Source organism: Lysobacter tyrosinilyticus, from assembly GCF_054779815.1.
The window spans coordinates 519,045-576,715 of the sequence record NZ_BAAGXN010000003.1 but is presented as its reverse complement, the minus strand read 5'-3'; the positions used below and the strand labels follow the sequence as shown (position 1 = coordinate 576,715).

Here is a 57,671-nt window from a genome sequence, read left to right as displayed (position 1 = left end):
GACGCGCGGTGACTGGAATCGCGAGTTGCTGGAACGTTTCGGCATCGATCGGCGTTGGCTACCCGATATCGCGCGCAGCGATGCCGCGTTCGGAGATCTGGTCATCACGCTTGAGGGCATGCCTTCGTTGCGTTTGCCCATGCGCCTGCTCAGCGGCGATCAGTCGACGGCAGCGTTTGCCTACGGCGAACCGCGCGCTGAAGCGGCCTATCTCAATGTCGGCACCGGCGCCTTCGTCTATCGCCTGGCCTCGCAGGCATTACCACCAGCGAGACTGCTCCGCAGCGTGATCCATTGGAGCGAAGCACCGCAGTACGTGTTTGAAGGCACAGTCAACGGGGCCGGTTCCGCGCTCGCATGGTTTGCGCAGCGACACGGCATTGCCGATATCGCCGCGACACTCGAGGAACAGTGGGTGGACGGCGTTGTGGGCGAAACCCTGTTCTTGAACGGCATCGGCGGACTCGGCTCACCCGACTGGCGTCCGGGCTTCGAATCGCGCTTCATCGACGAGGCAACGACACAGCAGCAACTCATCGCGGTTGCCGAAAGCATCGTGTTCCTGATCCAGCGCAACCTCGGCTTGCTCCAGGACATCGGCGAGCCGTGCGCCTACGTGCTGATCAGCGGGGGGCTTTCGCATTCGGACCGGCTGTGCCAGTGCCTGAGCAACCTGAGCGGTCTGCCCGTGCGCCGGCCGGGGCAATGCGAAGCCTCGGCGCGCGGCAGCGCTTTTCTTCTCGCCGGGCGCCCGGCTAGTTGGGCGCAGTTGCCGGAACAGCGGTTCGAGCCGCGACATGATCCGGCGCTGCTGGTGCGTTATCGGCGTTGGAGCGAATGCATGGAAACGGCATTGCTCGCTCAATAGGGAACGTCGAACAACATCGTCATTCCGGCGAACGCCGGGATCCAGCCTTTGATACATGACGAAGAGCTGGATCCCGGCGTTCGCCGGGATGACGATGCTTATGTATCAGCGCTCCCTGGTTTGGCAGACAAACAGCAAAACGCCCGGCACCACATCGTGGATTCCGGGCGCTCGCTTTGATCGGGAAGCGAAGTGCGCGACTACCGCGTCGGCGCAACCACCGGCGCTGGCTTGGCCAACCCTTTCGCCAGCGCTTCGCTAACCAGCGCACTTAGTTCGCGTTCGGCCTGCTCCGTGACCTTTTCATGTTTCGCGCCCAGGGCTTCCATCTGCTTGCCCAGCGCTTCCAGCGGTTTGCTGGCGCTCTCCATTTCCTTGGATAGGGCTTCCATCGGCGCGGTGCTGGCTTCGAGACGCTTGGCTTCCGCTTCCAGAATCGCGGCATGGCGATCCTGCTGGCTTGCCAGCGCGTCCTGCTTCGCCGAGAGCGCGTCCTGTTCACGCGAGAGGCGTTGCTGCTGTTCGGTGTCGTTCTGCGCGTCGAGTTGCTGCCCCGCGAGATCCAGCTGCTGGCGCGCGAGGGCCGCTTGCTGGCGAGCCAGATCGACCGCTGCGCGCTGCGCTGCCTGACTTTCCGCAGACAACTCGTGTTCCGGCGACAATTCCTGCATGCGCGTGCCCAGTGCTTCCATCTTCTTGCTGTGCACCTGCATCTGGCCGCTGAGTGCTTCCATTTGCTGACCGATTGCTTCCGCCTCGCGCCACGACTCACGGGCGCGGGTGAGCATGGCCGGATCGGTCACCACGTAGTTCTTGCCGCCGCGGTTTGCCCAGAGATAGTCACCTGGTGCGTAGTGCTTCGCGGCCTTGATCGCCGGAAGATCGTCGGTCGAGCCCCACAGCATGATGCTGTCGCCATCGGTAGGCACATAGGCGAAAGACTCGTGCTGAGGCTTGCTCAGATGCACGTGCTGCTTCACGGCCTCCTTGACCACCGGTTGCTTGACGCTGGCGGCGGCAGCCACCGTCTGCTGCTGCGGACGCGTGGTTTGCGCATAGGTGAAGGTAGCGATGCACGCCGCGGCCAGGCCTAGCAGCGGGAACACGATGCGGGCGCTGGGGTGGGCGCGACGGGTAGGGCGAATCAGTTGTTCGATACGGGACATGAGTTGGCCTCCGCGCGCGGCTTGCGCAAGGTGCAGGGTGGGGTGGGTGCGGGGAATTTCGGAGAGTTCGTACAGCGCGACGGCAAGCCGGCGCGGTGCGCAGACGACTTCGGCGGCAAGCTGGTCGGCGATCTGTTCGCGTTCGGCGCGGATGCGGCGCGACAGCCACCACGTGACCGGGTGGTAGAAGAGCAGCGCTTCGACCGCGTTCTGCAGCAGGTTGACCAGATAGTCGTGGCGACGGATGTGGGCTAGCTCGTGAGCGAGCAGGGCTTCGATCAGGTCCGTCGGCATGCGGGTGAGCAGCCCCACCGGCAGCAGTACGACCGGGCGCCACCAGCCCGCCGAGACAGGTGTGTCGAGGTTGTCGACCAGGCGAAGTGCGACACCGCGGCTCAAGCCGAAGTGCACGGCTATCGCATCCAGGCGCGACTGCCACGTTGCCTGCAGTTCGCCTTGCGGTGTGTTGCGAAGGCGCTGGATCCACACCAAGCCCATCGCAATCCGCAGCGACATGACGCTTGCTCCGGCGGCCCAAAGCGCAACGATCCAGGGCAGGTAGGCGTTGTATTTCTCTGACGCTGGCACGAAGCCGAACAACGCGCCATGCGCCTGCGGTGCAGCGATTACCAACGGCGCGGCGTGCGCTGCACCGAAGAGCGGTTCGGGCGATGCCGCCGCGAGTTGCACGATGAAGGTCCCAAGCGGAGCGAGCACGCAGGCAAGCAGGGCGAAGCAGGCAGCCGCGTAGCGGACCTGCGGTCGAGCAGCACGCAACGCCTGCAGCGCCAGCGCGGCTAGCGAACCAATCAGCACGCCTTGCCACAGGAAATGCAAAAGCGCATGACCGAGCGCGGTCATGAGGGTCGCGGGGAACTCAGTCATCGTGGTCCTCCTTGAGGAAACGCTTGATCTCGTCGCGCTCTTTGTCGGTGACATGGCTGCTCAATGCAGCGAGCACCAGATCCTTGCCGGAGCCGGCGAAGGCCTTCTGGATCAGATCGCGGAGCAGGTTGGTCTGCAGCGCATCCTGGGCATGCGCAGCGGCGTATACATGCGAGCGCTGGCTCTCGTCGCGGCTCAGCAGTCCCTTGCCGTGCATCACCTGCATCAGGCGCAGCACGGTGGCGTAGGTGACGTCGGAACGTTCGCGCTGACGTTCGGCGTGGACGTCCTTTACGGTCGACGGCCCCAGGCGCCAGATGACGCGCAGCAGGTCGAGCTCGGCAGCGGTCGGCTTGGGGGGCTTGGCGGGTTTGATTGGCATCGGCAGTCGCGAATCGTGGCGATGGCCTACCGTAGGACATCTAGACTTTCTTGTCTAGACCATTTTGTCTATGACTGAAGTCATGGTCCCGAGGTGCTTTCCGAATACCAGGACTGGCCGGCTCGACGCGCATCCGCCGCCTGAGACGCAATTGTCTTGCGTTCGCCCAGCGCCACTCAAGAGTGATGCATTACCGGCGCGCGACTGCTCGATGCAGCAGCATGCCGCCGGCCATCGCGGGCACGAACCACAACGCCTCTACCGAGCCGACCCCGAGCCCGGCCAGCGCCGGACCCGGACAGTAGCCGGCGATGCCCCAGCCGATGCCGAACAGCGCCGCGCCGCCCAGCAGTTGCCGATCAATATGGCGCAGGCTGGAAACCTGGAACGTTTCCGCCAGCACCGGGCTTCCGCGACGCAGGACGATGCGGAACAGCAGCATGGTGGTAGCCACGGCGCCCGCAAGCACGAACAGCAGCGTCGGATCGAAGGCGCCGAACAAATCGAGGAAGCCCAGCACGCGGCGCGCGTCGGTCATGCCCGACATCGCGAGACCGAGTCCGAAGAGGGCGCCCGCAGCGAGCGCGGCAATCGCATAGCGCTTCATCTCAGCTCCAGACGTGGCGGATGAGGAAGGTGGTAACGATTGCAGTCGCCATGAACGTCACAACGGCAACGAGCGAGCGCAGCGACAACCGCCCGAGCCCGCACACGCCGTGGCCGCTGGTGCAGCCGCTGCCCATGCGCGTGCCGAAGCCGACGAGCAGGCCGGCGAGTACGAGTCCCGCGCGGGAGAAGTCGGTCCGGAGTTGAGGCGCGTCAGGCATGAAGGCGATGTAGAGCCCCGCAGCGATGATCAGCCCGATCAGGAATGCTGCGCGCCAGGCGGTGTCGTGTGGCTTTGGCAGCAACACACCGCCGAAGATTCCGCTGATTCCGGCAACCCGCCCGTTGAGCCAGAGCAGCAGGGTCGCTGCCAGACCGATCAGCACGCCGCCCATCAGGGCCGTGATCCACTGCGTCATCGCTTGCCTCCCGCGTTTGCCAGCTTCGCCAGGCCGGCTCGTCGTTGCGGTTGCGTCTTTCCACGCTCGCCGATCGCACCGTGGGCGGATGCTTTCAGGATGCGGCGGAAGGTAGGGCATTCCATATGGCTCGGTGCACGACATGCCGCGGCGTGGAGCAGGCCGTCGCGCATCGCGCCGAGTTTGCGGATCGTCTTGTCCAGTTCTTCCGCCTTGGCTACGAGCAGCTTCCGGTCGATGCGCGGCTGCCCGTCCGCGAACATGCGTGCGATCTCATCGAGCGAAAAGCCTGCGGAGCGTCCCAGCGCGATCATGGCGAGCCGTTCCAGCACTTCCGGATCGAAGACCCGGCGCAGGCCGCGCCTGCCGATGGAGCTGATCAGCCCTTTTTCCTCGTAGAACCGCAGCGTCGAGGCGGCGATGCCGGAGCGTTGCGCGACCTCGGCGATGTCCAGTTCCCTCATCCGCTTGACCTCAAGTCGACTTGAAGTTGCACAGTGCGCTTCCCGGATCTACAAGACAAGCGAAAGGGAGACACCTCATGGCCGCAAAACCGGCTTTTGATGAGCAGGGCAATCTGTGGAATGGCCCCGCTGGGCATGCCTGGGTCGATCGGCAGGAATTGCTCGACCTGCTGTTTACCCCGTTCGAGCAGCGATTGGTCGAAGCGGTATCTGCCGCATCCGCCAAGCGGGTGCTCGATGTAGGCTGCGGGACCGGAAGCACTACGCTCGCCATAGCGCGGAAGCTTGGCGCGAGGGGGCATTGCACCGGCGTCGATATTTCGGAGCCGATGATCGCGATGGCCCGGAACCGGGCCGAGCACGAAGGCTCAACGGCCACTTTCACCTGCGACGACGCGCAGACACACGCGTTTGCACCGGCGGCTTTCGACATGATCGTGTCGCGCTTCGGGGTCATGTTCTTCGACGATTCCGTGCGTGCCTTCGCCAATCTGCGGCAGGCCGCGAGCGAGGGGGCGGAGCTGCGCTGCATTGTCTGGCGCAGCGCAGCGGAAAACCCCTTCATGACGACCGCCGAGCGCGCCGCCGCGCCGCTGCTGCCTAACCTTCCCGCGCGTCAGCCAGGTGGGCCGGGGCAGTTCGCTTTCGCGGACCGCGATCGCGTGTGCGGTCTGTTGGATGAAGCTGGCTGGGCGCAGATCGACGTGCAGCCGATCGATGTGATCTGCTCGTTTCCCGAAAGCCAACTGGTGTCCTATGTGAGCCGGCTTGGCCCGGTGGGCCTGACGCTTCAGCAGACCGATGAACCATTGCGGACGCGGGTCATCGAGACGGTGCGGGCCGCTTTCGAGCCCTTCGTGATCGGAAGCGAAGTCCGGCTCACCGCGGCATGCTGGATGGTTGCCGCCCGGACGCCCGGGCGGGCCTCGCGGTAATTCGCCTCGTTCGGTGCCGGTTTCCCTTTGAACGACGAAAAATGGGCCAGTGGAGCCTCGGTCCGCTGCGCTGCAATGCGGATACCGTCATTCACGTTGGCACCAGTACTCGCATCAACCTGTGCCCTTTAGGTCCCTCCGGGACGGCGGTGCATGACAACGATGCCCCACCGGTACTGCATACGTGCGCGCGGCACCGATGCTCAACACGCCGGGGCGTCAACGACTGACCGATCGACTGCGGCGTTTTGCGTCCATTTGTTTGTGTCGGTGCAGTCCATCCACCGGACGCGACGAATTCACGCAGCAAAGCTGGCCGCGCGGTTCGGCGAGTGTCCCGCCACGACGGGCCGGCTCCCACGAAGGAGGATGTATGGACAAGAGAAAAGGATTTACGCGCAAGGACTTCCTGATCAAGGACCTGGCTGTGAGCATCGGCGGTGGAACCCGCGGTGGTACGTGGATGCCCGGCCCTGACGATGAAACACCTCCGTCGCCGATTTCTCCGATCGCCAGCGTGCTTGTTCACATTGGACTGATCGAAGCGGTGCGTGGTGCAACCATCGAAGCGGTGAAAACCAGGCAGTTCGACGAAGTGGCCCGCGCCTTCGTGGCTGGTGGTACCGAAGGCAATCCGATCATCCGCAATGCGATCCATGACATCGGCGCGGCGGTAGTGGCAAGCGCTGCCTATTCGGCGCTGGGCTCCTCGGTGGGCATGCCGGCGGACGGACCTGATTGCGGCACGTCGCTGGAGCATATTCCGCCGACGCTCACGCCGGTCGTGCACGAGGGCTACATCGTGCACCGTGTCACCGAGCTGCCACGGCTGAAGCAGCAGCTGGCACAGGCGGTGGCATACATCGATAGGGCCGCTGCCGCCCAGGCTCCGCGCAACGAAGAAGCGCCCGTGCTTCGCAAGCAGCTCCAAGGTGCATTAGAGAGCTTGCCCGGCTGATGGCCTCACGTTGTGTGACTGGGCGGATCGCCCGGCTGTCGCTGGCCGCCGTGCAGATGGCGGCCAGCGCCGGCCCGTCCGAACCGGCCGCGCTGGCGCGGTGGCTGTACCGCTTCGGCAGCCTGCCGCGTGCACCAGCGCATGAGCGTGACTTTGGCCCCGATGACGAACCCTTGGCGGTGCTCGGCCTGTCGCGCGGTGGCGCCACGCGCTTGCGCCTGGAAGCGGCCTACGAGGCGAGTTCGATAGCGGGCTGGTACTCCTTCGCGCGCGCTGGGCAGCCGGTGCAATGGGCTGCAGCCTGCAAGCTCTATGTCAGTCCGCGGCCCGCCGCACTGCCGGATGCCTTCGCGCACATCGTCGACGCGTTCATCAAGGCCGAGGTGCGTTCGTTCAAAGTCGGGCGCGGGATCGAAGGACTGCTGCGGCCGGACAAGCTCATTGCCTATTTCGATGAGCCGGACCAGATGTCCGAGGTCGCGCAGGTGCTGAAGCGACAATTGCGTGGTTGTCCGGTCCAGGGTGTGCCATTCACTTACGAACTTGGCGGTGACGGACTGCTGTCCAGTGGCGTCGATCCACCGCTGGGAAATGTGGCTTCCAGCTGGCGCTCGTGGGTTACGGCACGTCTCGCCAGCGCCTTGATTGCGAGGCGTCAGACTGCGCCGGCCAACATCGTGGCCGCGGTGCTCGATGACTTGTGTGCGGCCGGCATCGACACCACGCGCTGGCAGGCGGATCCCGTTGCGTTCGCCGAGCCGGTGCCTGCATGAGTGCGATCGCGCTTGACGTCGCAAATACGCGCTTCATCCTGCCGCCGGATGCCAAGGTGCTGCCGGTGTCCGAACTGTCGGCGCGCGCGCGCTCCCGCATCGGAGCACAAGCCGAAGGCCAGGCCGTCGTCACACGGCAGGGCTTTCGCGTTGCCACGCGACTGATCCCGCCGGCGCTGGCCGAACTGCTCGGCGAGTTCCGCGAACCCAGCCGGTTGACCGACGCGGTCCTGCGCTTTTCCCAGGCCCAGGGTGAAGACCCGCAGGCATTGCTCGACGTGGCATTCGATGCATTGGCCACGCTGGTCGAGGCTCGCTTCCTGGTGCCGGAAGACGCACCGGAAGCCGCCGTGCCCGAACCGAGCCTGGTGGCGGGACAAGAATTCGCGGGCTTCGAGATCGAGGCGTCCGTGCGTTCGCTGGACGATTCGGAAGTCTTCCGTGCGCGTGCTGCCGACGGGCAGACAGTGGCGCTGAAGATCGCCCGCGATGACCGGTTGGATATCCACGCGGTTCTGGTCCATGAGGCGCAGATGCTACGGCGGCTTGATGGTCGCGACAGCCCAGCATTGCACGCACACGGCGTCCATGCCGGTCGTGCCTTCCTGGCCATGGAGTGGTGCAGCGGTGTCTCGATCGGTGTTGCGGCGCAGACGCTTCGCGCCGCGCGCGACAGGCCACGCCTGCATGCGCTGGTGACCCACTTGCTGCAAGCCTATGGCCGACTGCACGGGTGCGGCGTGCTGCACGGCGACATCCATCCCGGCAACTGCCTGGTTCGCGACGACGGCCGTATCGTCATCCTCGATTTCGGGCATGCGCGTGCGATCGCCGACGTGTCCTCGGACACCGACATCACCCGCACCGGCATTCCGCAATTCCACGATCCCCAGATGGCCCGGGCATTGCTGGACGGCGCGCTCACGCCGGCGGCTACTCCGGCGTCGGAGCAGTTCGCGATTGCGACATTGGCCTACCTCCTTCTGACCGGACTGCATCCGATCGATTCCTCCGCCGTACGCGACGACCTGCTGGGCCGCATCGCCGAACGGCCACCGCTACCGTTCGCGGCGCGGGGAGTTCCCGCGTGGCCGGCGGTCGAACAGGTGCTGCGTCGCGCGTTGGCCAACGAGCCCGATCGGCGCTTCGCGGACGTCGGCGAGATGGCGCACGCATTCGCCAGGAGTGATGCCACCGATCAGCGCTGGCGTCCTTCTTCACCGCCACCTGGCGCGCCCGAACAGGCGTTCGCAGCGGCCGTCGAGAGCGTGCGCAGCCTGGAGCCGATCGAACGCTTCCGTCGCGACCAGGCCTGGTTTGCCCTGCGTGCCGCTCTGGCCATGGATGATGCGGAATTGCTCGCAGCGGCCGACTTGCTGGCCGCACGCGCGACTCGAGGCTGGGACACCTGCGTGGTGAGTGCCGCGCTGGCGCAGGCGCGCTCGGACGTTCGTGCCGAAGGCAGGGCGATAACCGCGTTCCTTGCAGGTGCCGATGACATTGGCGATGGATTGCAGCTGGCGTTGCTCGCGGCGTCGCGAATTCTCCAAGGAGCATCGGCGCACTGCACGGAAGTCGCAGGGCTGATCGCGTGGAGCACGGAAGCCGTCGAGCATCTGTTGCCTGCCGAGCCGCATTCGGCATCGGGACGATCCTTGGCCGATCCGTCGTATGTGCTGGCCACGCTTGCGTTGGCCAGGACCGATCGCGTGCCGATGCCGCCCGCGCTCGCGCCAAGCCTGGAAGCCTTGGCTCGTGACAGACGGGGCGGTGTACAGCTATGGGCGCTGGCGCACGATGTATTCGCCGATGAGCGCTACCGGGCGCTCGCCTTGTCGGCCAGGTTGCCCAAGTCGCCGTTGATGCGAGGTTTCGCGCTGCTGCGACGCTATCAGTTGACCGGCGAACGCCGGTTCCTCGTTCCGGCGCGACGCGCGGCGGACGCTTCTGCCGAGAACGGGTTGCCCGACGCGGCTACGGCACTGTTGGTGGCCGAACTGCATGCACCGGAGACGGCGGCGGCACCACCGTTCCAAGGCTTCTTCGGCGTTCCCTTGCGATGGGCGCCATCGCTGCGGCGCTAGCAACTGTCAGCCCCTTTTCGATCCCTGCACACAAGGAAAGGAAGTGCATGAAGCAAAAGCCCCGCCTGAAGCGGGGCTCTTGCTTGTTCGTCGCGCGCTGACTATTTGGCAGCGGCGACCTTCTTTAGCGGGTGCGCTTCGGTATTGAGCACCACGCTGTCGAGATCCAGCGCATCGCTGGGCGCGAACAGCAGCCAGTAGTACTTGAAGGTCTCCGCCATCACGAAGCTCTCCATGCTGTCTTCCTGCTGCTTGGTGATCACGCTCTTGAGCGCGGCGTAGCCGGCATCGGTACGACAGTGGCGCACGAAGTCGGCGAACATCTGCGCGCCCATCGCGCGCCAGCGCGGGTCGCCTTCGAGGCGGTGCAGGTACCAGGCGGATTCGACGATTTCCGGGCGCAGCGGGTAGCCGGCGCTGGCGACTTCCATCTTGCTGTAATCCAGTGCCTCGGGTTCGATGCCGTGCAGCTGCCACATGCGGAAGCCGGAATCCTGCAGGCGCGCGGCACGCTTGATGTCGCCCGAATAGGCGAGCAGGCCGGGCAGGAACGCGTCGAGCGCACCGTACTGCGTGCGCGTGCGCTTGCCGGTGTGCAGGTCGGCATGGCCGTACCACAGCCCGCCGTCGACTTCGTCGGCGAGGTACTTGTTCATCGGGCCGATGCTGGCATTCCACATGTCCAGGCAGTCGCGGTCATCGAACAGTTTCCAGCACTTCCACAGGTACTCGTAGTACGAATCGATGCCGCCGCCGACGTGCGCGGTAGTGCCGGTCCACTTGCCGGTGGTGACGTCGATGGCATCGCCGACCAGGCCGACTTCGGAGCTGCGCTTGTAGGTTTCCACCAGTGCGCGCTTGGCTTTGTCGTAGTAGATCTGCTTGCCGGTGAGGCGGGCGAGGGTGCCGTATTCGAGCAGCAGGGTGCCGGTCTCGGCCGGGTTGCTGATCTTGCCGCGGGTCTTGCCGGTGCGCAGGTTGATGTCGACCCACGGCAGCCCGGTCGGCGAATTGAATGCCGGCAGCATGCGCGTGCCCAGATCGTCGGCGAGCGCGAGCAGTCGCTTGTCGCCGGTGAGCTGATAGCCCGAGAGCAACCCGCCGAGCAGGCGGATGGTGATCTCGAAGTGCTTGACGTAGATGTCCTTGTCGAAGGACAGCTTGGTGGCGATCAGTTCGCGTGCTTCGTTCGCCTCCTTGTCGAGGCCAAGCATCGTCAGGGTGTCGAGTGCATCGACCGGTGTCATCAGCAGCGATTCGCTGTACCAGTCGTGGTAGCCCTTGCTCAGTGGTGCGAGGTCGTCATGGCCCCAGGCGTAGGTGCGATAGCCCTGCCAGGCATGCTGGGCTTCGGCGCGGACCTGCGCGGCGAGCTTGGCGCTGGCGGCTTCATCGACCGTGGCCGGCGCGGTCGAAGTGGCGGCGGGCGCCGGCTTGGCTTCGGTGGCGACCGGTGCCTTGCCGTTGTCGGCGCAGGCGCCAACCAGCAGTGTCAGGGAAAGCGAGAGGGCGAAGCTCGCGTTACGCAGCGACTTCATGCTGTCACCTCCTGCGCGCGCAGCACCCGCAGCACGTCATGGCACGCGCCCATGGTGTGATAGTCGACCTTCCCGGCCGGGCTCTTCTCGTCGCTGTACTTGTGGTTCTTGCGATCGAGGATGCGGAACCACGCGCCGTACTGGTGATCAATCATGTGCTGCCACGCGTAATTCCACAGGCGGTCGTACCAGCGCCAGTAATTCGCATCGTCGGTGGCGATGGCCAGGCGAGCGGCGGTGGCGAGCGATTCGGCCTGCACCCAGAAGTACTTGTCGTCATCGCAGACGAAGTTGATGCCGTCGGGTAGCGCCGGGCCGTCGATGTCCTTGCGCAGCTTCTCGGGCGCGAAGCCGTACACCAGGCCGCCAAACTCTTCGTCCCACGAAGCGACGACGGCGCGATCGAACAATTCCTTCGCACGCGGCACCAGCCAGTCTGCGGGCGTACCGGCCGCGCGAAGGTGGCCGTCGATGATCAGCAGCAGCTTCGACCACTCGGTCTGGTGACCGGGTTGGAAGCCCCACGGTCGGAACAGATGCTTGGGATCGTCGCGGTGGTAGTCGGTGTCGGCTTGCCAGTTGCGGTCGTAGTGTTCCCACACCAGTCCATCGCATTGCGCGGCCTGGCGACGGGTCATGTTGTCGGCCAGCTGCAGCGCACGTTGCAGGTAGCGCGTTTCACCGCTCGCTTCGTACGCGGCGAGCATGGCTTCGCACATGTGCATGTTGGCGTTCTGGCCGCGATAGCCGGAGAACTGCCAGTCGCGCGTGGCTTCATCTCGGTACAGGCCGAACTCCGGTTCCCAGTAGCGCTGCTCAAGCAGGTTCCAGGTTTCATCCATCCATGCGCGCGCTTCGTCGATGCCTGCGCTCACGGCGATGGAGTAGGCGAGCAGCACGAAGGCGGCGCCGTAGCAGTGCTGGGTGGTGTCTTCGGGCTCGCCGTCGCGCAGCGTCCAGAAGTAGCCGCCGGAGACCGGATCGCGGTGCTTGTCGCGCAGGTAGCGCAGGCCGTGGCGCGCGGCGTCGAGGTATTCGGCGCGCAGCCTCGCGTCGTCCTTGCCGAATTCGTTGGCCGCGGTGCTGTAGTTGAAGACGAAGCGCGTGCTGCTGACCAGATGGCGATGGCTGGCGTCGTAGACGCTGCCGTCGTCGCGGAAGTAGTGGAAGAAGCCGCCGGCCGCGTCGATGCAGCGCGGGTGATAGAAGGCCATCGTCCGGCGCACGTGGTCGCGCAGGAAGGCCGGACTGCGGAAGTCCGGGGCGGGCGGTGCGGTCGTCGTCATGGTCTGCCTTGGTCGGTCCGGGTCAGCGGTGCGGGAACGGCGACGGGCGCGAGGGCATCCTGCAGCGAGCGCACATGCAGCGCCTTCCGCAGGGCGTCCAGAGAGGTCTTCGACGTCACCCGCAGCGACCGGCGTTCGCCGGGGAGCAGGGTCAGGGCGTTGTCCTCGATCTGCGCTTCGACACCATTTAGATCGATCCAAATTTCGCACGCGAACCGGTCGGCGGCAAGCTCCAGGCGGAAATAGTCGCCCTCGGGGCGCAGGGTGGCCGTCAGCCCCGGGGCCGGCAGGTGCAGCGCGCCGGGTTGGGCGAAGTAGACGACGCCGCGCGAGCCGGGCTCGCCCGGGACGGCCAGGTCGTAGACCGCGATCGTTCGCGTGGGGTCGGCCGCTCCGAGCAGGCTGGCATCCGCCGATGCTTCGACTTGGGTCGCAGCCAGTGCTGCCAGCGCGAGCGGACGACGCTCGTCGCGCAGGACCGTGCCATCGACGATGTCGAGCACGCGCAGACGGAGTTCGCCTTGCAGCACGGTGGTGCGATCATTCAAGGCCGTTACGGTGGTGACCCCATCCTTGCGCAGCGCGGCGATCGCCACCGGCGCGAAGAATCGCTTCGCGTGGTACTGCAGCGCCTTCCAGCGTCCGAAGTAATCGACGCTCGACCAAGACGCGCCCGGCCACACATCGTTGAGCTGCCAGTACATCGTGCCCATCGTGTGCGGCCGGCTGGCGCGGTGGTGCAGGCCGGCGATTTCGATGCCCTGGGCCTGCATGACCTGGCTGAGGTAAACGAAATCGTCGAAATAGCGGCCGTCGAAGTTCGCACCACCGAAGCGCATGCGGATGTACTCGAGCACACGCTCGTTGCCCTTACCGGCGAGGAATTTCTGGTGCGCGACGATCAACGGATCGTCGATGGGGAGTACGCCATCACCGGCGAAGGCGCGCACGGTGTCCATGCCCGGCCACGCCTGCAGTCCGTATTCCGAAGCGAAGCGCGGCTGCACGTCCATGTAGGCCTCGACCGGTTTGCGCCCGACCCAGACGTCCCAGTAGTGCATGTCGCCGTTGTTGGGATCGTTGGCTTTCGCAGCCAGATCGTTGCTGGGCGAACTCGACCAGTACGGAACGCCACCGCCTTCCTTCGCCACGACCTCACGCAGATCGGTGCCGAACAACTGCACGTAGCCATTCCACACCTGCGCCGCGAAGGCGGGATCGGCTGCCGTCAGTTCCTTGCCTTGGCCCCAATCCTTCCACGCGGTCTCTTCCTCGTTGTTGCCATTCCAGATCACGAGGCTGGGGTGGTCGCGCAGGCGACGTACCTGGTCGTGGGCTTCGGCAATGACGTTGGCGCGGAAGTCGGCGTCGTAGGCGGGCTGCATGCCGCCGCCGAACATGAAGTCCTGCCATACCAGCAGGCCCAGTTCGTCGGCGATGTCGAAGTAGGCGTCGCTTTCGTAGTAACCGCCGCCCCAGTTGCGCACCATGTTCATGTTGGCGTCGCGTGCGGCGGTGAGGACCTGGCGGATGCGGGCAGTGTCCACGCGCGGCGCGAAGGCGTCGAACGGGATCACGTTGGCGCCCTTGGCGAAAACGGGAATGCCGTTGATGACGAAGGCCATGCCCTGGCCGCTCGCATCGCGATCGCGGCGCAGTTCGACGCTGCGCAGGCCGGTGCGCTTTTCCGCGGTGGCCAGAGTTTTGTGGTTCGCCTCGACCTTCACCGTGAAGCGATACAGCGCCTGTGGGCCGTAACCCACAGGGAACCAGCGCTGCGGCTTCGCGATATGCAGCGGGACGGTGATGTCGTTGGAGCCGGCGGTCAGTTCGACCGTTTCGCTCGCCGCATCGATGCGCTTTCCGGAAGGCGTGACGTAACCGATACGCACCATGGCCGTGCCACTACGCACCGCATCGACGCGAACCTCCGCCTGCAGCTCCGCCGCTTCGGCATCCACGTGCGTCTGCGCGACATGAAAATCGTCGATACGCGCGTCATCCCAGCTTTCCAGCCGCACCGGCTTCCACACGCCGGCCGTCACGTAACGCGGCCCCCAATCCCAACCGTAGTGATAACCGGGCTTGCGCGCGAAGTTGGCGGTGAGCACGTCCTTCGGCTCGTCGCCGTAGGGCGAGGGGTAATTGCCGGCGATGCGATGCGGCATCGCCTGCACCTTCGGCAGCAGCGTACTGATCGGCGAACGGAAGACCACCCGCAGCGTGTTGCCGTGCGCTCGCAACCTGCCCTGGACCGGCACCCGCCAGGTGCGGAACGCGTTATTGGCGGACAGTAGACGTTCGCCGTTGAGCCAGATCTCGGCGAAGGTATCGAGCCCGTCGAAGACGAGGTCGGTGCGCGGATTGCGCAGGGTCTGTTCGTCGGCGTCGAAGTGGCGCTGGTATTCCCAATCGCCCAGACCGATCCACTGCAGGCCGGATTCGGGCGCACCGACATAGGGATCGACGATCAGCTTGTTCGCGAGCAGATCGGTGTGGACCGTGCCCGGCACTGTCGCCGCCCGCCATTGCGTAGTCTCGGCGTGCGAAGCGGCTTCTGCGTTTCCGGGTGCGAGCCGGAACTGCCAGGCGCCGCCCAGATTGTGCGAAACCGGCGCCGCCTGGGCATTGCTGGCGAGGAGGCCGAAGCCGGTGAGTGCGAGGGCACGAAACCAGCGTTCGGCCGCACTCATGCGGAAACTCCGCCGATGATCACTCGCTTCAATGCCAGATCCGGATCGAGTACGACGAAATCGGCCCGCTGTCCCGCCGCAATCCGACCGCGATCGGGTAGGCCGAGGAACTGCGCGGGGTACGTCGCCGCCATGCGTGCGGCTTCGTCCAGCGGAAGGCCCAGCGACTGCACGGTGTTGCGCACCGCGCTGGTCATGTCGAGTGCCGAACCCGCGAGCGAGCCCGCGGCATTCACGCAGCGCCCGTTCTCCACCGTGATTGCCTGTCCGTAGAGCGAGAATTCCGGCGATGCGGCACCTACCGGCGGCATCGCATCGGTGACCAGGAACACCTTGCCGCGCGGCTTGGCCGCGAGTGCAACGCGGAAACTCGCCGGGTGCGCGTGGAAGTTGTCGACGATGATCCCGCACCAGCTGTTCGCATCTTCGAGCGCCGCGCCGACCACGCCGGGCGCGCGCCCGGTCAAGGGCGTCATCGCGTTGTAGAGATGGGTGAAGCCGGTGACGCCGGCATCCAGCGCTGCGCGGGTCTGCTCGTAGGTGGCTGCGGTGTGGCCCGCGCAGACGACTACGCCGCGTGCGACCAATGCGCGGATCGCCTCAGGCGAGACGCGATCCGGTGCGAGCGTCAGCAGGGTGCGGCCATGACGCAGCGAGGCGGCAAGTTCGATCGCGGCTTCGTCCGGAATGACGAACTTGCCGGCGTCATGCGCGCCGTGGCGCTCCGGTGCCAGGAACGGGCCTTCCAGATGAATGCCGATCACGCCCGGCACGCCTTGTTCGATCGCCGCATCTACGGCCGCGATGGCGGCGCGCATGACCTCGAAGTCGTCGCTGATCAGCGTGGGGAGGAAGCCAGTGGTGCCGTAGCGCCGGTGCGCCGCACCGATCGTGGCGATGGTGTCGACGGTCGGTGCATCGTTGAACAGCACACCGCCACCGCCATTGACCTGGCAATCGATAAAGCCGGGCAACAGGAAGCCGCCCGCGAGATCGACTTGCTTGGCCTCGGCAACGCGCGGGTCATCAGTGGACACGATGGCCTGGATCCGGCCGGCTTCGACCAGCACGGCGCGATCATCCGTGAAACCGTCGTCGAGCAGCACGCGTGCATTGAGCAGGGCTTGGGTCATAGCGTGCGGGTGACCTTGTTCAAATGCGGAGGACGATCGGGATCGTAACCGCGGGCCAGCGAGAGCGCATTGGCCGCGCGGTAGAAACTGAGCACCGTGGCCAGTGGCGCACAGGCAGGATGCGGCACCGACGCGACCGGCAGCGCGTCCGGCCAATCCGTGCCTTCGGCGGCGAGCCACACGTGGGCGCCGCGGTTGCGGAACTCGTCGGCCAGTTCGACCGTGCCGGCGAACGAGCCGTCCTGTTGTGCGAAGACGAGCACCGGAAACTCCGGACCCACCAGCGCCATTGGGCCGTGCCGCACTTCCGCGGCGCTGAAGGCTTCGGCATGCAGACCGCAGGTCTCCTTGAGCTTGAGCGCCGCTTCCTGCGCAGCGCCAAGACCCAGGCCGCGCCCGACGACGAACAGGTTGCGGGCGTCCTTCAAGCCATGGACCAGCGGCGACCAGTCGAGCGCCCACGCGTTGCTCAGCATGTCCGGCAACGCACGTGCTGCCGACAGCAGCGCCGGATCCTCGTCGCAATGCGCGACCAGATGCAGCAGCGCCGACAACGTGCACAGATAACTCTTGGTCGCCGCGACGCTGGTTTCGGCGCCGGCACGCAGCGGCACGACAGTGTCGGCAAGCGCCGCCAGCGGCGAATCCTCCACGTTAACCAGCGCGACGACTCGCGCACCGGCACGCTTGGCGGCTTCGACATTTCGCAGCAGGTCGGGGCTGGCGCCGGATTGCGAGATGGCCAGGTACAACGCGCCGGCAAGACGCGGCTCGGCGGCGTAGATCGAGTGCACCGAAGGCGAAGCCGAGGCGGTGACCAGGCCGAGGCGGGTTTCGATCAGGTACTTGCCGAACGTGGCCGCATGATCGGAACTGCCGCGCGCCGCGGTAACGACGAAAGCCGGCGGGTTGCGCCGCAGGTCGTCGGCGAGCCGCGCCAGTACATCGTCATTGGCGCGCAGTTGGGCGGAAATGACCGAAGGCGACTGCGCGGCTTCGGCGAACATACGGGTGTTTTCGAACACCGTCATCGGGTATGGCTCCACCAAGCAGCAGGGACTTCGGTCGCCGCCTGTCCATTGAACGAATAGGTAAGACGCAGTGCACGACCGCCGCCGCCCTGGAAGTAACGCAGCGCTACCGGATGCAGTCCGGCCGCCAGTGCCACGCTGCCAGCGGTGTCGCCGGGCGATCGCGGCCCATCGCGATCAACGACGACTTCATCGCCGATGCGCAGCACGCTGCCGTCGTCCGAGCGCAGCGTGAAGCGGTAGATGCCGTCCTGCGGTACGCGCAGATAGCCATCGAAGAGCAAGCCGAATGAGAGTTCGCGCGCATTCGCTGGGATGCCGACATCGGTGGCGATGTCTTCGCGTGCGATCGCTTGCGCTTCCAAGCCCGCGATATCGGCGACATCGCCTTCGACATAGCGCTGACGCAGGCCGGGTTGCAACTTCTTCTCGGCAACCACGGCCGGTGATTGCAGTTGCGCACGCCGATAGCGCGCGCTGGCCACGGGACTGGTTCGTCCGCTGGTCGTGAAGGCGCGTGCGCTGATGACGGTGCCGACATCGGTCAGGGGCAGCTGGATGGGGCCCTCGTAGCGCGGTGACTGGGCACTGGGTTCGCTGCCATCCAGCGTATAGCGGATCACGGCGCCGGGCAGGGCGCTGTGCAGCTGCAGGGACGCGCTGTCGTGTAGGCTGAGCACATCGGTCTCCAAACCTTCGACACCGGGCACGCGGTAATTCACATCGAAGCGATCCAGCGTCGCGAGTTGTGCCGGCAGGCGGCGCTCGAAGCCCGCCCAATCGCGCGCTGCCTGCGGCGACCACAGCACTTCCGTCATCGCCAGCGCCCGCGGCCAGAGCATGTATTCGACGTCGTCGGGCGTCTTCAGATATTCGGTCCAGACATTGGCCTGCCCGCCGAGGATGTGGCGCGCCTGTTCCGGCGTGAGTGTGGCCGGTACCGGTTCGAACTCGTACACGCGCGACAGCGGAAGATTGCCGCCTATGCAGATCGGCTCACGTGCCGGATCGCCCTGGCAGTAATCGAAATAGGCGTAGTCGGTCGGCGACATGATCACGTCGTGGCCGCGCTGCGCCGCTTCGATTCCACCGGCCATACCCCGCCAGGACATCACGGTCGCGGTGGGCGAGGGGGCGCCATCGAGGATCTCGTCCCAGCCGATGATGCGGCGGCCTTTGGCATTCACGAAGGCTTCGATACGACGCAGGAACCAGCCTTGCAATGCATGCTCGTTCGCCAGCTTTTCGCGCTGGATGATCGACTGCGCCAGCGGGCTTTGTTCCCAGCGGGTGGTCGGTGCTTCATCGCCGCCCAGATGCAGGTACTTCGACGGGAACAGCGCCATCACTTCGCCCAGCACATTCTGCACGAAGGCGAAGCTCTGCTCGCTCGGGCACAGGATGTTGTCGTCGATGCCCCAGGTCGTGCGCACTTCGAACGGCCCGGGCGTGCAAGCCAACTCCGGGTAGGCGGCGAGTGCCGCAACGGTGTGACCCGGGATGTCTATTTCCGGAATGACTTCGATGTGGCGCTGCCTGGCGTACGCGACGACTTCGCGCACCTGCTGCTGCGTGTAGTAACCGCCGTAGGGCTGGCCGTCGCCGACGTAGGTGTCGCTGTAGTGGCCCTTTACGGTTTCCTTGCGATTCGCACCGATTTCAGTGAGGCGCGGATAGCGCTTGATCTCCAGTCGCCAGCCCTGGTCGTCGGTGAGATGCCAGTGGAAGACGTTGAACTTGTAGCGTGCCATCAGGTCGAGCTGACGCTTGATGTCCGCGACCGGAACCATGTGCCGCGCGACGTCGAGATGCAGGCCGCGGTAGTGGAAGCGGGGTACGTCCTCGATGCGCACCGCAGCAATGCCGTCGCTCGAGGTACCCGGAACTGCAAGTTGGCGCAGCGTCTGCAGGCCGTAGAAGAGGCCGGTCGCCGAAGCCGCTTCGATCGAGATTCCACGGGAGTCGATCTGCAGCGTGTACGACTCCGGATTCGCCTGCTGTGTCTTCACCAGAGTCAGTCGCACATCGGCAGACTTGCCGGCGCCCGCCGCGGACACTTTGGCATCCCAGGCCTCGCGCAGAACATTCGTGGTCAGCTCCTTCAATTCGCGTAGCTGCGCGCCGCGCGCGCCGGAGATGCCCAGGGTGATGTCCGGTGCGGGTACGTAGTTCCCTTGCAGGGGCTGCACCGATGCAGGCATCGGGACCAGTACGTCGCTAGCGACGATAGGGGCTGCAGCGGCGTGCATGCAGGACAGAGCCAAGGCAAGGGTCAGCGCCGCGTATTGCACGCGGCGACGCGCGGAGTTGTTCCCCTTCGTCACGCTGCTTCTCTCTCGAATGAGTGGCCGGTGGGCGCCCTCGACCCGGGTCGGCCGGCAGGGCGTTGACAGTCGCGGATTGAAATGCGAAAACAAACGAAAGCAAACGAAGGCTAAGGCAAGCGCTGCGCGGGGGTCAAGCGTCGACGCTGCAGGGGGCCGGGCATTCGAATCTGGGGCAGCTACGCACGATGACGAAAGCGCCGACACGCAGGAAATCAGTTTCCTCAAAGCTATTGGGGGAAGATCGTCGGCGTCGCATCGTTGCCTGGATCAACGAGCGCGGCAGCGCGACGGTCAACGAAATGGCGCACGAATTCGGTGTGTCCACCGTGACCCTGCGTGCCGACCTGCAGGCGCTGGAGGAAAGCGGCGCCCTGGAACGTTCCCACGGCGGCGCGCTACCGGTGGCCAGCCGTGAAACCCCGATCACCGAGGCTCCGCTCAGCGTCAAGCGGGCGCGCTATCACGACGAGAAGGTCGACATCGCACGGGTCGCGGCCGCGATGATCCGCGACGGCGAGACCATCATCCTCGACTCGGGCAGTACGACGTTCGAGATCGCCCGCCTGCTCGGACAGCTCCCCCTGCGTTCGCTCACCGTGGTGACCAACGCGCTCAACATTGCGACCGAACTCGTCGACGGCCCTTCGCACATCCGGGTGCTGATGCTGGGGGGCGTATTGCGCCCGCTGTCGTATTCGATGGTGGGGCCGGATGCGGAGCTGACCCTGTCGCGAATCGTCGCCGACCGGCTGTTCCTTGGTGCCGACGCCGTCGATCCCGAGCTCGGCGTCACCACCGCCGATCCGACCGAGGCCCAACTCAACAGCCGCATGGTCGAAGTCGCGCGCGAAACCATAGTGCTTGCCGACGCCAGCAAGTTTGGCCGACGCAGTTTCTCGCGCATCGCCCCGTTGGAGGCGGTGCATTGCATCGTCACTGATCGCAAGGCGCCGCGGGAGCTGGTCGCTGCCTTCCGCAAGCGTGGCGTCGAGGTGCAGCTCGCATGAACTGCATGCGCTTGGCTCCGCCTATTCTCGCATCTGGAGATCGCTTCACGATGTCTCGTGCTTTCGCCGATCTGTTGCGTCCCGCGCTGGCATTGATGCTGCTTGCGACCGCCGCCTCGTCCGTTTCCGCTTCAACGCCTGCCCCGGTGATTCCGTTGCCTGCGAAGGTGACGCCGGCACGCGGTGCATTGGCGCTGAAGGCCGATGCGCAAGTAGTCGTGCCCAGTGGGGACCTCGGTGCGCGCAATGCGGCGGATTATTTCGTCGGGCTGATCGGGAGCAGTCGCGGGACCACACTGAAGATCACCGAGTCCCCAGGTAGCAGCGCGGGGACGCGTATTCGCTTCATTACCGATGCCTCGGCACCCGCAGGTGACGAAGCCTATGCCGTGTCGGTCACGCCTACCGGCGCCCAGGTGCGGGCGCGCTCGAGTGCCGGGTTGTTCTACGGCGGCATCACGTTGTGGCAGCTGATGACCGCGGATGGCGGCAACGGACTTCCAGTGTCCGTTCCGGCCACCCGCATCGAAGACGCTCCGCGCTTTACCTGGCGTGGCTTCATGCTCGATTCGGCCCGCCATATGCAAAGCGTCGACGAGATCAAGCGTCTCCTCGACCAGATGGCGCAGGCCAAGCTCAATGTCTTCCATTGGCACCTCACCGACGACCAGGGTTGGCGCCTGGAAATCAAACGCTATCCGAGACTGACGGATGTCGGTTCATGGCGCATTCCCGCGGGCAAGGCGGGGCGTGATGCCCGCGGCAAGCCGGTGCGCTATGGCGGCTACTACACCCAGGCGCAGGCGCGTGAGGTCGTCGCATACGCCGCGCAGCGCCATATCACCGTGGTGCCGGAGATCGAGCTGCCGGGCCATGCGCAGGCGGCGATCGCCGCGTATCCGCAATTCGGGGTGACCGGCAAGGCGCCGGTCGTATCGGCGGATTGGGGCGTGCATCCGTACCTGTACAACACGGACGACGCCACCTTCGCGTTTCTCGAAAACGTGCTTGGCGAAGTGATGGCGGTATTCCCGGGTACCTACATCCATATCGGCGGCGACGAGGCGGTGAAAGCGCAGTGGACGGCTTCGCCGCGGGTCCAGGCGCAGCGGCGTGCATTGGGTTTGGCGGACGAGCAGGCACTGCAGAGCTGGTTCATCAAGCGCATCGAACGCTTCATCGTCTCCAGGGGACGCAAGCTGATCGGCTGGGACGAAATCCTCGAAGGCGGCCTGCCTCCGGAAGCGACGGTGATGTCGTGGCGCGGCATCAAAGGCGCGGTCGAAGCGGCGAAGCAGGGCCACGACGTGGTGCTATCGCCGAGCAATCTCACCTATTTCAATCGCATGCAGGGCGATGGCATCGACGAGCCCCCGAGCCACGACTATCCGACACCGCTGCGGGCGGTTTACGACTTCGAGCCCATTCCGGGCGAACTGAGTACGGAAGAGGCGGTGCACGTACTCGGCACGCAGGCCAATCTGTGGACTGAACACGTGCGAACCGAGCCGCGTGTCGAGCACATGGCGTTCCCGCGTCTGGCGGCGTTGGCCGAGATCGCTTGGTCACCGCGCGAAGGTCGTAACTGGGACAGCTTCCTGCAGCGGCTCGCGCCGCAAATGCAACGCTATCGCGCGGCTGGCATCGCTGCGGCCGATAGCGCGTTCGCCGTTCGCTTCGACATCCAGCCGGCGGATGCGGAGCATGCGACTGTCGGACTCAGCAACCAGGTCGGGTTTGGCGAGCTTCGTTACACGCTCGATGGCAGCGCCCCGACGGCAGAATCTCCGCGCTACGAGCGTCCGCTCGCGGTCGCTCTGCAGGCAACGGTACGTGCAAATGCCTTCTTCGATGGACGTGCGCTGGCCGGCGAACGCAAGCAGGACGTGACTGCACAAGTTCTGCGGACCGCTTATGCCGAGCAGCTGCAGACTTGCTCCAAGGGGCTGGTGCTGCGCCTGGAGGACGACGAGCCGACCGGCGACCAGCGCGCCGTGGTGCCGGTCGACATCACCGATCCGTGCGTGATCTGGACGCAGGTTGATTTGACTGGCGCGAGCGCATTGCGCGTCGATGCCGTCGATCTGCCTTTCAACTTCCAATTCGGCACCGATCCGGTTCCTGGCCAGCTGAGCAGACAATCGACGCGTGCAGGCGAGATCGAAGTGAGGCTCGACGGCTGCCAGGGTCAATCCATCGGCACCGCGAGCATGGGCAACGCCCGCCGCAACGCGAGCGTCGCCGTGATCGACGTGCCTATCGCTGCCGCCGCCGGAAGGCACGACTTATGCCTGCGCTTCACCCGCGATCGCCACGGTCCGTTCTGGGCACTCGACCGGGTCCAGCTGCTGCCGGAAGCGCACTGACGCATCCATTCCATTCGTACCAAGCCACGCCCTTTTTTGAGGAAGTCTCTATGCTGGACAACGTGCGCAACACCTGGGTATCGATCGCCATCATTGGCGTGCTGTTCTTCGTCATGGGCTGGTTCACCTGGATCAATGGACCGCTGATCCAGTTCGTAAGGCTCGCCTTCGACCTGAGTACCTTCGCGGCCTTCCTGGTCACCTTCGTCTTCTACATCTCGTACTTCTGCTGGGCATTGCCGGCTTCCGTCATCCTGGATCGCACCGGAATGAAGAAGGGCATGGCGATTGCGTTGTGGGTGATGGCGGCCGGTGCGATCGCATTCGGCCAGTTCTGCGTCCAGCGCTGGTATCCAGGCGCGCTAGCCGGGCTCTTCATCATCGGTGCAGGCCTGGCGATCCTGCAGACCGCAGCGAACCCCTACATCAGCATCCTGGGCCCGATTGAAAGCGGCGCGCAGCGCATTGCGGTGATGGGCATCTGCAACAAGATCGCAGGCATGGCGGCGCCGTTCCTGCTGGGTACGCTGGTTCTGCACGGGATGGGCGACATCGCCGCCAAGGTCGCAGGCGCCGATGCCGGTACGAAGGAGCAGATCCTCGATAGTTTCGCCAGCGGCATCCACGGTCCTTATCTGCTGATGGCAGGTGTACTCGCCGTGTTGGGGCTGGGAATCCTGTTCTCTCCGCTGCCCGATGTGCGCGGCGAAGCGGAGGCAACTAAGGCGCAAGGCGGCGGCGGGAAGCTTTCCGACCACCCGCACGTGTGGCTGGGTGCGTTTGCGATCTTCATGTACGTTGGCGCTGAAGTCATGGCAGGCGATGCAGTCGGCGTATACGGGCGTGAAGCCGGAATTCCGCTGGACCAGACCAAGTTCTTCACGATGTATACCCTCGGCGCGATGCTGCTTGGTTACGTCGTCGGCTTCATTCTCGTTCCGCGGTTCGTCACGCAGCAGCGATACCTCGCGTTTTCTTCGGTTCTCGGCATCCTGCTGACCCTCTGCGCCTACGTCGCCAGTGGCTACGCGTCAGTCGTCTTCATTTTCGCTCTTGGCTTTGCCAACGCGATGATGTGGCCTGCGATATTTCCGCTGTCGATTCATGGTTTGGGTCGCCTAATCGAAAGAGGTTCGGCCCTGCTGATCATGGGCATCGCGGGCGGCGCTCTGGTCCCGCAACTGTTCGCGCTGCTGCTCGACCGCGCGCCCGGACAGTTCCAGTTGTGGTTTTTCGTTCTGATGCTTCCTTGTTACCTGTACATCCTGTACTTCGCCCTGTACGGACATCGCGTACGTCCTCGCATTGGTGGCGGCGCATCGGAGGCCTCTGCTAGCCGCGCGGGAGCGTGACCTTGCTTTCGCGTAGGACGTTCCTAGCAGCTACAGGCGGTGCGGCGATGGCCGCTTCAGTGCCGGCGGCTGCGCACGACGAATTGAGGACGGCCGAGGCAACTGCCAGTCGTCCGCGGCCGACGCCGTCGCAACTCGCATGGCAGCGCGAGGAGCTGGCGATGTTCGTCCACTTCACCGTGAACACTTTCACGGGCAAGGAGTGGGGCGACGGCAGCGAAAGCCCGGCGATTTTCAATCCGGGCAAGCTGGACGCGCGTCAATGGGCGCGCACGGCCAAGCGCGCCGGCTTCGGCAGCATGATCCTGACCGCCAAGCATCACGACGGCTTCTGCCTGTGGCCCACGCGCACGACCGAGCACTGCGTGCGCAATAGTCCCTGGCGTGATGGCAAAGGCGACGTCGTGCGCGAGTTTGTCGAAGCGTGTCGTGCGGAAGGGCTGGGTGTCGGCTTCTACCTGTCGCCCTGGGACCGCAACGCACGCAGCTATGGCCAGGGCGTGGCTTACAACGATTTCTACCTAGCCCAGCTCGAGGAATTGTTGGGCAACTACGGCGAACTGGCCGAAATCTGGTTCGATGGCGCCAATGGCGAAGGCCCCAACGGCAAGCGGCAGGCCTACGACTGGCCACGCATCCATGCGGCGGTACGCCGACTGCAACCGCATGCGGTCATCTTCAGCGACAGCGGACCCGACGTGCGTTGGATCGGCAACGAACGCGGCGAGGCGGGCACGACGTGCTGGAACACGGTCGATTCTGCACGCGTTCCTCATGCAGGCTTCGACGCCGTGTGGGTGTCGGAAGCATTGATGCAGGGCGATCCCCGTGGCGGCGTGTGGCGACCGGGCGAGGCCGATGTGTCGATCCGCCCCGGCTGGTTCTGGCATGCCGAAGAGAACGACAAAGTTCGCAGCTCGGCCGATCTGATGGAGCTGTACTTCAAGTCGGTGGGGCGCAACGGCAAGCTGCTGCTCAACGTGCCGCCGACCACCGAAGGACGCTTTCACGAGCGCGATGTGCAGGCGCTCGAAGCGTTTTCCACAACGCGGCGTAGCCTGTTTGCGCACGACCTGCTCCAGGGGGCGCGCGTTCGCGCCAGCGGCGGCACGACTCCGGAAGCAGTGCTCGATGCGGCAGCAGGCCGACATTGGCGGGCGCCGACCGGCTCGAATGCGGGCTGGGTCGAATTCGAATCAACGACACCGCTGACGTTCGACGTGCTGCGCCTGGAAGAGGCGATCGAACACGGTCAGCACATCGCCAATCATCGCGTCGACATCTGGCAGGACGGAGTCTGGCGGACGGTGCATTGGGGCACCACGATTGGGAACGCCCGGCTGGCCCGCTTCGCGCCCTGCACGGCATCGCGAATCCGCGTTGTCGTCGAATTCGCGTACGACGCGCCCCGGCTCAGTCGAGTCGCTCTGTTCCGCGATCCGCTGGCGTCATGAAGAGCCTGACGTTCGCAGGTGCCGGTACACGGCACTTCAGCCACACGCGCGCTTCCGCTATTGCGGATCGCACCACTGCATCATGCGGGAGCGGTATCTGATGAAGACGCGTCTGATCGTGTTGTTGCTTCTTCTGTTGATCGGCATACAGGGCAATCTGCATGCAGCCGCCCCGGTCCAGCACACGTTCGGCTGGAAAGGCGAAGACTTTCTCCTCGATGGAAAGCCCTTCGTGATCCGCGGCGGGGAGATGCATTTCAGCCGCATCCCACGCGAGCACTGGCGCGATCGCCTGCGCATGCTCAAGGCCATGGGGCTCAATACCGTCGGGACGTATCTGTTCTGGAATCTGCACGAGCCCCATCCTGGCCAATTCGATTTCGAGGGCAGCAACGACATTGCCGCGTTTGTCCGCATCGCGCAGGAAGAAGGATTGTGGGTGATCATCCGGCCAGGACCCTATAGCTGCGCCGAATGGGAATTTGGTGGCTTTCCGTCCTGGCTGTTGAAGACGCCCGACATGCGCGTGCGCACTTCGGATCCACGCTATGTCGCGGCCGTGACCCGCTACCTGCACGAAGTCGGCAAACAGCTCGCACCGCTGCAAGTCACCCACGGCGGGCCGATCATCATGGTGCAGGTCGAGAACGAGTACGGCTCGTTCGGCGGCGACATGGGCTACAAGACGAGCGTCCGCGACGCCCTGGTGGAGGGCGGCTTCGATGTCACGTTGTACACCGCCGATGGCGCCACGCCGAAGATGCTGGGCGGCGGTACGCTGCCCGACGTGCTGTCCGTAATCAACTTCGGAGACGACCCGGCCGGCAACTTCGCCGAATTCGCCAAGTTCCGCAGCAATGTGCCGCGCATGGCCGGCGAGTACTACCCTGGTTGGTTCGATCACTGGGGGGAGGAACACCACACCGGCGACCTCGCCAATGTCCTACGCGACATCGGCTGGATGCTGGAACGGAAGGTGTCCTTCAGCCTGTACATGTTCCATGGCGGCACCACCTTCGGTTTCATGAATGGTGCGAACTACAGCGAGAAGGAGCCCTTCCAGCCCGATACCAGCAGCTACGACTACGGCGCGCCGCTGGATGAAGCCGGTCGCCCCACGCCTGCCTATCACGCTTTGCGCAAGCTCATCGGCCAGCATCTGGCGCCAGGCGAAACGCTGCCGCCGGTGCCGCCGTCGCCCGCGATGATCGCCATCCCGCGTTTCACGCTGGCGCAATCGGCCCCGCTGGCTGCGCTGCTTACCGAGCCGCCGCGGCGCGCCGTGCGTCCGCTGACGATGGAGGAACTCGACCAGTCCTATGGCTTCGTCTGGTACCGCACGCGCCTGCCGGGGAAAGGCAAAGGCCTGCTCGAATTCGGCGACGTGCGCGACATGGCCCTGGTGTATCGGGCGGGCAAGCCGCTCGGCGTACTGGATCGACGCAAGGGGCAGCGCAGCATCGAACTCGATGCCAGCGCCGACCAGCCGCTCGATCTGCTGGTCGAGAACATGGGGCGCATCAACTACGGTGCCCGGCTGATGGATGAGCGCAAAGGCCTGATCGGCCCTGCGCGCTTCGGCAACAAGCCGCTGCTCGAATGGGAAATGTATCCATTGCCGCTGGACGACCTGTCCGGGCTGCAATTCCGCGACGGTGACATCGCTGCGCCCGCGTTCCATCGCGGTGCATTCAATGTGGGCAAGCGGGGCGACAGCTATATCGACTTGCGCGGCTGGGGCCGGGGTCATGTGTGGATCAATGGCCACCATCTGGGGCGCTATTGGCGCATCGGCCCACAGCAGAGCCTGCTGGTGCCGGCGGAATGGTTGCAGCGCGGCCGCAATGAAATCGTCGTGCTCGAGCTTGAATCCGGTGGTCAGCGCACCGTGCAGGGACTGACCAATCCCGTCTTCGAAACGCACGCGGAAACCAGCGTGCCGTGAGCAATACGTCCATCTTCCTGGGAGTAATTCCATGACCGACCGTCGCCGCTTCCTGCAATCAAGCCTGCTTTCTGCCACTGCGCTGGCGTTGCCCGCGGGCGTAGTGCTCGCAGCGAACAAGACCGTGAACAAGCCGGCCAAGGCGTCACGCGTCCGCGTCGTCTCCACATGGGACTTCGGCGTCGGCGCCAATCAAGCCGCGTGGCAGAAGCTGCTGGCAGGCGGCTCCGCGCTGGACGCCGTGGAAACCGGAGCGCGTTGGGCGGAAGGCACGCTCTGCAACACGACCGTGGGCCACTGCGGCTACCCCGATCGCGACGGGGTGCAGACGCTGGATGCAAGCATCATGGATGGCGACGGCCGCTGCGGTTCGGTGGCCGCGCTGCAGGACATCCTGCATCCGGTTTCGGTGGCGCGCGCGGTGATGGAGAAGACGCCGCACGTGATGCTGGTGGGCGAGGGCGCGCAGCAGTTCGCCGTGCAGCAGGGATTCGAGAAGCAGTCGCTGCTCACGCCCGAAGCGAAGGCGGCATGGCAGGACTGGTTGAAGACAGCGCAGTATCGCCCGCAGATCAACGCCGAGCGCGCGAAGGTGCCAGGCAACAAGGAAAACCACGACACGCTGGGCATTCTCGCGCTCGACGCAAACGGTCACCTGGCCGGCGCCTGCACTACCAGCGGCATGGCGTGGAAGATGCACGGCCGCGTCGGCGACAGTCCGATCGTTGGCGCCGGCCTCTACGTGGATAACGAAGTGGGTGCGGCGACCGCTTCAGGCGTCGGCGAGGAGATGATCCGCAACGCAGCGAGCTTCCTCGTCGTCGAACTCATGCGCCAGGGGCGTTCGCCGATGGACGCCTGCCGCGAGGCGATCGAGCGCGTGGTGAAGAAGCGCCCCGAGGCCAGCAAGACCCTGCAGGTGTGCTTCCTGGCGATGAATCGTGACGGCGAAGTCGGTGCCTTCGCCCTGCACAAGGGATTCGTCTACGCCGTGTGCGATGCCGACAAGCAGGATGCCTTGCTCGATGCGCGATCGGTCTATTGATACAGACGCCGCGGCGTCATGCTCCGTGGAGCGCCGCGACGATGTTCCGGACAGTATTCATGTCGGTGCGGGTTTCGCCACCGACCATCCCCAGTGCTTGCCTGGGTACATGACGCACGATGGAGGGCAGGGTGCGCTTGGCCGACGCGTGGAATTCGCGCGCGCCGGTACTGGCGCGCAGCGCGGCGATGTTGCCGGCTTCGATGCCGGCGCCGGGCATCACGCTGATGCGTCCCGCGGCGCGCAGCACCATTTCGTGCAGCAAGCCGGCGCCCTGCGGTGCGCTGGGCTCCGCGCCCGAGCTGAGTACGCGCTCGCAGCCCAGGGAGATCGCGTCCTCCAGCGATTGCAGGGGATCGCGGCTCACGTCGATGGCGCGATGAAAGGTCACGCCCAAGCCCTGGGCGGCGGACAGCAGCGTCGCGCAACGCGGCCGGTCCACATTGCCGTCGACATCCAGCATGCCCAGGACCACGCCGTCGCATCCCATCGCGACGCAGGCTTCGATGTCACGCAGCATCGTGGCGCATTCGTCGTCGTCATAGACGAAATCGCCGGCGCGCGGACGCACCAGCACGTAGAGCGGAATCCGCAACCGCTCGCGCGCGAGCGCGATCTGGGCGTGGGATGGCGTCAATCCACCCAGTTCGAGAGCGGTGCACAGCTCGACACGGCCAGCGCCGCCTTCCTGTGCGGCCATCGCGGACGCCACCGAGTTGGCGGCCACTTCCAGCAGCAGTTCCTGCGACATGTTCGTTATGGACTCCTGGAGCGCGGCGAGGCCGGTATGCACAGCCGACACATTAGCGTCAGTCCAACCACCAGACCAAGTGATCGATCAAGTGGTCGTTTGGCTAAGTGCCCTTTTGGGAGTCCAACAGCGTCATGAAACAGTTGCTCGCATCCGCCGTGCTTGCCGTGGGCTTCCTGAGCGGCACAGCCGCTGCGCAGACGTCCCCGCCAGCGACCGCCTCTACCCAGACGCAACGCATGCAGTGGTTCGAAGATGCCAAGCTGGGGATCTTCATCCATTGGGGCGTTTATGCGGCCCACGGCACTAGCGAGTCGTGGTCATTCTTCAACGGAGAGACCACGTGGTCGCAATACATGCGACAGAAGAAGGATTTCACCGCGCGCAACTACGACCCGCAGGCCTGGGCCGACCTGATCAAACGCAGCGGCGCGCAATATGCGGTGCTGACCAGCCGCCACCATGACGGCGTGGCGTTGTGGAATTCGCGGCAGGGACTGAATGTGGTGAAGGATACGCCCGCTAAGCGTGATCTCGTCGCGCCCTTCGTCGACGCGCTGCGCAAGGACGGCCTAAAGGTAGGCCTGTATTACTCGCTGCCGGACTGGTCGTACACCGACTACGACGTGTTCACCCGCGAACGCAAGCGCTATGACTCCGCCAAAGATCCGGCGCGCTGGCAGCGCTACCTCGCGTACTACCAGGACCAGGTGCGCGATATCGGCGAACGGTACAACCCCGATCTGTACTGGTTCGACGGTGACTGGGAACACAGCGCGCAGCAATGGCAGGCAGACAAGGTTCGTCGCATGATCCTCGACCGCAACCCAGACGCGATCATCAATTCGCGCCTGCCAGGCAATGGCGACTACGGCACGCCGGAGCAGGGCGTGCCGATCCAGCGCCCGACAGACCGCTATTGGGAGCTGTGCCTGACCATGAACATGTCCTGGGGCTTCCGTCCCACGGACAACGAGTACAAGACGCCGGGGCAGCTGATTCGCATCTTCGCCGACACGATCTCAATGGGTGGCAACCTGCTGCTTGATATCGGCCCACGCGAGGATGGCAGCATCGACGAACGCCAGGTGCGCATCCTGGAAGAGTTCGGCCGCTGGACCGGTAAGCATGGCGAAGCGATCTACGGCACGCGCGCGGGCATTCCGCTCGACTACTTCCACGGTCCGAGCACGCTTTCGGCCGATGGGCGCACTTTGTATCTGTTCCTGGATGGCCAGCCGAACGAGGATGTCGTGATCAAGGGCCTGGACAACCAGGTGCAGCGCGCACGTGTCCTCGGCGCCGGTGTCGACGCGGGTCACCGCGTGGTCGGCAAGTACAGCTGGAGCAAGGTGCCCGGGCTGCTTTATCTCGATATTCCAAAGGCAGGGCTCGACCCGGTCGTTACCGTGGTGGCGCTTGAGCTGGACAAGCCGGTGTCGTTGTTCGCCGAACAAATCAAGCCGATCGAGAGCAACTGATAGTTGTCGCGCTCACGTTGTTGATCCTCTGAGGAAGCCATCCGAATGACCCTTCGCTTTTTGCTGCCGTTGTCCTTGGTACTGTCCGCCCCTTTCGCGACCGCCGCCACGGTGCCCGAAAAATTCGGCGACGACCACGACGATCCCCGCATCGCGAATCCGACCGTGCCGCGTCCGGCGACACGCGGATGCACAATCCAAATCGTCGATCACGGCTTCGACACCTTCGATCCCGCGCGCGGGCGCGTGGATGCAGCCGCGACGTGTCCGGGACCGTGGCAGCGCGTCGTGCTTGAAATGGATGGCGAGGTCGCCGGTCGCCAATACGACCGCATGGGCTACCTGCAGATTGGCGGCGCTACCGTGTTCCGCACCAGTTCGCCCGAGCCTTCGCGCGAAGGTATTCGCTGGCACGTGGAGAAGGACCTCACCGATTACGCCCCGTTGCTGTCGCGACCGCAACCCTTGGAAATGCACCTGGGCAACGTGGTCAACGAGACCTACACGGGCATCTTCAAGATCAAGGCGCGGCTGGTGTTCTATCCGGCCGATCGCACGCATCCGGCAGCGGTTACTGCCGACATCGTGGCGCCGCTCGCGGATGTACGTGAAGTGGGTACCGAAACCGTGGGCCAGCTGAGTATTCCCGCGAATACCGAACGCTTGCTGCTGGACGTCTACGCCACCGGGTCGGGCGGAGGATGCGAGGAATTCTGGTACGACGCCGCGCCGCCGGATCCGTCGATCGGCGAGTACTGGTGCAAGGCGCCGCAGGGTCCGTATCGCGAAGTACAGGTGCTGATCGACGACCGGATCGCCGGCATCGCCGCGCCCTATCCGCACATCTACACGGGTGGCTGGTCGAATCCATATCTGTGGTACGCCATTCCGGCGCCGCGCGCTTTCGACATCCGTCCGCTGCGCTTCGAGCTCACACCCTTCGTCGGCGTGTTGAATGATGGGAAGGTGCACCTAGTGCGATTGCGCGTTGCCGGTATTCCCGAAGAGGGCAAGGGTTGGGCGTTGAACCCGGTCGTGCACGTTTGGCGCGATGCAGGTTCGACCGCGACCCAGGGCAAGCTGCTGCAGACAACGCTCGCGGCTCCGTCGTTGGAGAACAAGCTGCAGGGCGGTGAGGGCCGCCATCACCTTCGCACTCGTGGACAGAGTCGTTTCGTTGCAAGCGGCGTGCTGAATACGTCGCACGGCCGCGTGCAAACCTCGGTCGAAAGGGGCCTGGACAGCGAGCTTGATCACTACTGGAGCGACGACGATGCCCACGATGGCTTGCGTGCAAACTGGGGCGATCGCGAGGTCGTCACGCGCCGGATCGACAACGGGCCATTGCATGCTGAAACCCGGAACATTCGCTTCGGTATCGAAGGCGCGATCGACACCGCCAAGGTGAATGGCAAGCCGCGCCTGACCACGACGCTGGCGCTGAACGACGACAGCGAGCTGCGCCAGAGCGAGGACGAGCGCGTTACCGCGTGGGACGAAAAGCGCGACCGCTTCGACGGGGCCGCTTCGTATACCGGTGACGTTCCGCGCGACGAGCGCAATGCGACCGGGAATTCGCGCCAGGAATTCCTGCAGCGCGACAGCAATGGAGGCTGCGAACGGCGCATACTGCGCAGCCTAAATGGCCGTTTCGTCGAGGACACGCAAGGTTGCGGCACCTCGGAGACATCGACGAGAAAGCAGTGATGACGGATTGGCAGTTCAGTCGCGATGGGAGCGAGTTCTAGTATGGAAAACCCCGCAATCCCTTCCGCAGCCGGGCTTTCGGCACGGCAGGGTGGCCCGTTTCTTGCTGCGGATGTAGGCGGTACGCATGCTCGGCTCGCGTTGGTTCAGCACCGGCCGGATGGTTCGATCGAGATCATCGACCACCACAAGTACGCTTGCGCTGATTTTCCGGGCCTGACGGCGATCGTCTCCGATTTCCTGGCCGCGCCAGGACGCGGCCCTGTGCATGACGCGGCCATCGGCTGCGCGGGCATGCGCCGCGACGATCTGGTGATCAGCATCAACCTGCCGTGGCCGATTTCGCTGTCGGAATTGCGCGCACTCGGGATCGAGCGTGTTGCCGCGGTCAACGACTTCGTCGCGGTCGCGAATGCCGTGCAGTGTATGAATCCAGGCAACAGCGTCCTGCTCAGTGGTCCCGGCATCGTGGCCGCCGATGGGCCGATGCTGGTGATTGGTCCCGGTACCGGGTTGGGCGCGGCCTATCGCGTGCCGAATGGCGCACAGGCATTGGTGGTGCCGAGCGAGGCCGGGCAGATGGCATTCGCGCCGGGCAATGCGCGCGAGATCGCCGTGCTCGCGAAGATGCTGGAAGCCGCGTCGCACGTGTCCAACGAACAGATCGTTTCCGGCCCCGGCCTGCTCAAGGTCTACAAGGCACTGTGTTCAATCGACGGCGTCACGTCGCGCCAGGCGTCGCCGGCTGACGTGGTCGATGCTGCGCGTGCGGGAGAAGACGCGCATGCCGTCGAAGCGGTACGGATCTTCTGCGACGTGCTCGGCAGTCTGTTGGGCGATCTGGTGATGGTGGCCGGCGCGACTAGCGTCTATATCGCCGGCGGGATCATGCCGAAGATCCGCGACTTCATCGACGGCAGCCATTTCCGTGCGCGCTTCGCCAACAAGGGCGTGATGCGCACGCTGATGGAACAGGTGCCGGTGTGGCTGATCGACAACCCGCACAAGGGCGTAATCGGCGCGGCGTCGTGGTATCTCGCGCAGCCCGGTATCTGAAACCGGAGCAACGTTGAGCCGCCCTGTCTGCTAGACAGGGCTTTCAAGCAGAAGCGCGACTTCGTCCAGGCGGGGAAGGGCGGCGAAGGCGCCATGTCGCGTAACGGTCAGCGCGCCGCAGCCGGCGGCGAAGCGCAGGCTGTCGACAAGTGCGGTGCGGTCCGCTATGAAACTTGAAAAGGCCGCGCTGTCCACGCCGCGCGTCTGCAACTGGTACAGCAGGCCGCCGATGAAAGCATCGCCGGCGGCGGTGGTGTCGACGGCGCTGACGACAAAGGTCGGCAACTCACCGTGGTCCTCGCGCGTGTGCCAGCACAGCGGCGCCGCGCCATCCGTGACTACCACCATGCGGGCGGTTTCCAGCAAGCGCGTAATGACCCGTGTCGAACCACCGGGTTCGCGCGCGGTCAGGTATTCGAGTTCGTTGCCGGCGAGCTTCACCAGGTCCGCCGCTGCGAGTGCACGCCATAGCCAAGGCAGCGGATCGACGTCGGCGGGCCACAGGGCAGGGCGCAGATTGAGGTCGATGCTCACCAGTGCGCCGTGATGGCGTGCGCGCGCCATGCCTTCCAGCGTGACTTCTGCGATGCCCGGTTCGGTCAGGCTGTTGCTGCAGACGTGGAAGATCGACGTGCGTGCGAAGCACTCTTCGTCGAAGTCATTGGCACCGAACAACAGGTCGGCAGCCGGCGGGCGGTAGAAGCTGAAGCTGCGTTCGCCCTCGGCATCCAGGGAGACGAAAGCCAATGCGGTCTTCGCCGCATCGGTGCGGCGTACATAGCGCGTACCGACCCCGGCGTCGTCCAGGCTACGCAGCAGGAAGTCGCCGAACATGTCGGCGCCCAGCATGCCCACGAACTGGGCGCGGCCACCCAGCCGTGCCACCGCGACCGACGCGTTGGCCGGTGCGCCGCCGGCGTGCTGGATAAAGGCGCGTGGCGCGCCCGAATCGCCTCCCGTTGCCAGGAAATCGATCAGTGCCTCGCCAAAACAGACAATCTCGCCCTTCACGCCCATGTAGTCCTTGCCGTCAACCATCGTTATTGAGCCGCCGTATCCGCGATGTTACGGCGTGAGCCGCGCAATCCGTACCAGATGATGTAGGCATAGCAGAGCGCTGGGAGCACGAAGGCAAAGCGCAGGCCGGTCGTTTCGTTGCCGCTCGCGGCCTGGATGGTGTCAACCAGGTGCCCCTGCAGGAACGGGATCACCGCGCCGCCGAAGATCGCCATCACCAGCAAGCTCGATGCCTTCGGCACCAGCGGACCGAGGCGATCAATGACCAGAGTGAAGATGGTCGGGAACATGATCGAGTTGAACAGGCCGATCGCGATCACGCTCCACATCGCCAGCGGGCCGTGTACCAGCATCGTGGTGAGCAGCAGGGCCACGTTGACCACGGCATAAGTGCCGAGCATGCGGCGCGGATCGAACTTCAGCAGCAATGCCGCTCCGACGAAGCGACCAATCATTGCAGAGCCCCAATACATCGAGATGTAGCGGCCCACGTCTTCGCGCGCGATCGCGCCGACGTCCGGACGCATGGCGTAGTTGGCGAGGAAGCTGCCGACGGTCACCTCGGCGCCCACGTACAAGAAGATCGCCAGCACACCCCAGCGCACATGCTTGTACTTGAGCACTTCGCGGAAGGTGTGGTGCTGCGGGTCGGCCTTTTCGGTCGCTTCTGCGTGCGCGGGCAGGCGGAACATCGCGACGATCACGGCCAGCACGATGAGTGCGGAGGCGACGCCGAGGTACAGCGGCTGCACGGTGTGCACGCGTTCGGCGGCGGGCAGTAATTCAAGCTGCTTTGCGCTCAGATGCGTCGCGCCCAGGACGAGCGCACCGCCCACCCACGGGCCGATGGTGTGGCCGACGGAATTGATCGCCTGGGCGAGATTGAGCCGGCTGGGTGCGCGTTCCGGCGCACCCAGCAGCGCGACGTAAGGATTCGCCGAGCATTGCAGCAGCACAACGCCGCTGGCCAGGATGAACAGTGCGATCAGGAACATCATGTACACGCCCATCTGCGCCGCCGGCAGGATGAGCAATGCACCGGCGCCGGCCACGAGCAGGCCGATGACGATGCCGGCCTTGTATCCGACGCGAGCCACCACGGCACCGGCAGGCACCGCCATCACCAGGTAGGCGCCGAAGAAGCAGAACTGCACCAGCATCGCCTGCCAGTACTTGAGTTCGAACACGGCCTTGAGGTGCGGAATCAGGACGTCGTTCAACTCGGTGATGAAGCCCCACATGAAGAAGATTGCGGTGACTGCCGCAAACGCGAGGCGGTTGTTGCCGTTCGATGATGAGGTGGTCATTCAGGGATTCCTGCGATGGCGCTGCGAAGTAGCCGCCTGGTGCAGGCAGCCGGCTGTGGCGTTACAGGGAGTGGATTACGGAGGAGGGCAGGTGCTGGAGCGCACGACCAGGTCGACCGAAGCGATGACCGGCGTGTGCTCGGCCTGCGGATTGCGTACGCGTTCGAGTGCGAGCTTTGCGGCTTGACGGCCACGTGCGCGCGGATCGGCGCCGAGCGTGGTCAACGGCGGCGTGCTTACGGCGGCTTCGGGAATATCGTCGAATCCCGTCACCGCGAAGTCATGACCAGGCTGCCGACCGCGACGGGTGAGACCGAGCGTGAGGCCGAGTGCGACGGCATCGTTGTAGCAGACCGCTGCCGTGGGAGCCGGATCGCGCACGAACAGCGCGCCGGTTTGCGCGGCGGCCTCCAGGCGCGTGGGAGCGCATTCGATCGTCCATTGCGGTTCGGGTTCGATGCCCTTGGCGCGCATGGCGTCCATGTAGCCCTGGCGGCGTTCGCGGCAGGAGCTGGAATCCTGATGGCCACCGAAGAACGCGATGCGGCGATGGCCTAGTTCCAGCAGATGCTCGGTGGCGCGCCGCGCACCGGCGCGGTTGTCGAGACCGAGGAAGTCGTAGATGAAATCCGACGGTGCATCGCCGGTCAGATGTCGGTTGAACACCAGCAGCGGCGTCGACGGACCGATTGCGCGTGCGATGCGCGCCGCGTCGCTGACTTCGGCAGGCGAAAGAATGATCGCGGCCGGGTGGTATTCCACCAGCGACGCGAGCACCGCCTGCTGACGTTCCGCGGACTCGCCGCTGCTGCCGAGCAGGGTGACGTAACCGGCGGCCGCCAGCGCTTCGTCGACTCCTGCGGCGAATTCGGCGAAGAACGGGTTGGACAGATCGTTGATCACCAGCGCGACGCTGGAGGACTCGCGACGACGCAGACCGGCGGCGGCGCGGTTGTAGACATACCCCTGCCGGCGCATCTCTTCCTTGACCCGCTCGCGGGTTTCCGCGTGTACCAGCGGACTCTCCCGCAGGACCAGCGAAACCGTAGCCCGGGACACCCCACAGGCCTCCGCAATGTCGTTCAACGTTACCTTGCGGCCGGCGGCCATCGATGTCCCCTGATTTCGATTTTTTAGATCGATTTATCCGGCATCCTGAACTCTTGAACTGTCGCCTGCAAGAGGTATGGAGCCGCCGGCCAGGCTAGCTCCTACCGCCTCGCAGTGCAGCAAATTCAGGGCTTTTGTCGAAGGAGGCCCGTCGGCGGGCTCCGCAGGAGGGTCGGCATCGACCGGCGGGACATGCCCCCCTGTTGCAAACTGGATTTAGATCGCTCTAAATTGTGATTGTCGTCACAAAGAGCCTCTTGGCTTGTCGCGTAAGGTCGCTGCGGCGCTGCAGGGGGTCATGACGGCGTCATCGCGGTATGCGTCACCGAGTCGAGCGATATCAAGAACGAAATCCGATAACTCCGGTTGGACCTTTGGGCCAATCGTTACTGCCCGGGGGGGCCAAATGCAGCAGTCCACTTTCCAGCGCAATGTCCTGGCGACCGCGCTTGCCATGGCGTTGTTTTCTTCCCATGCCGCTTCGGCCCAAGAGCAGACCGCCGACGCGAATGCGACGAGCGATCAGCCGCAAGCCGCCGCCGACCGCGACGCGCGCACCCTCGATACCGTCACGGTGACGGGTTCGCGCATCAAGCGTTCGAAGATCGAGGGTCCGGCGCCCGTCACCATCATCACGGGCGAGCAGATGAAGAAGGAGGGCTTCGCTACCGTCTACGACGCCCTGCAGACGATCACTGAAGCCATCGGCAATGTGGAGCAGGACTACCAGTGGGGTTCGAGCAGCGTCAACGCTTACCCGCTCAATCTGCGCAACCTGGGGCCCGGTCGCAGCCTGCTGCTGATCAATGGTCATCGTGTTGCCGACTATCCGATGCCGTATCAGGGCCGGAGCAACTTCGCCAACTTCAACAATATTCCGAGCGGCATCGTCGAGCGTATCGAAGTGCTTTCGGGCAGCGCGTCGGCGATCTACGGTTCTGACGCGATGGCCGGCGTGGTCAACGTCGTCCTGAAGGAAAACTACGACGGCCAGCAGATCCGCGCGAAGTGGGGCGAAGCCACCCGCGGTGGACGCATCAACAAGGACTTCGTGTTCTCTGGCGGTGCGACCGGTGAGGCCTGGAACCTGGTCTACAACCTGCAGCACTTCGACCGCGGCGTGCTGCTGGCGAAGGATCGTCCGTTCATGGACGAGGAGGCGGACAAGGACCACATCATGCGTTCTCCGTTGGAGAACCATTACAACATTGGCTGGACCACGCCGTATCCGGGCTTGCGTCTTCGCCAGCCGGGCTTCGTCGATTCGCTGCCGGGCGTAGGCAACGTCACTCACGGCATCGCGCCGCCAGCGGGCGCCTGCGATCAGTACGGCGACCTGTACTACCAGTTCACCTATCGCGGCTTTGACCGCAACACCGGCGCCGAATCGACCGGTGGCACCATCTGCGCACAGCGCGTGTTCCAGAATTGGGCGCTGCGTACCGGCAGCAAGGATGATTCCGGCTACCTGCGCGGTACCTACGATTTCAGCGACAACCTTCAGGGTTGGGCGGCGTTGGGCGTGTGGCGTTCGACGGGCGACTTCAACAGCTTCCTCGACGGCTTCGGCAGTCCCAACTTCTGGGATCCGCGTGCGACCAACGCTCAAACCGGCGCTACCGGCGGCGCTCCGCGCAATTTCCTGAAGTTCATCTCGCCGATGGAAATGGGCGGCAAGGACGCGATCCTGACCAAGTCCAAGGAATTGGCGGTGGATTTCAGCGTCGGTCTCAAGGGCAAGATCGGCGACCGCTTCGACTGGGATGCGTCGCTCGGTCGCGCCGAATACGAGGTGAAGGAAAACTTCCCGACCCTCAACCAGGGCGGCATGTTCGACTTCTTCATGGGGCAGCAGCAGGGCACCGCCGCCAACGGCATGCCGATCTATACGCCCGACTACAACAAGCTGTGGAATCCGTTGTCGCCGAGCGACGTGGCTACCTTCAGCCGTCGCGGCGAGAAGAAGGCCGAGTCGTGGCTGACCCAGGCGCAGTTCACCATTTCGGGTGATCTGTTTGAAGGCTGGGCGGGCCCCATCGGTTTCGCCGGCGTGGTCGAGGCCGCGAAGCAGGGTTACGACCTGACTCCGGACCCGAAGACCCTCAATTGCGATGATGACTGCTGGTACACCCCGTTCGGAAACATCGAACAGGGCGGTGGCGATCGCGATCGCTATGCCGTCGGTATGGAGTTCCGCGTGCCACTGCTGGAATCCTTGACCGCCAACGTGGCTGGCCGCTACGACAAGTACGACGCGGTGCGTGACGGCGCAAAGTCGACCTACCAGGCTGGACTGGAATGGCGTCCATTCTCCAACCTGCTGGTTCGCGGCACCTACGGCACTTCGTTCCGCGCGCCGGACATGCACTACGTGTACGCACAGGCCAGCTCGGGCATTTCCGACTTCACGGACCTGGTGGCGTGTGCCGAGGGTGGCCGCATCGCCGGCGGTTGCCCGCGCGATACGTACAAGATCGAAGATGCGATCGTCGAACGCGGTGGCACTCCAGACCTGAAGTACGAAGAGGGCGATTCGTACACCGTCGGCTTTGTCTGGGATGCCTTCGAAAACTTCTCGTTGAGTGCTGACTACTGGGACATCGGCATCGAGAACATCATTGCCGACATCTCGGCCGAGGACCTGCTGTGGGCCGAAGCCTATTGCACTCGCAACCCCGATGGTTCGCCGGGCAGAGGCTTTACGGCGGACGGAAGCGTCCCGGCGGTGCCGCCGTCGGCCGAGTGGTGTGCCGAGGCGACCCGCCGCATCCAGCGCCGGGGTCCGGCCAACGTCGCGGGCAACGTCACCATCGGCGTCAACCCGATCAATCGTGCCGAAACCCAGGTCACCGGCGTCGACGTGAGCGCGCGCTACGCATTGCCGGATACGCGCGTCGGCAACTGGAACTTCGGCTTCAACTACACCAACCTGATCTCGTACAAGGAACGTGGCCTGTCGACCGAACCGCTGGTCGATACCCGGAAGACCCAGAATCCGCGCAGCAAGATCACCACCAGCGCGAACTGGGCTTGGAAGCAGTGGAATGCGACGCTGCTGATGTATCAGAAGTCCGGTGGTCGCGATAACCGCTGGGGTGGCTGCGAACCGCTGGCGGACGGGTACGACACCATGACGCCGATCGACGACAAGACCTGTGTCGACAATCAGCCTGGCAGCATCACGTTCGGCCAGACTTCGGCCCGTCACTACGCGCGCCGTGAGCCTCGTCGCTACTTCAACGGCAGCGTCGGCTACCAGCTCAATGACGCGTGGAAGTTCAACTTCTACGTGAGCAACATCTTCGACAAGATCTATGGCGACAAGTGGTGCGGCGACTTCGCGTTCTGTGTCGACGATCCGGTCGGTCGGGAAGTCTCCGCTGAAGTCATCTACAAGTTCTAACCCCTGGCCACCCTCCTAGGCCATTTGAGCCCAGCGCAAGCTGGGCTCTTCTCTTCGAGGGTATCTTTCGTGTAGTGCGTGGGAAGCCGTCTCACTCACGGCACTCTCCATCGAGCGGGCGAAGCGAGGAAAGCGGCATGCATCGAAATGGTGTTGAGATGAGGAAGCGAATCATCGGAGCCAGCTTGCTGGCGCTTTGTGCATTGGCCTTTTCCGGGCAGGCAGCGCCGGCGCGGGCAGAATCGCTTTCATCGACAGTCAACACCTTCATCGGCACCAAGGACGACGGCAACACGTTTCCGGGTGCGTCCGCGCCATTCGGCATGATCCAGGTCAGTCCGATCGGCACGCATTACGCCGGTTGGCGCTACGACGACGAGAAGATTCTCGGCATCGGGCACTCCTTCCTGTCCGGCGCCGGTTGCTGGGAGCAGGGTGGGCAGGTTTCGGTGCTGCCAGTCGTAGGCAGCATCGCGCCGGGCGGCGACTTCGATACGTCGAGCGCGAAGAATTTCGACCAGAAGAAGTACGGTTCCCGCTATCGCCACGATGACGAAGTCGGCCAGGCCGGCTACTACAAGGTGCATCTGGTCGACTACGGCGGCATCGATGTCGAAACCACCGCGCTTACCCGCGCCGCGGCCGAACGTTACACCTTCGGCAAGGGCGCCAATGAGGGCCATGTCCTCATCAACGTGAGCCAGGCCAACGCGAAGCATCGCGTCATCGGCAGCCAGGTGCGCGTGGTCGGCGACCGGGCCGTGGAAGGCAAGATCACGACCATGAGTTTCTGCGGCGGACACCAGTACAGCACCTGGTTCCGCATCGAGTTCGATCGCCCGTTCAAGAGTTTCGGCACCTGGGGTCAGGCAGGCGGGACGCCAGGGGCTCGTTTCAGCATGGAGAGCGAGCACGATCCGTACAACGGCGCGTGGCTGACGTTCGATCTGGGCAAGAACCGTTCAGTCACCGCTGTCAGCGCGATTTCGCATGTCGATGTGGAGGGAGCGCGTCGAAATCTGGATACGGAGGGAAAGCAGGGCGACAAGCTGCTCGGCTTCGATGCGATGCGCAGCCGCGCACGCGCGGTGTGGGATCGCGAACTCGCCAGCGTGCGCGTAGGCGGCGGTACCCGCGACGATCGCGTCGTCTTTTACACGGCGCTGTATCACGCCCTGTTGCAGCCGATGACCGGAAGCGACGCCGATGGACGCTATCGCGGCTACGACGACCAGATCCACAGCGCTGATGGCTGGACCTATCACGAGTATTTTTCGCTCTGGGACACCTATCGCTCGCAGAACCAGCTGCTGGCGCTGCTGCGTCCGGAGCGCGCGCGTGACATCGCCACTTCGCTGCTGAAGATCGACGAGCAGGGCGGTTGGCTGCCGCGCTGGGGCTACGCCAATTTCGAAACCAACGTGATGACTGGCGATCCGGTCACGCCGTTGATGGCCGACCTGTGGCGCTACGGCGCTTACGCCGGGCGCGAAGAGCAGGCGTGGGCCGCCCTGCGCAAGAACGCATTTGGCGTGCCGCCGTTGAACTCGCGGCATGGCGGACGCTCGGGCAATCCGCATTACCTCGCGCACGGTTATGTGCAGTACGACCGTGCATTCCCCGCCAAGGGCATGGATGTGGATCCGCAGCAGGGCGGATCGGCGACCATGGAATATGCGCTGTCCGATTGTGCGCTGTCGCTGATGGGTGACGCGCTCGGCAAGCGCGAAGATGCGCGGGCGCTGCGTGCCCGTGGTGGCAATTGGCGCAATGTGTGGGACGCGGAGCTGGTGGACGCCGATAGTTCGTTCCGTGGCTTCCCGCGCCCGAAACTGGAAGATGGCAGCTGGTTCACGCCCCCGGCCGGTCGCTACAGCCCAAGCTCGCACTACGGCTTCCATGAAGGTACGGCGTGGCAGTACCAGTGGCTGGTGCCGCAGGATGTTTCGGGACTGATCGGCGCGATGGGCGGCAAGGCGAATGCCGTCGCGCGACTGGATCGCTTCTTCGCCTACGACGCGATCGCGGCTGATCCGAAGCACGCGCGCGAGCAGTGGGTATCCGGCGCGTACAACTACTACGGCCAGTACCGCTTCAATCCGAACAATGAGCCCACGATGCATGTGCCCTGGCTGTATGCGCTGGCGGGGCAGCCGTGGAAGACCGCCGCCGTGGTCCGTGCCGCGCAATCGCTGTTCACCAACGCGCCCAATGGCGTGACCGGCAATGACGATCTGGGGGCGATGTCTGCCTGGTATCTGTTCGGTGCGATGGGCTTGTATCCGGGAATGCCGGGTACCGGTCAGTTGCTGGTCAACGCCCCACGCTTCGAGTCGGTTGAATTGGACCTCGGACCAGGACGCATGCTGCGTATCCATGCTCCGGGCGCAGATGGCAACAAGTTGCAATACCTGCGGGCTGCGCGATTCGACGGGCGCGTGTTCACCCGCATCTGGCTCGATCCGGAGCAGGTGCGCAAGGGTGGCAGTCTCGACCTCACGCTGTCGGATTCCCCGTCCCAATGGGGAAGTAACGCGGCCGACTTGCCGGCTGCGGCATGTCCTTCCAACGGCTGAGTTATTGGGCGCGCTGAAATACCGGCGCGCCCGGATTCGGGCACAGGCGCCGATGTGTCGGGTCAATTCGAAAGTTATCTTCCGAATGAAATTTCGCTTTATTGCCAAAATCCTTCTTTTTTCTTTCGATTCATTGACACGCTTCGACGAGCGCCCCTAGAGTCGCCAGCATCGGTTTCGAATGTCCCCATGGCGGACATCGGGGGATTAGGTGCGCGCGGGAAGTGATCGTCGTCTGTTCATTGCAGTCCTGTCTGCTTTGCTGGCATGGACTACTCCCGCGCTTGCGGAATCCATAGGCAATCTGCGCGGCATTGCCGTCGTGTCGAAGGGCGAGCAAGCACCCGCCTGGGAAATCACTACCGATTCCGGTGCGCGCGTCCGCATTGATCTGTTGCGCGCGGATCTGCTGCGCGTGCAGGCGGGGCGCAACGACACGTTGTCGCCAGCGGGCGACAAGGCCACTCCGATCGTGTTGCCGCAGGCACCGACGAACGTGCCCTTTACCCTCGAAGAAGACGCGAGCGAAGTGCGTATCCGCACCGCCGCATTGGTGCTGCATATCCAGCGTCAACCGCTGTGTTTCGCGCTCGACCGCATCGACGCGGGCAAGCCGTCATCGCTGTGGCACGAATTGCAGCCGCTGGACCTGGCGCAACAGCAGAGCGTGCAGACGCTCTCAAGCGAGGCCGGCGAACACTTCTACGGCGGTGGTCAGCAGAACGGTCGCTACGAATTCAAGGGCCGCGAGCTGGAGATCTCGTACTCCGGTGGCTGGGAAGAGGGCGACCGCCCGAGTCCCGCGCCGATGCTGCTCAGCTCGCGCGGCTGGGGCATGCTGCGGAACACCTGGAGCGACGGCAATTACGATCTGCGCCAGCCGGACTCGGCCACGCTGCTGCACAAGGAAGATCGCTTCGACGCGTACTACTTCGTCGGCACCAGCCTGCATGAATTGCTTGATCGCTACACCGCATTGACCGGCCGTGCCGGCCTGTTGCCGCGCTGGGCGCTCTCTTATGGCGACGCCGATTGCTACAACGATGGCGACAACAAGAAGAAGCCCGGCACCGTTCCCGAAGGTTGGAGCGACGGCCCCACCGGCACCACGCCGGATGTGATCGACAGCGTCGCGCGCAAATACCGCGAATACGACATGCCCGGTGGCTGGATCCTGCCGAACGACGGCTACGGCTGCGGCTACACCGATCTGCCGAAAGTGGTGGAGGGCCTGGCGAAATACGGCTTCCGCACCGGTCTGTGGACCGAGAACGGCGTCGAGAAGATTGCATGGGAAGTCGGCAAGGCCGGCACCCGCGTGCAGAAGCTCGACGTTGCCTGGACCGGCCAGGGCTACCAGTTCGCGATGGACGCGAACCATTCCGCCTTCGATGGCATCTACAACAACTCCGATTCGCGTCCGTTCCTGTGGACGGTGATGGGGTGGGCCGGCATCCAGCGTTATGCGGTGGCGTGGACCGGCGACCAGAGCGGCAGTTGGGATTACATCCGCTGGCACATTCCGACCGTGATCGGTTCGGGCATGTCGGGCATGGCCTACGCGACCGGCGATGTCGACGGCATCTTCGGCGGCAGCGCCGAGACCTTCACCCGCGACCTGCAATGGAAGAGCTTCACTCCGGTGCTGATGGGCATGTCCGGCTGGTCCGCGAATTCGCGCAAGCATCCTTGGGCTTTCGACGAGCCATATCGCAGCATCAATCGCGACTACCTGAAGCTGAAGATGCGCCTGACGCCGTACATGTACGGATTGGCGCGCGATGCCGAGCGCAGCGGCGCGCCGCTGGTGCGCGCGTTGATGTGGGATTACCCGCAGGATCCGCAGGCGTACACCGAAGCGCACAAGTACCAGTTCCTGCTCGGTCGCGACTTGCTGGTGGCGCCGGTGTACCGCAGCCAGGCCGCGAGCCGTGGCTGGCGTCGTGACATCCATCTGCCGCAAGGGCGCTGGATCGACTACTGGGATGGCCGCCAGATAGTGGCCGGTCCGAAGGGCCACCAGCTCGATCGCCAGGTGGAACTCACGACGCTGCCGGTATTCGTGCGCGCCGGCGCGATCGTGCCGATGTACCCGGCAATGCTGTTCGATGGTGAGAAGCCGATCGATGAAGTCACTTTCGACCTGTATCCGCAGGGTGAGTCGCATTACACCTTGTACGAAGACGACGGCAGCACACGCCGTTATGCGCAGGGTGAATACAGCGAGCAGGCAGTCACCGTAAACGCGCCGGAGAAAGGCGCTGGTGAAGTCCGTGTGCATATCGATGGAGTGCACGGTCAGTACGCCGGACAACTGCCGCAACGTCGCTATGCATTGCGCGTGCTCAGCCGCCAGCGGCCGAAGGCGGTGATGCTGGGTGGTCGTGCGCTGCCGATGCTGAATGATCGAGCTGGTTACGATGCGGCGAAGGAAGGCTGGTACTTCGATCCGGCGGATCGCCGCGGCACGGTCCATGTGCGCACCGCGTCGACCGACATTCGACAGGCGTTCGACTTCCGCCTCGAGATTCCAGTTACCGCTGCCGCGCGCGACGACGCATTCCCCGCCGCACCGCAGCTGGGGCGTGCATTGCCGGCAGACAGCCTGCTGGTCGTGAACCGCCCGGCGGAGGAGCCGGGCCATGCGCTTGAAAATGCCTTCGACGAAGACCCTGGCACCTGGTTCCGCACTGTGCGCAATCAGGCCGTGCGCACCGGAGCCCACGAGTGGACGGTCGGATTCGCCGAGCGACGCGTGATCGATGGCATCGAACTGGCGCCGCGCAACGACCAGCATTGGAAGCACGGCCAGGTCCGCGACTACGAGATCTACATGGCCGACAGCAACGGCGAGTGGGGCGAGCCGATCGTGCGTGGACGCCTGAAGCTGGAGCAGGGCATGCAACGCATCGACTTCGCGCCGCATGCTGGTCGCCTGTTGCGCTTCCGTGTGTTGAGCACCCAGAACCCCGATGGTGACGACGCCAGCGGCACCGATCCGATGGTGACGGCAGCGCAAGGCGCCACGGCGCGGGCATTGAATGCGCTACAGCCGCGCGACGTCGGCCCGATTGCGTTGTCCACGTTCCACGTGCTGGAGCATCAAGCCAGCGATCGCCCTGCGCAGCAACGCTATCTCTCCGAGTTGCCACTGCCGACGGAGCTCGCGGCGAAGGTCGCGCGCGATCGCGCCTATGGCGGGAAAAACGAGATGCGCATGAACGGCCTACATTTCCGTCGCGGTCTCGGCGTCAGTGCCGTCAGTCGCATCGACGTGCAGCTCAAGGGAGACTGGACCTTGCTGCGTGCGGACCTCGGCATCGATGACTCGTGCCGTGACGCCGCGGGCCTTCAATTCCAGGTCTGGGGCGACGATCGCCTGCTTTACGACAGCGGACTGGTACGCGCACCTGCCGTGGTCAAACCGGAGTTGGACATCCGTGGCTTGCGACGGCTGAGTCTGCGTACGTTAGGCGTGCAGGGCACGCAGTCGGTGCCGGCCTGCGGCAATTGGGCCAATGCTGCGCTGATCGGGCAGGAGGGCGACACCGCCTCCGTTTCACCGTAGCCGAAGACTTGCTGCCGCGGCGTCCGGCGCGATTCGCTCAATTCAGTTCGGTGAGGCCGCATGCGCCCCGAGGTCGCGTGCGGCCCATTGCAGTAGTTCCGTCACGCGCATGGGGCGTGCGTACAGGAACCCCTGCGCGAAGCGGCAGCCCAGCTCGCGCACCAGGCTTGCTTGTTGTTCGGTTTCGACGCCTTCGGCAACGACAGTCTGGTTCAGGCGCAGGCCCAGCTCGATGGCCGACTGGAGCAGCACGCGCCCCTGTTCGCTCTGTGGTGCAGCCACTACGAACCGGCGGTCGATCTTCAGCTCATTGCTTGGCAATTGCTGGAGAAACTGCATGGTCGCGGCGCCGGTGCCGTAGTCGTCGATCGCGATCCGGAAGCCCTGCAGGCGTGCGCGGATCAATACTTCGAGCACGGCGGCCGGGTCCTCCATGAGATGCGTTTCGGTCACCTCGAGCGTGTACCGGCTGGGGTGCTCGTTGGCGGAGACGACCAGACCATGCATCCGGTCGATCATCCCGACGTCGTGGAGGCTGTGCATCGAGACGTTCACGGCGACATTCAGATCGATGCCTTCATGCACCAGCCGCTGGCGATCCACGATCGCCCTTCGCAGGATTTCCAACGTCAGCGGTTCCATCAATGACGCGGATTCGGCGGCCTGGATGACCTGGGGAGCAGGTATGAGCCCGAGTTCGGGGTCCATCCAGCGCAGCAGCGCTTCGACGCCGACCATTTCCCCGCTGTCGAGGTCGAGTTTGGGTTGATAGACCAGGTGCACCGCGCCTGTGTCGATGCCGCGACGGATATTCGCAATGCCGAAATCGGCGGGTTGGCTGCAGACTCGTGCCTGCTCCTCGCGCCGTTGCCACGCTTCGAGCATTTCCTGCAGCGACTCGCGCGTAATCGGTTTGCCGAGAACGCCGACAAGCGGTAGCTTCTTTGCCTCGGCAAACTGCCGGCTCGCATCCAGTACGCGGGGATCCTCTCCGCTCAGCACGATGATCGCGGGAGGAGCATTCCCGGAAGCGACGTGGCTCATAAGCCGGATACCGTCCATGCCGGGCATGTTGAGATCGCAGATCAGGAGGTCGGCCGGGGCTTCCGCAAGCCGTGCGATGGCCGAATGCCCATCGCTGGCGGTGCTGACCGATGAAAAGCCCGCTTCGCGCAACAGCGTGGCCACAAGCTCGACGATGAACGCATCGTCGTCCGCCACCAGAATCCTTGGCTCCGCGGGGCGGGGCATGTCCGGCATCGATCCCTCGAGTCCATGGACAAGCGGGGGTAGTTGGCCTACAAGATAGCACTCGCCGCGGCGACGAGCGCCAGCCGGTCGACGGACCTGCCAGGAGGGCCGGACAATGCTCCAGGAACATGTCATTCCCATGTTCGAACCGCTGGGCAAACTATTCCATGGCAACCGACAGAAGGTCTGCCACGCCCTGACGGTATTCCAGCGGGTAACCCGCGACGATCTGCAGCGGCTGGATGCGGCGCATGCCGCAGGCGACTGGACCGACGTCGGGCGCTTGATGCACAAGATGAAGTCGGGGTGCATGCAGATAGGCGAGGTCGCTGCCGTCGACGCCCTGTCCGGCGTGGAGCACGAATTGGGTGCCTCCAGGCGGAACGGCCAGCTTGAAGCGACATTCGCACGTGCCCGAAACGAAATGGACCGTGTGCAGGAACGAGTTGCCGGGTATCTGGAAACTGAGCACGATCGGTGTTGAAGGGCGCCGTCGCGACAGGCCGTGCCCACGGCGATGACAGGCGGCATCAGCCGAGCCGGATGCGCATACTCATTGCCGACGACCATCCCATCATCTGCCTCGCCCTGAGCGAAATGGTGGCCTCCGCGCTGGTGACGACGGAATCGATCCAGACCTGCGGCAACGGCGACGATCTGCTTTCGCACCTTGACCAGGATGGTTACGACCTGCTGGTCGTCGATCTGCAGATGCCGGGAAAACTGCGCAGCGTCGCACTGCTGGAAGCCATCGCCAGACGCTCCCCAGGACCGATGACGGTCGTCTACACAGGGTGCCCCCATCCATCGCTTGCGCTGGCGGCGCTGGATCTGGGCATCAATGGATATGTGCTGAAGGCGAGTGGCCCCGACGTCGCCATCCAGGCGATCAAGGCGGTGGCGGCGAATTCGACATTCGTCGACCCCGCACTCGACATCGAGCTCGCCCGCGCCCATCCCTGGCATCAATTGACCAGTGGCGAACGCCAGGTGCTGCTGGCCCTCGCGCGTGGAGGCAATCTCCAGGCCATCGCGATCGACACCGGGCGCAGCTACAAGACCGTGACGACGCACAAGTACAACGCCCTGCACAAACTGGGCCTGCGTTCGAATGTGGAAATCGGTCCCTACCTGGCCGCGCACGGCCTGGACTATCTGCTCGACTGAGCGAGCCCGGCATCGCCGGCTTCTAAGACATTTCCCAATGGTGGGGCCATCTGGGTCTGCCTAGGCTGCAATCAGAGGTCCGCGGTAGCAAGCGAGCCGGCGATTCGCCGGTGGCTGTCGCGGCAACAGAGGCCGGCCGATGACAACCACTTTGACGCAGGAGTTTTCCACGCTTTCGCAACTGTTAGGCAGAGACGAAACGAGGATCCTGCGTGTGCTTCGTGCCTACCATCAGGCGGCTGGTCTGGAACTCCAGCAGCTCGACAGCTCGGTGCGGGACGATGACGCCTCACGCGTGCGTGACATCGCGCGCCGTGCAGCGATGGCGTGCCATCTGGTCGGTGAAGCCGAAGCGGGACGCCTGCTGGAAGTCGTTGCCACGGGCGGGGATTCGAGCGTCATCGGTCCCGTGATGATCCAGCAGATCTCGCGTGCGCGCACGGCGTTGGCCGATTCGATTTTCCGGATCGGTTTGCACCTCGGGCCGGACGATGACGGCCTCCCGGCCAGTTGACCGCGTTGCTACGTAATCCATCAGCAGGGGGCGAAATGGTGAGTTGTGGCTTGTCCCTCCGCATCCGGCGGGCGCGAAGACTGGCACTGGTTTCCCAGAACGAACTGGCCCGGCGCGTCGGCGTCAATCGCAGCGCCGTGGCGCAATGGGAAAGCGCCAACAGCACCACTTGTCCAAGCGTCGGTCACCTCATCCACCTGGCTGTCGAAACCGGAGTCAACTTCGAGTGGCTGGCGACCGGGCGAGGCGATAGCGGCCATTCCAGGCTGGGGGAAGCGTCAGCTGTCGTCGTGACCGATTTGGCGCAGGACAAGGAGGAAGGCGAGGCGCTCAGGTTGCTTCGTTCCCTCTCCAATGCGAAGCGGACACTCGCATTGCAGATTCTCGAATTGCTGGCGGACTAGTCACGTCCCGCATTGTTGCCCGGAGTCTTCAGGAGGACGCATCCGCCTTGTCGTCGCGCTCGATCCACTTGAGCAGCACGCTCAACAAATGATCGGGATCGATAGGCTTGGTCACAAAATCGTCCATGCCGGCTTCGATACAGCGCCTGCCATCTTCCTGCATGGCATTCGCTGTCATCGCCAGTATGGGTAGGCCCGGGCACTGGCCCCAAAGGCGGATTTCCCTCGTGGCGGTCAGGCCATCCATCACTGGCATCTGCATGTCCATCAGCACCAGGTCGTAGTGTTGGGATTGCACCATCCGGACCGCGGCCTCGCCATCGTCAGCGATATCGACCACCAGGCCTGCATCGCCCAGGATGGCTTTCGCGACTTCCTGGTTGAACTCGTTGTCCTCGGCAACGAGGACCCGTGCCCCACGCAATGCTCCCAACGATTCTGCTGTCGGCGGTGCGCTCGCGCGCGAGCGCGCGACTGGACCAAGCATTCGCGCCAGCATGTCGAATAGCGAAGAGGGGGCGATGGGTTTGGCGATGACCGCCATGCCAGCGTGTCTCGCCCGCCTTGCGAGTTCCGGGTCCGGAGTCGAACCGACGAGTACGACCCGCTGCTCGCGTGGTGCAGCAAGGGTCTTGATGCGCTCAGCCACAGTCAGCGCGGCAGTACCAAGCCCATCAAGATCGAGCAGCACCACATCGAATGGCCTGCCGGAATCGATCGACTCCCGGAATGCGCTGATCGTCTCGCGAGCGTCGCCGACGGGTGCGACGGTAAAGCCCATGCTGGTCAGCGTCGCGCACAGTGCGCTGCCCTCGCTGTCGCTTTCCTCCGCAACCAGCAGCCGCCGCCCACGAATATCCGCTGCTTCCTTGCGCTGTTCCCCAATCCCCAAGGGAACGGTGAACCAGAACGTGCTGCCGGAGCCCAGCCGGCTGTCGACACCGATCTGACCGCCCATCAGTTTCACCAGGCTCTTCGAAATGGTGAGTCCCAATCCCGTGCCGCCGTACCTGCGCGTCGTCGAGCTGTCGCCTTGCTCGAATGCTTCGAAGATCACCCGGATCTGTTCCTGGCTCAGGCCGATACCTGTGTCGCGGACGGAAAAGCGCAGCACCAGATCGCGCTGCCTGCGCGCCGCGATATCGACGGCGAGCATGACCTCGCCTTGTTCCGTGAACTTCACCGCGTTGGTCGCATAGTTGATGAGGATCTGGCCTAGGCGAAGGCGATCGCCGACCAGCTCGCCAGGCACGTCTGGCGCAACGTCGAAGGTGAGTCGCAACCCTTTGGCGGCAGCCCGGTCGTCCACCACATTGGCGACGTCGTCCAGCAGCGCGGGCAGGGTGAAGAACGAGTTTTCGATCGTGAGTTTTCCGGCCTCGATCTTCGAGATGTCGAGGATGTCGTTGATGATGCTCAACAGATGCTGGCTGGCGCGCTGGATCTTCTCCAGATACTGCCGCTGGGCCGGATCTTCCTGGCCTTTGAGCGCCAGGTGGGACATGCCGATGATGGCGTTCATCGGCGTGCGGATTTCGTGGCTCATGTTCGCGAGGAAGGACGACTTCGCCTGGCTGGCGGCCTCGGCCGATGTGCGTGCTTCCTCGAGTTGGTGGCGCGCTTCGACGATGTCCGTGATGTCCTGGACGACGCCATACATTTGAAGCTGCCCGGTCGCCGGATCCTTGTCTATCACGCCGCGCGAATGCACCCACACCACGCGTCCGTCTGCGGGGCGCAGATAGGGGTAGGACGCGTCGTAGTTCGCAAACTCGCCAGCGCACGCCCGGAGATACCTGTCGTCGATTTCATTGGCGATATCGGGGCTGACGGCTTCGATACGCGAACGCCAGTTGGCGAGTTCGTACTTCCAGTCCGGCACGGCGGGTTCGCCCAGGATCTCCGCACAGCGGGGCGAACTCGTGTAATGCGTGGGCTGATCGATCGAACCACTCCAGTAGCCCGAGCGCGTGAGTTCCATGGCCTGCTCGTTGAGAAGTAGTACGCGCTGAAGCTGGGCGGTACGCTCGGCGACGATCTCTTCGAGGTGGTCGCGATGGCGGCGCAGCTCGTCTTCCGCGATCTTGCGCTCGGTGATGTCGTAATTGACGCCGACCATGCGCAGGGGCATTCCCGTGTTGTCGCGTGAGGTACGGCTGGATGCGTGGATGTAACGCTGTTCCCCGTCGGGGCGGAGAATCCGGAACTCTTCGCTGTATTCGCGCTCGCCACGCAAAGCCGATTGAATCGCGGCTTCTACCCTGGCGATGTCTTCCGAATGGACGGCGTTGCGCCATGCTTCGTATGCCCCGGTGAAACCCTCGCGACTGATGCCATACAGGCGGTACATCGCGTCGTCCCAGACCAGTTCATTTCTGACCACATCCCAATCCCAGATGCAGATATCGGCGGCCCGGGTAGCGACCTGGAGACGGTCCGACGCCTGGCGCAATGCTTCCTCGGCCTGCTTGCGTTCCGTGATGTCGTTGAAGATGACCAGTGTCAGGTCGCGATAGCGGGAACCCACGATCTCGGCCGTGACGATGCGTCCATCCTTGCAGGTGATGCGGTACTCGCCTTCATAGATGTACGCCTCGGGACCCGTTGCGCTCACTGCATTCCATCGCTCGATCGCATGGCGACGGTAATCCGGGTCGGGGTAGGCGAGCTTGAACCACTTGTCCACGGTATCGATTTCTTGCAGCGCGTAGCCAAACAGGGCCAGCGCCTTGCGGTTCCAGAATTCGATTTGTCCCTGGCTGTTGGCCCACGAAATGGCGAGCGGCGAACTGTCCAGCACCGTGCGCAGCTTCTCTTCACCGCTCCGTATCTCCGCGAAAGAGTCTTGCAGCTGCTTCACCATGTGATTGAAGGTGTCCGAAAGCGTCTTGAGTTCCTCCAGTCCGCTGCCCGGAACCCGCTGGGTGAGATCGCCGCGGGCCAGGGCCTGGGCGGTCGTGGAGATGCGGCGGAGCGGATTCGTCACCAGATTGGAGAGATACGCGGCCATCAGTACCGCAATGATCAGTGCGGCCGTGAACACCATGGCCGCCCGACTGTTGCCTTGCCGGATCGAGCCGAGGTAGCTGGATTCGGGGAGTGCCGTGATCAGCCACCACTGGGCGTTGGTGGCGCGGTTCCTGTAGGGCGTAATCCGCGCGAGCCAGGATTCGCCGCCGAAGGGGTCCATCGCGACAATCGCAAAGCGGAACGAGCGAGGCTGTGTGATTCTGGCGATGCCGCCTGCTTGTTGGCGGATGGTCGACAAGGCGGTATCGAGGACTACAGCCGATTCGTCGTCGGCGCGTACTCTGGCGGGCCTGGCTTCGGAAGAGGCGACTACGCGGCCTTTGTCGTCCACGATGTAGGCGCGGCCCAGCATCGCCACTTCGGCATTGCGCAGCAGCCGCGTTAGAACGGTATTGGTGCTGCCTGCGTCCAGCGCCGGCGCCGCCAATGCGTCGTCCGCCTGCATCGTGACGTTGCGCGCGATCTCCGCGTTGAGACGCCCTGCGACTTCGTTGGTTGCGTTCTCGCCGCTGCGCAGGGAGAGAAAGGCGATCAGTCCCACCATGAACAGCATCAGCGCTACGAAGGGCGCGGCAATCAGGATGCGGATCGGAAGGCCGGAACCAGGGCTGGCCAATTCCGACGTCGATGTGCCTCTACCGCTCTCCCAGGTCCAGATCGGAGAGCCGAAGGCGCGCTCGCGCACGCGCCCCGGGATCTCGGCCCAGTAAAGACCGAAGCGGCGTGCGAGCGGCAGCGCCACCAGCATCAGGAATGGCGCAAGGATCCAGGTGATGACCAGGGTGAAGAACAGCGCCGGTACGATCTTGTGATACGAGATTTCCGGAGGAAAAACTCCGGAGAGCGGACCGCAGGCATAGCCCCATAGCGGCGGGTAAAGCGCCATGAAAATGGCGAGGAACAGGGCGTACCAGCCCCATGTGCGCAGCTTGCGGAAATCCGGATCCTTTCCGAGAAACTGATTGCCCAGCCAATGGTAGGCGGGGGTCATCAGCATCGCTTCGCCCCAACGCCACATGATCTCGGGAGCGATGCCTTCGATCATGTCGGACATGACATAGGCGATCAGGGCGCCGATGACGGCCGGATAGCCGAACAGGACGATGCAGACGAACACCATCGCGTCCTTCAGCGATTCCAGCGTCTGCGCTCCCTGCACGAGCACGATAGATGAGCCCAGGTAACCGGAACCCATGACCAGGACGATCGTCAACACGACGCTCAGCAGCGCCTTGGTGTCCCAACGGGTCCGCTGGCGTCCCAATCCCCAGGTTCCATTCGGGCGCAAGGTGATGCCGCCGAAGGCGCACACCACAAGGCACAAGCCGATGGCGTAGCCGAATCGCCCCCAGATCTCAAGGAAGATCAACGGAAAGGCCCCGAACAGACTATTGGCCCAATCGATCATCGCGTGCATAGGCGGGTGCACTGCGTGGTGGACGATTGGATAAACCTAGCGCAACTCGGGACGCCTGGCTCGTTCACGATGCGGGGTCAGGCTTCGGGGCTAATCCGGGGAGCGCGGCATCGGTGCCAGCCGGGGTATCCGAAGGCGTGCTTCCCGCGTTCGTCCCAATCCAGCGCCGATTGAACTCCACCCATCGATGTTTCCTCGCGGGGCATCGCTTTTCGAACACTCGATCCGAGGCCTGCATTCACGTGTAGGTATCAATTGGCTAGATCAACCAATTGATTTGGCAGGCTTTTCTCGTCATCGGATTGACCGGGTCAGATCGACAGTCTGTCCAACTTCAAGTGCTGCTGTTAGCGTGTGCACGCCAAGGATAGGTTCATTCTCATGGTCGACGACAAGAGCCATAGACAGTCCCCGATGGAATCGATGGCTTCCCTCGCGCGGCCTGCGTCCCATCATTGCGTAGCTATCCAGCGGGAGATCGAATCCGTTGCGATCGGCTTGCCCTGCGCAAGTCGCCGTCGGGGGCGGGGACGGGGACAGGGCTTACGGAGTGCCACATTCCGGCCACTGAAGTTCACGCGGCAACGATGCTCTCAACGGCGCTTGCAACACGCCAAGGCAGGGCAATAAGGATTCGGGCGCATCAGCCCAGACCGCAACTGACACTGCCGATATCATCGGGCGACTCGCACAGCGAGTGAGCGCTTTGCCAGCGCCACGACATCGACCTGGCTGCAACGGAAGCTGCTTGATCATCGAGATGGATGCTCGAAATAGAACCCCAGACGAAAACGCTCCGCCGCTGATATCAGTCAGCGGCGTCAGTGATCTGCACGGCCAACTAGAGGGTTGGCGTGTTCCGATTCGCTGTCAGGCACGCTTGCTGCTCACTGAATGCCTACGGAAGAAGGACACGCGCCTCGTATTATCATCCGGGCGTACTCAGGGGTTCCCGACTTCGTTGGATCGCATCCGGGTTGGCCAAGTGCAGTTGCGTGCGTGCGCTTGGATGCAGGCGGAGTCGTGGCCGATGACATTCGACAAATAGTTGGTCCGTTCTTGAGGCCAGCGTTCTCCACGGAACGGAGCGGGGCAGAGGCAATCGGGACGCAGTGAAAGCCACAAGCCAGAAGAAGGATAGTTGGCCGTAAGCCAGGACTCAGCGAGGGATGTTGGCCTCAACCAGACTTACGATGTCGCCAAGAGTGGGGTTCGGGACAAGATCGAGGTTCTTGAAAGTGACGCCAAGACGCTCTTCCACATCCATCATGAGGTCGACCATCAGTATCGAATCGATGCCGAGGTCCTTCTGTGTGGTGGAAAGCGTCAGCGAGTCGCGCTTCAGATCAAACCGCTCGGCGACAAGTTCTTTCAGGCTTTCGAAGATTTCACTGCGTTCCATGACCGCGCCCCCCACTTTCGCCACATCGTACAAGCATTAGGGCCTGAAAGGGATGGACGACGTTTCCCAGGAACAGATCCAGAAGAGCGTAGAGATCCAGTCTGGAATCAGGGTCAAGCTTGGTGTCCCTGTTGCCATCGTTGCGATCGTGATCAACATGCTTTCGCAACCCGATGGAGCCCATGCTTCATCGACAGGCGTGGGCGTCATCACGGCGTACATCCTTTACGCGTTCGTTACCTACGTGGTTTCGCGGCACCCGGGCCCGCTGTCGTGGCGCGACATTGCAGTCGGCACCGCGATCCTGGACCCGGTGATACTTTCGGCCTGGCTGTTCGCCGAAGGCGAGTCGGCCATATTGGTCATGGGCTTCTACCTCTTCACGATTCTCGGATTCGGCTTCCGCATCGGTCCGAGCATCATGCGCGTTTGCCAGGGCGTGTCGATCCTCGGATTCGCCTGGGTACTCGTCGAGTCCCCCTTCTGGCGAAGCCATCCGTTCTTTGGCCTCTCGCACCTGATCCTGTTGTTCGCGGTGCCCATGTACGCCGGGTCCCTGATGCGCGATCTACGGGAAGCCAAGGCTCACGCAGAGCATGAGAGCAAGGCCAAAACCCAACTGCTGGCGAACGTCAGTCATGAACTGAGGACTCCACTGACGGGCATTGTTGCGGCCGCGCAGCTGCTGGAGGGGAATGTAAAGCCGAACGAAGGCAAGATGGTCCATCGGATCCTGCAACTCGCAGCGGCCCTGGACGTTGAAATCAGTCAGCTTCTCGATCTTTCAAAGCAGGGCGTGCAGCCAGCATCCGGCCCGCCGGTACCGTTCAACCTGCAGACCGTCACGGGACACGTCCTCACGGCCTTGGAGGAAACCGCCGCCGCGAAGGGCATCAAGTTCTCGGTCGAGATCGACGAGCGAATCGTCCGCCCCGTACTGGGCCAACCCCATGAGCTGACCAGCGTGCTGATGAATCTCGCGGGCAATGCGGTGAAGTTCACGCACGAAGGCGGGGTCACCCTGCAGATCAAACTGACGGGTTTCGACGATCGATCGTACGCATTGTGGTTCGGGGTAACCGATACCGGGATCGGCATTGCACCCGAGCACCAGAAGCGACTGTTCGAGCCCTTCTACCGGGTAGAAACGGGCGATCGTCGCCGCTACCGCGGCACAGGACTTGGCACCACCATTGCACGGGAGCACGTGAGTCGCATGGGGGGCGAGCTCCAGCTGACGAGCACCGTGGGCAAGGGTTCGACGTTCTGGTTCGAGGTTGAGCTTCCAACCGCACAGGCGATTGCGCCCGCGGCGGAACGGAGCGTGGCGCCCGTACTGTCCCCCAAGCGCATCCTCGTCGCGGACGACAACGCCCTCAATCTGGAACTCCTTCAGAAAATGCTGGCAAAGGACGGCCATGTGGTTTCGGTTGCCCACGGAGGGAACGACGCTCTGCAGCAGCTGTCGTTCTCCACGTTTGACGTCGTGATGCTCGACTTCAACATGAACGATATGGATGGCTTGACGGTCTTCCAGACCTATTGCTTCGGTCGTATCGATCCGGCCCCTACGTTCTTTGTCACCGCTGACACCTCGGTTGCCACGGCCTCACGGCTCAACAAGGCCGGTGCTGCAGGCGTCGTTTACAAACCCCTGACCTTCGAGAAGTTGCGCGGCGCGCTAGCGTCCGTCTTTCCGGCGGAAGCGGGCGATACGAAATACGAGGCCGGCGAGCGAGCCTCGGTCCGTCTCTCCGCCGTACCGGTCGAGCACGTCGACCATGGCGTGCTGG

Annotated in this window: 40 protein-coding genes (2 of these 40 cut by a window edge); 22 read left to right on the top strand and 18 right to left on the bottom strand. The window is 64.1% G+C overall.

What is annotated here, in order from left to right:
- Window positions 1-868, top strand: partial view of an FGGY family carbohydrate kinase gene (locus ACYVGK_RS09275; RefSeq protein WP_460733076.1) — the 3' portion only. 581 nt of this gene lie to the left of the window's left edge; 868 of the gene's 1,449 nt are visible here — the last part of the coding sequence; the start codon falls outside the window, past its left edge; it ends in the stop codon at window positions 866-868.
- Between the two features lie 200 nt (window positions 869-1,068).
- Here the strand turns inward: ACYVGK_RS09275 and ACYVGK_RS09270 are convergent, their stop codons facing one another.
- From ACYVGK_RS09270 to ACYVGK_RS09250, 5 genes are all read right to left on the bottom strand, one after another.
- Entirely contained in the window at window positions 1,069-2,919 is a 1,851-nt protein-coding gene (locus tag ACYVGK_RS09270) for a M56 family metallopeptidase (RefSeq protein ID WP_460733075.1), read from the bottom strand.
- Entirely contained in the window at window positions 2,912-3,301 is a 390-nt protein-coding gene (locus ACYVGK_RS09265) for a BlaI/MecI/CopY family transcriptional regulator (protein WP_460733074.1), read from the bottom strand. The genes ACYVGK_RS09270 and ACYVGK_RS09265 overlap by 8 nt, the downstream gene beginning before the upstream one ends.
- Before the next feature lie 190 nt (window positions 3,302-3,491).
- The gene (locus ACYVGK_RS09260; RefSeq protein ID WP_460733073.1) at window positions 3,492-3,908 is read right to left on the bottom strand and encodes a DUF6691 family protein; all 417 of its coding nucleotides are present in this window, start codon (window positions 3,906-3,908) and stop codon (window positions 3,492-3,494) included.
- 1 nt (window position 3,909) lies between these two features.
- A complete protein-coding gene (locus tag ACYVGK_RS09255) occupies window positions 3,910-4,326 on the bottom strand; it encodes a YeeE/YedE family protein (protein WP_460733072.1) in 417 nt (138 codons plus the stop codon).
- Entirely contained in the window at window positions 4,323-4,790 is a 468-nt protein-coding gene (locus ACYVGK_RS09250; RefSeq protein WP_460733071.1) for a helix-turn-helix domain-containing protein, read from the bottom strand. Before ACYVGK_RS09250 ends, ACYVGK_RS09255 begins: the two co-directional genes overlap by 4 nt.
- Window positions 4,791-4,867: 77 nt before the next feature.
- Between ACYVGK_RS09250 and ACYVGK_RS09245 the strand changes: the two genes are divergently transcribed.
- The 4 genes from ACYVGK_RS09245 to ACYVGK_RS09230 all read left to right on the top strand — a co-directional run bounded on the left by ACYVGK_RS09245 (window position 4,868) and on the right by ACYVGK_RS09230 (window position 9,540).
- Window positions 4,868-5,725, top strand: a complete 858-nt coding sequence (locus tag ACYVGK_RS09245; RefSeq protein ID WP_460733070.1) for a class I SAM-dependent methyltransferase — start codon at window positions 4,868-4,870, stop codon at window positions 5,723-5,725.
- A gap of 373 nt (window positions 5,726-6,098) precedes the next feature.
- Window positions 6,099-6,683 carry a hypothetical protein gene (locus ACYVGK_RS09240; RefSeq protein WP_460733069.1) on the top strand — a complete coding sequence of 195 codons (585 nt, stop codon included), beginning with the start codon at window positions 6,099-6,101 and terminating at the stop codon, window positions 6,681-6,683.
- Window positions 6,683-7,456, top strand: a complete 774-nt coding sequence (locus tag ACYVGK_RS09235) for a hypothetical protein (RefSeq protein ID WP_460733068.1) — start codon at window positions 6,683-6,685, stop codon at window positions 7,454-7,456. Before ACYVGK_RS09240 ends, ACYVGK_RS09235 begins: the two co-directional genes overlap by 1 nt.
- Window positions 7,453-9,540 carry an AarF/UbiB family protein gene (locus ACYVGK_RS09230; protein ID WP_460733067.1) on the top strand — a complete coding sequence of 696 codons (2,088 nt, stop codon included), beginning with the start codon at window positions 7,453-7,455 and terminating at the stop codon, window positions 9,538-9,540. The genes ACYVGK_RS09235 and ACYVGK_RS09230 overlap by 4 nt, the downstream gene beginning before the upstream one ends.
- A gap of 101 nt (window positions 9,541-9,641) precedes the next feature.
- Here the strand turns inward: ACYVGK_RS09230 and ACYVGK_RS09225 are convergent, their stop codons facing one another.
- Genes ACYVGK_RS09225 through ACYVGK_RS09200 form a run of 6 tightly spaced genes read right to left on the bottom strand, consistent with a single transcriptional unit; the run spans window position 9,642 to window position 19,545 of the window.
- Window positions 9,642-11,078 carry a glycoside hydrolase family 47 protein gene (locus ACYVGK_RS09225; RefSeq protein WP_460733066.1) on the bottom strand — a complete coding sequence of 479 codons (1,437 nt, stop codon included), beginning with the start codon at window positions 11,076-11,078 and terminating at the stop codon, window positions 9,642-9,644.
- The gene (locus tag ACYVGK_RS09220) at window positions 11,075-12,364 is read right to left on the bottom strand and encodes an AGE family epimerase/isomerase (RefSeq protein ID WP_460733065.1); all 1,290 of its coding nucleotides are present in this window, start codon (window positions 12,362-12,364) and stop codon (window positions 11,075-11,077) included. Before ACYVGK_RS09220 ends, ACYVGK_RS09225 begins: the two co-directional genes overlap by 4 nt.
- A complete protein-coding gene (locus ACYVGK_RS09215) occupies window positions 12,361-15,057 on the bottom strand; it encodes a beta-mannosidase (RefSeq protein ID WP_460733064.1) in 2,697 nt (898 codons plus the stop codon). Before ACYVGK_RS09215 ends, ACYVGK_RS09220 begins: the two co-directional genes overlap by 4 nt.
- Window positions 15,054-16,190, bottom strand: coding sequence for an N-acetylglucosamine-6-phosphate deacetylase (gene nagA, locus ACYVGK_RS09210; protein WP_460733063.1), 1,137 nt, complete (start codon window positions 16,188-16,190; stop codon window positions 15,054-15,056). The genes ACYVGK_RS09215 and nagA overlap by 4 nt, the downstream gene beginning before the upstream one ends.
- Window positions 16,187-17,221: an SIS domain-containing protein gene (locus ACYVGK_RS09205; RefSeq protein WP_460733062.1), complete on the bottom strand. Its 1,035-nt coding sequence runs from the start codon at window positions 17,219-17,221 to the stop codon at window positions 16,187-16,189. The genes nagA and ACYVGK_RS09205 overlap by 4 nt, the downstream gene beginning before the upstream one ends.
- Window positions 17,218-19,545 carry a family 20 glycosylhydrolase gene (locus ACYVGK_RS09200; protein WP_460733061.1) on the bottom strand — a complete coding sequence of 776 codons (2,328 nt, stop codon included), beginning with the start codon at window positions 19,543-19,545 and terminating at the stop codon, window positions 17,218-17,220. Before ACYVGK_RS09200 ends, ACYVGK_RS09205 begins: the two co-directional genes overlap by 4 nt.
- Before the next feature lie 233 nt (window positions 19,546-19,778).
- Between ACYVGK_RS09200 and ACYVGK_RS09195 the strand changes: the two genes are divergently transcribed.
- From ACYVGK_RS09195 to ACYVGK_RS09170, 6 genes are all read left to right on the top strand, one after another.
- Window positions 19,779-20,555: a DeoR/GlpR family DNA-binding transcription regulator gene (locus tag ACYVGK_RS09195; RefSeq protein WP_460733060.1), complete on the top strand. Its 777-nt coding sequence runs from the start codon at window positions 19,779-19,781 to the stop codon at window positions 20,553-20,555.
- Between the two features lie 50 nt (window positions 20,556-20,605).
- Window positions 20,606-22,921, top strand: coding sequence for a family 20 glycosylhydrolase (locus ACYVGK_RS09190; protein WP_460733059.1), 2,316 nt, complete (start codon window positions 20,606-20,608; stop codon window positions 22,919-22,921).
- 50 nt (window positions 22,922-22,971) lie between these two features.
- Window positions 22,972-24,273, top strand: coding sequence for a sugar MFS transporter (locus ACYVGK_RS09185; RefSeq protein WP_460733058.1), 1,302 nt, complete (start codon window positions 22,972-22,974; stop codon window positions 24,271-24,273).
- Between the two features lie 47 nt (window positions 24,274-24,320).
- Window positions 24,321-25,727 carry an alpha-L-fucosidase gene (locus tag ACYVGK_RS09180; RefSeq protein WP_460733057.1) on the top strand — a complete coding sequence of 469 codons (1,407 nt, stop codon included), beginning with the start codon at window positions 24,321-24,323 and terminating at the stop codon, window positions 25,725-25,727.
- Window positions 25,728-25,827: 100 nt separating this feature from the next.
- Window positions 25,828-27,672, top strand: a complete 1,845-nt coding sequence (locus ACYVGK_RS09175; protein WP_460733056.1) for a glycoside hydrolase family 35 protein — start codon at window positions 25,828-25,830, stop codon at window positions 27,670-27,672.
- A 31-nt stretch (window positions 27,673-27,703) separates the two neighbouring features.
- Window positions 27,704-28,717 carry a N(4)-(beta-N-acetylglucosaminyl)-L-asparaginase gene (locus ACYVGK_RS09170; protein ID WP_460733055.1) on the top strand — a complete coding sequence of 338 codons (1,014 nt, stop codon included), beginning with the start codon at window positions 27,704-27,706 and terminating at the stop codon, window positions 28,715-28,717.
- A gap of 16 nt (window positions 28,718-28,733) precedes the next feature.
- Here the strand turns inward: ACYVGK_RS09170 and ACYVGK_RS09165 are convergent, their stop codons facing one another.
- Window positions 28,734-29,456, bottom strand: a complete 723-nt coding sequence (locus ACYVGK_RS09165) for a copper homeostasis protein CutC (RefSeq protein WP_460733463.1) — start codon at window positions 29,454-29,456, stop codon at window positions 28,734-28,736.
- 146 nt (window positions 29,457-29,602) lie between these two features.
- Between ACYVGK_RS09165 and ACYVGK_RS09160 the strand changes: the two genes are divergently transcribed.
- The 3 genes from ACYVGK_RS09160 to ACYVGK_RS09150 are packed head-to-tail and all read left to right on the top strand — an operon-like array spanning window position 29,603 to window position 33,712.
- Window positions 29,603-30,949 carry an alpha-L-fucosidase gene (locus ACYVGK_RS09160; protein ID WP_460733054.1) on the top strand — a complete coding sequence of 449 codons (1,347 nt, stop codon included), beginning with the start codon at window positions 29,603-29,605 and terminating at the stop codon, window positions 30,947-30,949.
- Window positions 30,950-30,994: 45 nt separating this feature from the next.
- On the top strand, window positions 30,995-32,656 hold the full coding sequence (locus tag ACYVGK_RS09155) for a peptide-N4-asparagine amidase (protein WP_460733053.1): 1,662 nt from the start codon (window positions 30,995-30,997) through the stop codon (window positions 32,654-32,656).
- A gap of 24 nt (window positions 32,657-32,680) precedes the next feature.
- Complete coding sequence (locus tag ACYVGK_RS09150; RefSeq protein WP_460733052.1) at window positions 32,681-33,712, top strand: glucokinase; 1,032 nt, start codon at window positions 32,681-32,683, stop codon at window positions 33,710-33,712.
- A gap of 30 nt (window positions 33,713-33,742) precedes the next feature.
- On the opposite strand, the gene ACYVGK_RS09145 is transcribed toward ACYVGK_RS09150, so the two are convergent.
- From ACYVGK_RS09145 to ACYVGK_RS09135, 3 genes are all read right to left on the bottom strand, one after another.
- On the bottom strand, window positions 33,743-34,750 hold the full coding sequence (locus tag ACYVGK_RS09145) for a carbohydrate kinase family protein (RefSeq protein ID WP_460733051.1): 1,008 nt from the start codon (window positions 34,748-34,750) through the stop codon (window positions 33,743-33,745).
- A gap of 2 nt (window positions 34,751-34,752) precedes the next feature.
- Window positions 34,753-36,036 (bottom strand): sugar MFS transporter, encoded by a 1,284-nt coding sequence (locus ACYVGK_RS09140; RefSeq protein WP_460733050.1) that lies wholly within the window; start codon window positions 36,034-36,036, stop codon window positions 34,753-34,755.
- A 75-nt stretch (window positions 36,037-36,111) separates the two neighbouring features.
- The gene (locus tag ACYVGK_RS09135; protein ID WP_460733049.1) at window positions 36,112-37,146 is read right to left on the bottom strand and encodes a LacI family DNA-binding transcriptional regulator; all 1,035 of its coding nucleotides are present in this window, start codon (window positions 37,144-37,146) and stop codon (window positions 36,112-36,114) included.
- A 406-nt stretch (window positions 37,147-37,552) separates the two neighbouring features.
- On the opposite strand from ACYVGK_RS09135, the gene ACYVGK_RS09130 reads away from it, so the two are divergent.
- From ACYVGK_RS09130 to ACYVGK_RS09120, 3 genes are all read left to right on the top strand, one after another.
- On the top strand, window positions 37,553-40,549 hold the full coding sequence (locus ACYVGK_RS09130; RefSeq protein WP_460733048.1) for a TonB-dependent receptor plug domain-containing protein: 2,997 nt from the start codon (window positions 37,553-37,555) through the stop codon (window positions 40,547-40,549).
- Between the two features lie 158 nt (window positions 40,550-40,707).
- Window positions 40,708-43,125: a GH92 family glycosyl hydrolase gene (locus tag ACYVGK_RS09125; protein WP_460733047.1), complete on the top strand. Its 2,418-nt coding sequence runs from the start codon at window positions 40,708-40,710 to the stop codon at window positions 43,123-43,125.
- A 235-nt stretch (window positions 43,126-43,360) separates the two neighbouring features.
- Window positions 43,361-46,693 (top strand): TIM-barrel domain-containing protein, encoded by a 3,333-nt coding sequence (locus tag ACYVGK_RS09120; RefSeq protein WP_460733461.1) that lies wholly within the window; start codon window positions 43,361-43,363, stop codon window positions 46,691-46,693.
- 42 nt (window positions 46,694-46,735) lie between these two features.
- Here the strand turns inward: ACYVGK_RS09120 and ACYVGK_RS09115 are convergent, their stop codons facing one another.
- Window positions 46,736-48,103, bottom strand: a complete 1,368-nt coding sequence (locus tag ACYVGK_RS09115; protein WP_460733046.1) for an EAL domain-containing response regulator — start codon at window positions 48,101-48,103, stop codon at window positions 46,736-46,738.
- On the opposite strand from ACYVGK_RS09115, the gene ACYVGK_RS09110 reads away from it, so the two are divergent.
- The 4 genes from ACYVGK_RS09110 to ACYVGK_RS09095 all read left to right on the top strand — a co-directional run bounded on the left by ACYVGK_RS09110 (window position 48,084) and on the right by ACYVGK_RS09095 (window position 50,029).
- Window positions 48,084-48,428 carry an Hpt domain-containing protein gene (locus tag ACYVGK_RS09110; RefSeq protein WP_460733045.1) on the top strand — a complete coding sequence of 115 codons (345 nt, stop codon included), beginning with the start codon at window positions 48,084-48,086 and terminating at the stop codon, window positions 48,426-48,428. The two genes, ACYVGK_RS09115 and ACYVGK_RS09110, sit on opposite strands and share 20 nt — an antisense overlap.
- Window positions 48,429-48,487: 59 nt before the next feature.
- Window positions 48,488-49,111 (top strand): response regulator, encoded by a 624-nt coding sequence (locus tag ACYVGK_RS09105; protein WP_460733044.1) that lies wholly within the window; start codon window positions 48,488-48,490, stop codon window positions 49,109-49,111.
- A gap of 214 nt (window positions 49,112-49,325) precedes the next feature.
- Window positions 49,326-49,625, top strand: a complete 300-nt coding sequence (locus tag ACYVGK_RS09100; RefSeq protein WP_460733043.1) for a hypothetical protein — start codon at window positions 49,326-49,328, stop codon at window positions 49,623-49,625.
- A gap of 50 nt (window positions 49,626-49,675) precedes the next feature.
- Complete coding sequence (locus ACYVGK_RS09095; protein ID WP_460733042.1) at window positions 49,676-50,029, top strand: helix-turn-helix domain-containing protein; 354 nt, start codon at window positions 49,676-49,678, stop codon at window positions 50,027-50,029.
- Window positions 50,030-50,057: 28 nt separating this feature from the next.
- On the opposite strand, the gene ACYVGK_RS09090 is transcribed toward ACYVGK_RS09095, so the two are convergent.
- Together ACYVGK_RS09090 and ACYVGK_RS09085 are read right to left on the bottom strand one after the other, a co-directional pair.
- Window positions 50,058-54,476 carry a response regulator gene (locus ACYVGK_RS09090; protein WP_460733041.1) on the bottom strand — a complete coding sequence of 1,473 codons (4,419 nt, stop codon included), beginning with the start codon at window positions 54,474-54,476 and terminating at the stop codon, window positions 50,058-50,060.
- A gap of 1,159 nt (window positions 54,477-55,635) precedes the next feature.
- The gene (locus ACYVGK_RS09085) at window positions 55,636-55,878 is read right to left on the bottom strand and encodes an acyl carrier protein (protein WP_460733040.1); all 243 of its coding nucleotides are present in this window, start codon (window positions 55,876-55,878) and stop codon (window positions 55,636-55,638) included.
- 52 nt (window positions 55,879-55,930) lie between these two features.
- Between ACYVGK_RS09085 and ACYVGK_RS09080 the strand changes: the two genes are divergently transcribed.
- A protein-coding gene (locus tag ACYVGK_RS09080) for an ATP-binding protein (RefSeq protein WP_460733039.1) crosses the window boundary here: on the top strand, window positions 55,931-57,671 show its 5' portion. Its footprint extends 344 nt past the window's final position; 1,741 of the gene's 2,085 nt are visible here — the first part of the coding sequence; it begins with the start codon at window positions 55,931-55,933; the stop codon falls past the right edge of the window.

Bases quoted from the DNA above. Each gene is read 5' to 3' on its own strand.
- ACYVGK_RS09270 (WP_460733075.1), bottom strand. From the start codon at position 2,919: ATGACTGAGTTCCCCGCGACCCTCATGACCGCGCTCGGTCATGCGCTT.
- ACYVGK_RS09265 (WP_460733074.1), bottom strand. From the start codon at position 3,301: ATGCCAATCAAACCCGCCAAGCCCCCCAAGCCGACCGCTGCCGAGCTC.
- ACYVGK_RS09260 (WP_460733073.1), bottom strand. From the start codon at position 3,908: ATGAAGCGCTATGCGATTGCCGCGCTCGCTGCGGGCGCCCTCTTCGGA.
- ACYVGK_RS09255 (WP_460733072.1), bottom strand. From the start codon at position 4,326: ATGACGCAGTGGATCACGGCCCTGATGGGCGGCGTGCTGATCGGTCTG.
- ACYVGK_RS09250 (WP_460733071.1), bottom strand. From the start codon at position 4,790: ATGAGGGAACTGGACATCGCCGAGGTCGCGCAACGCTCCGGCATCGCC.
- ACYVGK_RS09245 (WP_460733070.1), top strand. From the start codon at position 4,868: ATGGCCGCAAAACCGGCTTTTGATGAGCAGGGCAATCTGTGGAATGGC.
- ACYVGK_RS09240 (WP_460733069.1), top strand. From the start codon at position 6,099: ATGGACAAGAGAAAAGGATTTACGCGCAAGGACTTCCTGATCAAGGAC.
- ACYVGK_RS09235 (WP_460733068.1), top strand. From the start codon at position 6,683: ATGGCCTCACGTTGTGTGACTGGGCGGATCGCCCGGCTGTCGCTGGCC.
- ACYVGK_RS09230 (WP_460733067.1), top strand. From the start codon at position 7,453: ATGAGTGCGATCGCGCTTGACGTCGCAAATACGCGCTTCATCCTGCCG.
- ACYVGK_RS09225 (WP_460733066.1), bottom strand. From the start codon at position 11,078: ATGAAGTCGCTGCGTAACGCGAGCTTCGCCCTCTCGCTTTCCCTGACA.
- ACYVGK_RS09220 (WP_460733065.1), bottom strand. From the start codon at position 12,364: ATGACGACGACCGCACCGCCCGCCCCGGACTTCCGCAGTCCGGCCTTC.
- ACYVGK_RS09215 (WP_460733064.1), bottom strand. From the start codon at position 15,057: ATGAGTGCGGCCGAACGCTGGTTTCGTGCCCTCGCACTCACCGGCTTC.
- nagA (WP_460733063.1), bottom strand. From the start codon at position 16,190: ATGACCCAAGCCCTGCTCAATGCACGCGTGCTGCTCGACGACGGTTTC.
- ACYVGK_RS09205 (WP_460733062.1), bottom strand. From the start codon at position 17,221: ATGACGGTGTTCGAAAACACCCGTATGTTCGCCGAAGCCGCGCAGTCG.
- ACYVGK_RS09190 (WP_460733059.1), top strand. From the start codon at position 20,606: ATGTCTCGTGCTTTCGCCGATCTGTTGCGTCCCGCGCTGGCATTGATG.
- ACYVGK_RS09185 (WP_460733058.1), top strand. From the start codon at position 22,972: ATGCTGGACAACGTGCGCAACACCTGGGTATCGATCGCCATCATTGGC.
- ACYVGK_RS09180 (WP_460733057.1), top strand. From the start codon at position 24,321: ATGGCCGCTTCAGTGCCGGCGGCTGCGCACGACGAATTGAGGACGGCC.
- ACYVGK_RS09175 (WP_460733056.1), top strand. From the start codon at position 25,828: ATGAAGACGCGTCTGATCGTGTTGTTGCTTCTTCTGTTGATCGGCATA.
- ACYVGK_RS09170 (WP_460733055.1), top strand. From the start codon at position 27,704: ATGACCGACCGTCGCCGCTTCCTGCAATCAAGCCTGCTTTCTGCCACT.
- ACYVGK_RS09160 (WP_460733054.1), top strand. From the start codon at position 29,603: ATGAAACAGTTGCTCGCATCCGCCGTGCTTGCCGTGGGCTTCCTGAGC.
- ACYVGK_RS09155 (WP_460733053.1), top strand. From the start codon at position 30,995: ATGACCCTTCGCTTTTTGCTGCCGTTGTCCTTGGTACTGTCCGCCCCT.
- ACYVGK_RS09150 (WP_460733052.1), top strand. From the start codon at position 32,681: ATGGGAGCGAGTTCTAGTATGGAAAACCCCGCAATCCCTTCCGCAGCC.
- ACYVGK_RS09145 (WP_460733051.1), bottom strand. From the start codon at position 34,750: ATGGTTGACGGCAAGGACTACATGGGCGTGAAGGGCGAGATTGTCTGT.
- ACYVGK_RS09140 (WP_460733050.1), bottom strand. From the start codon at position 36,036: ATGACCACCTCATCATCGAACGGCAACAACCGCCTCGCGTTTGCGGCA.
- ACYVGK_RS09135 (WP_460733049.1), bottom strand. From the start codon at position 37,146: ATGGCCGCCGGCCGCAAGGTAACGTTGAACGACATTGCGGAGGCCTGT.
- ACYVGK_RS09130 (WP_460733048.1), top strand. From the start codon at position 37,553: ATGCAGCAGTCCACTTTCCAGCGCAATGTCCTGGCGACCGCGCTTGCC.
- ACYVGK_RS09125 (WP_460733047.1), top strand. From the start codon at position 40,708: ATGAGGAAGCGAATCATCGGAGCCAGCTTGCTGGCGCTTTGTGCATTG.
- ACYVGK_RS09110 (WP_460733045.1), top strand. From the start codon at position 48,084: ATGTTCGAACCGCTGGGCAAACTATTCCATGGCAACCGACAGAAGGTC.
- ACYVGK_RS09105 (WP_460733044.1), top strand. From the start codon at position 48,488: ATGCGCATACTCATTGCCGACGACCATCCCATCATCTGCCTCGCCCTG.
- ACYVGK_RS09090 (WP_460733041.1), bottom strand. From the start codon at position 54,476: ATGCACGCGATGATCGATTGGGCCAATAGTCTGTTCGGGGCCTTTCCG.
- ACYVGK_RS09085 (WP_460733040.1), bottom strand. From the start codon at position 55,878: ATGGAACGCAGTGAAATCTTCGAAAGCCTGAAAGAACTTGTCGCCGAG.